Genomic DNA, 57,671 nt, shown 5'->3' on the forward strand with positions numbered 1-57,671 from the left:
TTGCGAACACCTGTTACCCGTATGATGATGACTGCTGAATTAGCATTGTCGAAAGAGAGAAATCCGCAAGATTATAAGCTTGCGATTCAGTCTTTGCTCGAGGATTCTGAAAAAATGAATGAAATTATTTCGGCATTACTAGCGTTGGCAAAAGTAGACCTAACTTTAACGAATGCTCATTTTTCTCCTTTGCGGCTGGATCAGCTGATGGAAAAAATAGCTACCGGATGGCATTACAAAAAGCTCCCGCTAAAAACGGACTTCCCAAAAACAACTATAAAGCAACCAGAAGTATTGGCAAATGCCGTGTTGTTGCAAATTGCTTTGGATAACCTGCTAGCAAATGCGTTCAAATTTTCTAACAATCAAGAGGTGGGTTGCACATTGGAAGTTTTGAAAGAGAACTATTTAATCACGATTAAAGATACAGGTGTAGGAATACACGAAGCTGATTTAACGGAGGTGTTCAAGCCATTTTTCACCCAATCAAACCAAATTGGCGAGGCCGGAGAAGGAATGGGCTTGTATCTGGCACAAAAAATCATCTCTTTACATCACGGTATTATTAATGTAGCGTCTGTAAAGAATCAGGGAACTGTGTTTACTGTTCGCCTACCTAAACTTTAATCCCTTTTTAATCTGCCTTTAAGTTCTCTTTAATTCGGCAAGACTAAGTTTGCTGGATGACAAAAAACATTACGGCACTTCTCTTATTTTTTCTAGGCTTTGTGAGTTCTGGCTTTGCACAAACCAACACGCTTAAACTTACCCTGCAAACTGCAGAAAGCCTTTTCTTAAGTAATAATCGTGATTTATTAGCCGCAAACTACCAAATTGAAGAAGCTAAAGCAGCAATAATTACGGCAAAGCTTTTCGATAATCCAGAGCTACAGTACGAGAATCTTTTCTATAACCACGAAACCAAGAAGTTTCTACAAACATCCTATCAGTATGGGCAGTATAGCGGCTCCATTTCTCAACTTATTAAGTTAGCGGGTAAGCGTAATAAAAATATTAAGCTCGCAGAAACAGGCGGCGTACTAGCAGAAAATGCTTACTTCGACTTATTGCGTACTTTACGTTTTGAACTGCGGAGTACTTTTTACGAAACTTACTTTTTATCTCGCTCGGTAGCTACCTACGAACAACAGATTTTGGCTACTCAACAATTGCTAAATGTGTACGAGGAACAGCTGAAAATGGGCAATGTTGCTTTAAAAGAGGTTATTCGCGTTAGGTCTTTGGTGTTTGCTTTAAAGGCTGAGCTGGCAGAACTTTTAAATGAGCTGGAAGACCACTATAAAACTTTAAGACTTTTTTGTGGGATTGATGCGCTTAAACCGATATCATTAGTAGCCGATGTTATTCCGCAAGAGACGATTGCAAAAACTCCTTATTCCGTTTTATTGGATTCGGCAAAACTAAACCGAGCCGATCTTAAACTGGCAAATACAGGCCTCCGTTTACAGCAGCAAAATCTAAAATTACAAAAAGCTACCGCAATTCCTGATGTGGAGATTTCACTTACTTATGATCTTAAAGGTAATTATCCCGAAAAATATACGGGACTAGGTATCAGCATTCCAATTCCGTTATTCAACAGGAACCAGGGCGAAATTAAAAAAGCAAATATCGGTATCCAAGCGGCTCAAAATAGGTTGGCGCAACAAGAAGATATACTCCAAAATGAGGTTTCTACCTCGCTAAATACAGCCATCAGAATTGAAAAGTTGTATCAGGAATTAGACCCAGCTTCTGATAAAGATTTTAACAAGATGATGGTAGACTTAACGCAGCATCTTAAACAGAAAGACATCAGCCTATTAGAATTTTTGGACTTATATGATGCTTATAAGGAACACACTTTAAAGCTTAATAAACTTCGTTTCCAAAATATAAAAGCAAAGGAAGAAATCAATTACGTAACTGGATCTAAAATTTTTAAATAACATGCTAAATCTTTATAGAAATACTTTAAAAGCCATATTCGTTTTATATTTAGGCTTAATGATGGCTTGTACAACTCACGTTGAGGAAAAGCCGAAAGCCGAAAAATTTGTAGTAACCGATTCATTAATTAAGCGATTGCTTGTTGATACCGTGGAGCAAGCTAACGGAAAAACAGAATTGACTTTCTCAGCTAAAATTACAGTAAACGAGGAACGTAAATCAGACCTATTCCCGATGGTGAGTGGTACCGTGAATAATGTAAATGTTAGGTTGGGAGATGAGGTGAAACGTGGACAAACCATGGCAACTGTTATCAGTTCTGAAATGGCAGGTTTTGACAAAGATGTAATTGCGGCGACAGCGGAGCTAAAAACGGCAGGTCGTAGTTTAACACAAGCCAAGCAATTATTTAAAAGTGGGCTAACTTCTGAAAGAGAGTTACAAGAGGCGGAGAATGATTATCAGATTAAACAGGCCGAACTTAAAAGAGCAAATGCAGTATTGAATTTAAATGGAGGGAATCAAAAAGGGCTATACGCTATAAAATCTCCGCTAAACGGTTTCGTTATCGAAAAAAACGTCACTGATTTTATGCAGTTGAGAAACGATAACGACCATAGCCTTTTTACCGTGGCAGACCTTTCAGAAGTTTGGGCAATGGTGAATGTTTATGAATCTGAGGTTTCACAGATCCACGTTGGTGATGAAGTGAGCTTAGCAACTTTATCTTATCCAGCTAAGAAGTTCATCGGCAAGGTTGATAAAATATATAATCTTATCAATCAAAAAAGTAGGGTAATGAGCGCAAGAGTCGTGATTAAAAACCCAGATTTTCTGTTAAAACCAGGAATGCTAGGCACTGCTAAAGTTTCGGCGAGTTCGGGCGTGGATTTGCCAGTGCTTAATGCTAGAGCAGTTGTTTTTGATAACAATAAAAACTATGTTTTGCTTTTGGACGAACAGCAAAAGGTGAGTATCCAAGAGATTGAAATAGGTAGAAAAGCTGGTGATAAAATCTACATCAAGAAAGGCTTAAAAACTGGCGACCGTGTCATTGCATCTAAACAAGTCTTTTTATTCGAAAGCCTAAAATCAAAATAATTTATCCTCCATTGAACTATTTACAATGAATAAAGTTATCAAAAGCGTTATCGGTTTTTCATTAAAAAATAAGTACTTTATTTTCTTTAGCACTTTTATTTTGGTGCTTGCAGGCTATATCAGCTTTAAAAATACCACTATCGATGCTTTTCCAGATGTTACCAATACCAATATTACCATTATTACACAATGGCCAGGCCGTAGCGCAGAGGAAGTAGAAAAGTTTGTTAGTCGGCCGTTAGAAATAGCGATGAATCCCACCGAAAAACGAACCAGCATTCGGTCAACTTCACTTTTTGGGTTGTCTATTGTTAAGGTGAGTTTTGAGGATGATGTTGAATACGCAGAAGCTCGGGTACAAATAAATAACCACCTAGAAGATGCCGATTTACCAGAAGGAATTAAGCCAGAGGTACAACCAAATTACGGTCCAACTGGCGAGATTTTTCGCTATACTTTAACCAGCGACACTAAATCCGCTAGGGAACTAAAAACTTTACAGGATTGGGTAATTGAGCGGGAACTGCTTTCCGTTTCTGGCGTGGCAGATGTGGTTAGTTTTGGTGGCGAGGTAAAAACTTATCAGATCACTGTTGATCCAAAAAAAGCTATCCAATACGGTGTAACGGCAACAGAATTATTTGATGCGGTATCAAAAAGCAATATTAATGTGGGTGGCGATGTAATTGTACAAAGCGGGCAGGCGTACGTTGTACGAGGAATCGGTGTGTTAAATAATATCGATGAAATTAGAAATGTGGTTGTTGACCAGCTAAACGGAACGCCTGTTTATGTAAAAACCATTGCAGAAGTTTCAGAATCGGCTTTACCACGATTAGGACAGGTTGGCCGAGATAATGATCCAGATGTGGTAGAAGGAATTGTGGTAATGCGCAAAGGCGGAAACCCCAGCGAATTGATTGGCAGGCTGAAAACAAAAATCAATGAAATTAATGATGTTATCCTTCCAGGCGATGTAAAACTGGTCCCGTTTTACGATCGTGAAGACTTGGTGAATTATGCGGTACATACCGTAATGGGTAATATGATGGAAGGTATTCTGTTTGTAACGCTCATTGTATTTCTTTTTATGGCCGATTGGCGAACTACATTGATTGTCTCTATCATCATTCCTTTATCGCTTTTGTTTGCCTTTATCTGTTTAAAACTTAAAGGGATGCCCGCCAATCTGTTGTCTATGGGCGCCATTGATTTCGGGATTATCATAGATGGTGCGGTGGTAATGGTAGAAGGGATTTTTGTGATGTTGGATGGGAAGGCCAAAAAGCTTGGGATGGAACGTTTCAACAAAATAAGCAAGTTGGGTTTTATTAAACAGGCTTGTTTAGAAAATGGTAAGGGAATTCTTTTTGCCAAACTCATTATTATTGTGGGCCTGTTCCCGATTTTTATGTTCGAGAAAGTGGAAGGTAAAATGTTCTCTCCATTGGCGTGGACACTAAGTTTTGCACTTTTAGGTGCGCTTGTTTTAACTTTTACATTGGTGCCAGCTTTATCTAGCGTATTGCTGAAAAAGGATGTTAAAGAAAAACATAACCTAGTTTTAAGATGGCTAACTAAAGCCACCATGAAGTTTTTTGATTTCTGCTTTAGGAGCAAGAAGTTGGTTTTTGGTGCTGCACTTGCAGTTTTACTGACAGGAATTATCAGTTTTAGCTTTTTAGGTACAGAGTTTTTGCCAAGTTTGGATGAAGGTTCTATTTATGTAAGAGCAACTGCGCCATTGAGCATCTCGTTAAGCGAAACCAAGAAACTTTCTAATGAGATGCGCAAGATATTCTTGAATTTTGATGAGGTAAAACAGGTGCTTTCGCAAACCGGGCGACCAAATGATGGCACCGATGCCACTGGTTTCTACAACATGGAGTTTCATGTGGATATTTATCCGCGAAAGCAATGGAAACGTAAGCAAAGCAAAGAACAGCTCATCGAGCGGATGCGAGATAAACTGGCAGGTTTTCCAGGAATAGATTTGAATTTCTCGCAACCAATCTCGGATAACGTAGAAGAAGCAGTTTCTGGAGTTAAAGGTTCTATTGTGGTAAAGTTGTTTGGCGATGATTTCCATTTTATTGAAGAACAAGAAGCCAAAATAGAGCGTATTCTTAAAACAGTTGACGGTATAGAAGACCTGGGTATTTTGCGAAATTTAGGTCAGCCCGAACTTCAGATTAATCTTGATCAGCAAAAAATGGCACTTTATGGGGTTACCGCTGCAGAAGCAAACGCAGTAGTAGAAATGGCAATCGGCGGAAAAGCGGCTACGCAGATTTATGAAGGCGAACGTAAATTCGACCTCATTATCCGTTATCCAGAAGATTTTAGAAATGATGAAAGTGAGATTGCAAAACTTCGGGTTCCAACGTTATCAGGAACTGATGTGCAATTGGGAGGTATTGCTACCATCCGTAAAATTACAGGTCCAAGCATGATTTATCGCGATAAGCACAAACGTTATGGCGCAATCAAATTTTCTATCAGAGGGAGAGACATGGGCAGTGTAATAGCCGAGGCGAAGAAAAAAGTAAACGCAGCTATAAATCTTCCAAAACCTTACACGTTAGAATGGGCAGGAGATTTTGAAAACCAGCAACGGGCAATCGCAAGCTTATCTACTGCCGTTCCCATCAGTTTATTGTTGATATTTTTTATTCTGTTTGTACTTTTCGGAAATCTAAAAGACGCTTTGTTGGTGCTAAATAACGTTCCTTTTGCAATAATTGGGGGAATATTTGCGCTCTTGGCAACAGGTGTAAATTTTAATATTTCGGCGGGTATTGGCTTTATCGCACTATTTGGAATCTGTATCCAAAATGGAGTAATTTTAATTACCCGTTTTAAATCAAATATGGTAGAGATGAAACACAATACGGGTTTTACATTTCCCGATGCCATCCGCGATGGCATAGCGAGTAGATTTAGACCAGTATTAATGACCGCAATGATGGCGGCAATAGGTTTAATGCCAGCAGCGCTTTCTACGGGTATTGGTTCGGAAGCAGCAAAGCCATTGGCTATTGTTGTCGTTGGCGGTTTGGTTACCAATACCATTTTCAATCTTTTTGTTTATCCAATTGTGGTTTATTGGGCTTATCGTAAAAAAGCGACAGCATTACATGCGGTAAAAGCCGTATAGAATAAACGTTTATCAGGCGTGTTTTGTGTTGTTTTTAGGGGAGGTCACAAAAAAGATTAGCTGGTGCGAAATCAAACAGGGTTCTCTAATTAGGATAAACCCTGTTTGTGTTTTTAGAAAACATCAAGCCAAACTTTCATTCCAAAGCTTTATATTTGGCTCATCACCGTTTTGGAAGCTAAATAGATAACCTGTTGGAAAACTTTTTACAAGAAAAACTAACTGAAAGGCAACGCGAGAATTCGTTAAGAGAATTGCATCAATACCAAGAAGGTTTAGCAGATTTTTTTTCTAACGATTACCTGAGTTTTGCACAGAGCATCTGCCATAAGCAGAAAATCCAACAACTTTTAGATGCGCATCCTAACTATAAGAATGGTGCAACGGGTTCGCGGTTAATATCCGGAAACACCAAGTTTGCTGAAGAACTGGAACAAAAAATTGCCGATTTCCATCAAGCGGAAGCAGTACTGATTTTCAATTCGGGTTATGATGCTAATGTAGGTTTGCTTTCCTCAATTGCACAACGTGGCGATACCATTATTTGCGATGAATTGATCCACGCCAGTTTAATAGATGGCGCTCGATTGAGCTTGGCTAACCGCTACACTTTTGCACACAATGATTTAAGGGCTTTAGAAGAAAAACTGAAGCAGAGCAAAGGCAATATCTTTGTGGTTACAGAAAGTGTGTTTTCTATGGATGGCGATTGTGCACCACTTTTGGAACTTAGCGAACTCACCGAGAAATACAAAGCTAATTTGATTGTAGATGAAGCACATGCTTTAGGTGTTTTTGGTAAATATGGTGAAGGTTTAACGCAACATTTAAACTTACAGCATAAGGTTTTTGCCCGGATTTACACCTTTGGGAAAGCTTTGGGTTGCCACGGTGCTGCTGTTGTTGGTTCTACACTTTTAAGGCAATACCTGATCAATTTTGCGAGATCTTTTATTTACACAACAGCTTTGCCTTACCACGCTTTGGCCTGCATTGCTGTAGGTTATGAGGAAATTACCAAAACCTCCGAACGAGCGCTATTGTTAGAGAATATCCGGCTTTTTACTCGTTTAACATCACGTAAGGAAAACACGGTTATGCCGAGTGCAAGCGCTATACAAAGCATATTGGTTCCAGGGAACGAAGCTTGTAAAAAGTTGGCCACTCAATTGCAAAAAAGCGGATTTAATGTAAAAGCGATTCTAAGCCCCACGGTTGCAAAAGGGAAAGAACGTTTGCGGATTTGCCTACATGCGCATAATACCAAGGCCGAAATTTATGAATTAACCAGTCAGCTAAATATAAACCATGACTAAAAAATACTTTGTAACCGGGATCGGTACCGAGATTGGTAAAACCGTTACGTCTGCAATATTAACAGAGCACCTTAAAGCAGATTATTGGAAACCGATACAATCAGGAGATTTACACCAGTCGGATACCCTAAAAGTTAAGAATTTAATAAGTAACCAGAGAACTAAATTTCACCCAGAAGCTTATCAATTAACACAACCTTTTTCGCCACATTACTCGGCAGCATTAGATGGAGTTAAAATCGATTTAAACTCGATTAACTTGCCGGAAACTCAAAATAACCTGATTGTTGAAGGTGCTGGAGGCTTAATGGTTCCGTTGAATAATCAGGATTTGATCATCGATTTAATCAAAAAACTGGGCTTAGCGGTGGTTTTGGTTTCTAAGAATTATTTAGGAAGCATTAATCATACTTTACTTTCGGTGGAAGCTTTAAAAAGCAGAAATATCCCCATTAAAGGAATTATTTTTAATGGAGAACCTAACCAAGCCAGTGAAAGTATCATTATAAAAATGACAGGTCTAAAGGTAATTGCAAACATCCCGATGCTGCATAAAATCGATAAAGAAAGTGTAAAAGATGCTACGGAAAATTTAACTTTTAACTGGTAGTGTTTTACCCTGTTTAAAAATTCAGCAAATAAAATGTAAATTCACTTATGCTAGCTCACATTGATTTACTAGATGTTTTGGTTTTAGATATTGAAACCGTTCCCGCTTTTTCGAGTTTTGAGGAACTGCCGGAAAACATGAAACAGCTGTGGGATTTAAAAACAGCCTATCAGCGTAAAAACGAGGAAAGCGCTGAGGAATTTTATCCAAGAGCAGGGATTTGGGCAGAATTCGGAAAGATTGTTTGTATCTCCGTTGGAATGTTTGCCAATAAGCAAAGTTTTAGGGTGAAATCATATTATGGCGACGATGAAAAAGAACTGCTTATCGACTTTTTGAGCCTTTTAGCTAAGCAACCGAAGCACCTTTCTTTATGTGCGCATAACGGAAAAGAGTTCGATTACCCTTACATCTGTAGAAGATTGCTGATTAATGGTTTACAAATTCCGTCTCAGCTGGAATTATCTGGTAAAAAACCTTGGGAAATCCATCATTTAGATACCTTGGAGCTTTGGAAGTTCGGCGATTATAAGCATTACACTTCTCTCAATCTGTTAGCTGCGGTATTTGATATTCCAACCCCAAAAGATGATATCGACGGCAGTATGGTTGGCGATGTTTATTGGAATCAAAAAGACACGAAACGGATTAAGAATTACTGCGAAAAAGACGTAGTAACTACCGCCCGACTTTTGCAGAAGTTTAAAGGCTTACCTGCACTTACCGAAGAACAAATTACTTATGCTGATTAGGTTCGATTAAGTGAAAAGTTCAAAGTCAAAAGTAAAAAGGCTTGTATAGTTGATTAGTGATTTGAAAAAAATGGTCGTTTTATGATTGATAAGGTGCTAGTAGTTGAAAGTTTGAGCATTAGCTTTAAGACCGAGAGCGGACTGGTTAAGGTTGTTGATGGGATAAATTTCCAGTTAAAAAAAGGAGAAATTATTGGTTTGGTTGGCGAGTCGGGCTCTGGGAAATCGGTAAGTTCTTTGGCATTGATGCGTTTGTTACCGCCAAATGCGATAGTAGCCGGCGAGGTTTTATTTAACGATATTAATTTATTGGCATTGCCAGAAAATGAAATGCAGGCTTTCAGAGGAAACCGCATTGGAATGATTTTTCAGGAACCGATGACTTCCTTAAACCCAGTGATTAAATGCGGAAAGCAAATTACCGAGAGCATTATTCTACACCAAAAAGTTGATGAAAACACTGCCAAAGAGCGCACCATCCAACTTTTTGAAGAAGTAAAACTGCCAGAACCTGCTTATACATTCAACAAATTTCCGCATGAACTTTCTGGCGGACAAAAGCAACGCGTAATGATTGCGATGGCTTTAGCTTGCAATCCCGACGTGTTAATTGCCGATGAACCAACAACTGCTTTAGACGTAACAGTACAGAAAAGTATTTTGGAATTGTTGCTGAAGCTGAAAGCAGAGCGTAATATGAGTTTGATTTTTATTTCGCATGATTTAGCAGTAATTGGTGAGATAGCTGATCAAATTTTGGTGATGCGCAACGGTAAAATTGTAGAACAGGGAAATATTGCCCAAGTATTTTTAAATCCACAGCATCCCTACACTAAAGGTTTATTGGCTTGTCGCCCAGCGCCTAATTTGCAGTTGAGTAGGTTGCCGACTATTAGCGATTTTGTTTCAGCAGGTTTAACGGTTGCCGAACTTAACGATAAGTACCAGTTGAAGCCCGAAACTATTGCCATTAAAAGGGCACAGCTTTACAAACAGCAACCTTTATTAAAGGTGGAAGAATTGAATACGTGGTTCTTAAAAAAAGGAAGTTTATTTTCTGCAAAAAAAGAATACACCAAAGCCGTGAACGGTGTTAGTTTTGAGGTTTATCCCGGAGAAACATTTGGTTTAGTTGGCGAATCTGGCTGTGGCAAAACAACCTTAAGCAGAACCATATTAAAACTGATAGAACCCACATCGGGAAAAATTGTATTTGATAACGAGGATATTTCTGTATTGGATGCAAAGCAGATGCGCCCTCTGAGGAAAGATATCCAGATTATTTTCCAGGATCCTTATTCCTCGTTAAACCCGGTTAAAACCATCGGTTATGCTTTAATGGAGCCATTAATTGTCCATAACGTTTTAAAATCGAGCAAAGAGCGTAAAGCTTATATTTTAGAATTATTAGAAAAAGTTGGCTTAACCGCAGTGCACTATAACCGTTATCCGCATGAGTTGTCTGGCGGGCAAAGACAGCGGATTGTAATTGCCAGAGCTTTAGCTTTAAAACCAAAATTGATTATCTGTGATGAAGCAGTTTCGGCATTAGATGTTTCGGTACAGGCGCAAGTTTTGAATTTACTGAAAGATCTACAGGCGGAATTTAACCTTACTTATATTTTTATTTCGCATGATATGGCGGTGGTAAAGCATATTGCCGATAGAATGATGGTGATGAACCAAGGTGAAATTGAAGAAATCGGCTATCCCGAAGAGCTATACAACCATCCAAAAAAAGCATATACACAAGCTTTGATCAATGCAATTCCGAAAGGGATTTTGGCTAAGGTAGAAAGTTAAACGGCAAGATTTTTGTTTGTTTGATAGCATTATGGCAAACTTTAAAGTAAAAATTACAGAAGTAACTCCTTTAGTAACAAATGTTTTCAGAATAAGAACCGAGAAGCCAGCTGGCTATAATTTTAGTCCCGGGCAAGCAACCGAAGTTTCTTTACAATATGAGGGCTGGGAGAAAGAAAAACGACCGTTTACTTTTACCTGTTTACCAAAAGATAACTTTTTGGAGTTTACTATTAAAACTTACGAAGATCACCAAGGCGTGACGAAAAGAATTTCCACTATTGCACCTGGCGACGAGTTCGAAATTGGAGATGCTTGGGGAACCATAAATTATAAAGGTGAAGGTGTATTTATTGCAGGTGGTGCCGGTGTAACGCCCTTTCTTTCTATTCTAAGAGATTTACATCAAAAAGGAGCATTAGGTTATAATCAATTGATTTGCTCTAATAAATTTGAAGATGAAATCATCTGTTATGACGAACTGAAAAGTATGCTAGGCGATCGGTTCATTAATACCATTACCAAACAAAATGAACCCGAGTTACACATCGGTAGAATTGATAAAGAATACCTGCAAGCTCATATCAAAGATTTTAACCAACAATTTTACGTTTGCGGTCCACAAGGTTTTACCAAAACTATTTTGGGCATCCTAAAAGAATCGGGAGCAAATGCTGAAGGTTTGGTTTTTGAGCAATAGTATTCAATCTTAGTTAAAAAAAATATAGATAGAGGAGCTGAGAAGCTCCTTTTTTTGTTTTATAAAATGTCAGATGGATTTAGACCGATTGATTCTGGTTGAAGTTAACCCACCAGTTTCAATTTTCATTGTAGCTAGTATTTTGCGTTAGGGATAGCAGTGGATACCGGCAATGTGGCTAAAGCCTTGTGTAGTATGAACGTATAGCCCGCCCCGTTTGAGCCCCGGGCGAAAGCAATTGGGGAACGCCCAAATTTTAAGCGAAAAATAAGAAGCGCTAAAATTTTTTGTTTACTGTATTTTAGTAAAGAAACCGTAGGAAAATGTTAAAAAAACCTAAAAATTGCAGATTATTTGCCACAAAGCTATTTAAAAAGCTAAATTTAAAACTCCGAATACATATTTATGATCAAATTAAGAATAGCCCGATATATATTACTGTTTTGTGTTTTAAGCACCTTTAAAAATTCAGTGTATGCCCAAAATATTCCCCTGGCTGAAGTTGCGCAGAAAAAAGCAAAAATAGCGGCGGAAAACCCGATAGAAAAAGTTTACCTACATTTTGATAAGCCATACTACGCTGTAGGCGATACGGTTTGGTTTAAAGGTTACGTAACGATGGGTTTAAACATCCCGTCGCCGGTTAGTAAAATTTTATATGTTGAGTTGATTAGCGATAGGGATTCTTTAGTGAAAAGTTTGAAGATACCTGTAGAAAGTAGTGTTGCCACGGGAAGTTTTGTATTGCCTTATCCGGATTTTAAGGAGGGGAATTACCATGTTAGAGCCTTCACAAAATGGATGCTGAACAGAGATGCCGATTATTTTTTCTCGAAAAACATTTATGTGGGGAGTGCACTTAGTAAAGAACTAATTACAAACATTAGTTTTAACGGAAGTATTGATGATAAAGGGCAGAGAGTAAAAACCAAAATTGTTTATAAAGATTCGGACGGCAAACCTTTGGCAAATAAAAAAGTAAATTGGGAAGTAAATGCAGATTTTAATAGGGTTGCCCGCGGTAAAGAAACTACGGATGCAAACGGGGTTATTAATTTAGATTTTGGCAGTAGCAATAAAGTTGCACTGAATAGTGGGGTTTTAAGCACTTCTGTAGAGGTTGGAGATCGGAAAGTGCTGAACAAAAATTTCAATCTTAAAACTGCAATTACAGAAAATGATATTCAGTTTTTTCCAGAAGGCGGTTACTTATTAAACGGTATAACAACAAAAGTTGGATTTAAAGCCATAAGCTCAAACGGTTTAGGTGTTGATGTTAAAGGTACTTTGGTTGATAAAATCGGGACAGAGGTTGCAACTTTTAAGGCGCAGCATTTAGGGATGGGAAGTTTTAGTTTTACACCAAAATTAGGTGAAGTTTATACCGCACAGATTACTTTTGCCAATGGCGACAGAAAAAATGTTGCGTTACCCGCAGTTACCGATGAAGGAGTTGGGTTAAGCATTCTCCAAAAAGCCGATAGCGTATATGTTAATATCAATGCCACCGAAAGTTTTCTGCAAAAAAACAAAAATCAGGCGTTTTACATTGTAGCACAAAACGGCAATGCCCTATTTTATGCGGCACAAAGTATTTTTAGGTTACGAAATTATACCATTGTTTTACCGGTAGATAATTTGCCGAATGGTTTATTACAGATTGCTATTCTAAAGCCAGATTACAAGCCTTATTCAGAACGTTTGGTGTTTGTCAAACGAAAAGATTTTGTAAAAATTAACTTAAAACCAGATCTTCCATCGTATAAAGGTCGCCAAAAAATCAAGTTCAATTTAGAACGCGTTGGAGGTTTAGATGCTGATCATGGAAACTATTCGGTTTCGGTTATCAACGCTACAAAAGTTCCGTATGATGAAAATAAAGAAATCACCATTTATAGTAATCTGTTGCTGAGTTCTTATATTTTAGGCTACATAGAACAACCTAACTATTATTTTAACGATAAAAACCCTAACCGTTTAGCGGATTTAGATAATTTGTTGATTACCCAAGGTTACAGCAGTTTTGCCTACGCAGATATTGCTGCAGACAAATTACCGGTTTTAAAAGTTTTGCCAGAGCAGGGGATAGATGTTACAGGAACCATTAGAAGAATGAACGGTATGCCTTGGGAAAACGCCCGTTTATTGTTTCAGATTCCAGATAAACATTATAGTATAACCGCAAATACCGATAAAGAAGGTCGTTTCGCTTTCAAAAATCTGATATTCAAAGATTCGTCAGATGTGGTTGTCAATGCCCGAAACAACGTAAATTCTAAAGATATCCGCATTATGGTTGATGGAGAAACTTACCCGGCCTTAATCAGAAACATCAATACTCCGGATAACGTGTTGAATATGGACAGTTTTATGAATACTTATTTGGCAAATAGTAAAATAGAACGTCGTAGCGCTTTTATGTTGCAAGAAGTGGTGGTGAAAAGTGAGCCAGTGGTTAAAAAACCTAGTCACACCGATCATAGTGCATTAAGCGGGCTAAGTATGCAGGCAGATAGAGAAGTTTCTGGCGACCAATTTGACGGCTGTAATGTGTTAACCAATTGTTTAAGCATTGCTGGGCTTACTTATATTGATTACCAGCTTTATTTATCTAAAACCTATAACCAAGGAAACAAAACGCCTATTGAAATTTATGTTGACGGAATGCCGGTAGACGTGAATTACCTTTTAAGCATCGACCCAAAGGGAATTGCTTCCATAGAAGTTTTTAACAACGATGGACTTTCTGGTATTAACCAGCGTAGCAACACTTTAGGCGTTGTTGTGGTGAATATGAAAGAGGTTAAAAAAGTTAAAATCAGCAAAGATCAGCTTAAAGAATTGTTTCCGCCAAACAACGTAGTAACTATTAAGCCAAAAGGCTATAGTCCAGAGCGCAGTTTTTATGTGCCAAAATATGCTGGTCCAAAAACAACCTTACAAGCGCAAGATTACCGTACCACCATTTACTGGAACCCAATAGTTTTAACAGATAAAGACGGAAAAGGGAGTTTTGAGTTTTACAATAGTGACGATAAAGGACCTTATAAAGTAGTGTTAGAAGGTGTGGATGCAAATGGAAATATTGCTCGTTCTGTGTATGAGTATAAGTTGAATTAAGGTTGAATGAGAGAATATGGAAGGAATGATGTCGTGGAATTTCAATTTCGTCATCTCGACGATAGGAGAGATCTCTAAGTTCTTCTGCACTACCTTGGTTCAACCAAGAAACAAACGGATTAGGCGTTCATAATTGTCTTGCAACTCTTTTAATACTTCGTTCGAAAGAACTCGAGGTATAGCATATTCTTTTTTTAGTTTTCGGCTTTGTGCATTTAGCTTTTATTTTAATGATGAAAATCAAATTTCACGAAAAATTATTTTTAATATCTTTGCGTTTCATTTAACACTGTTTACACCAGTATCAATGAATTATGAGAAAGCATTACCAAACACTTCTATATTATTGCTATAGCCACATCCAGGATGCGGAGCAATACACCGCAAATCATTTAAAATTTTGTAAATCTGTTGGTTTAACCGGGCGTATTATTATTGCCGATGAAGGTTTAAACGGAACAGTATCCGGAACGGCTGAAGCCTGCAAAGCTTACATGAATTATATTTATGCCGATGGCAGATTCAATGCAACTGAGTTTAAGATTGATGAAGTTGACAAACCTAGTTTTATAAAGATCCACTGCCGTTATAAATCCGAAATTGTGTATTCTGGTTTAAAAGATCCATCATATATTGATCCTACAAAACAAACCGGGAAGCATTTGGAACCCAAAGAATTTGCCGAGATGAAAGACCGCGATGATGTGGTTATTTTAGATGTTCGTTCTAATTACGAACACAAAATGGGCAAATTTAAAAATGCAGTCACCTTAGATATTGATAATTTCAGAGAATTTCCTGAAATGATTAATCAATTGGCGCAATACAAAGACAAAAAAATTCTGACTTACTGCACCGGTGGAATTAAATGTGAAAAAGCGTCAGCCTTACTATTGAAAGAAGGTTTCAAAGATGTTTACCAGTTACACGGAGGCATTGTTAAATACGGTAAAGAAGCCGAAGGGAAAGATTTTGAAGGCAAATGTTATGTTTTTGACAACCGATTAGCCGTTGATGTAAATACGGTAAATCCGGTGGTGATCTCTACATGTGGTAATTGCGGAACAACTACGCAGAAAATGATCAACTGTGCTAATCCAGAATGCAATATCCATTTCACACAATGTGATGCTTGTGGAACTAAATTAGATGGTGCTTGTTCTATAGCCTGTCAAACTCATCCACGCAAACGTCCGTATGATGGAACTGGTTATTACGTAAAAATTCCACAACCAGTGGTTGCAAAAACTAAGTTTAACTAGTTTTTTATGCCAGTCATTAATAAAATAAAGCTGTAATGGTAGGGTGATGCCGACCACAAGAAATATTGCTCACCGGGAAATTAAACAAGATTTATGGTGGTACGATTATAACACTGGTCAACAAGATAAGGTCAAAAACATCACAGGTCTAGGACCTCCGCGTTCTCTGTGGTGAAAAATTATCAGAGTGCATAAGTCGTTTACGTCATTTTTGAGGCTTACGATCATAACGCCTACAATAAAGTAAACTAAAACTCCTTGTTTTAAATGACTTCGCTGTTTGACACATTTCGAGCTTTAAGCTTTTTGCTTTAAGCTTGAAGACTTTACTTAAGCTTTATTTTAACCAAAACAGGGAAATGATCTGATGGGTATTTTCCTTGAAATGTATCACTCAAGATTCCCCATTTAGAAACGCTGAATTGAGGCGTCACAAAAACGTGGTCTATAATTTTATTACCTGTTATCAGTTTTCCATATTCTTGATAAGAGTTGTTATTGGCATAGGGAAAATCAACCATCCCATAAGTATCTTTTAGTTGGTTGCTAGTCGCTATAATTCTGTATGGCTCACTATCATGGTCGCCATTAAAATCACCCATTAAAATAACCGGTTTGTTTCTTGCTATTTCTTTGATTCGCTCCAACATTAGTTTACTGCTCTCTCGTCTCGCTATTTGCCCTTCATGATCGTAGTGAATGCAGAAAACGTAAAAAGTTTTTCTCGATTTTTTATCTTTCAAGTAAATCCATGACGATATACGGTTACAGCATCGCCCGTCCCAACCTATAGATGGTTTTTCTGGTGTTTCGGAAAGCCAGAAATCTCCTTTATCAAGTAGGTCAAACCTTTCTGTTTTATAAAATATAGATGAGTGTTCTCCAGCGTCGCCTCCGTCTCTTCCTTTTCCATATACCGAGTAATAAGGTAAAGCGGTTTTGATATCCTGCAGTTGGTTAGCAAAACCTTCTTGCGTTCCCAGGATGTCAAAATCGTAAAAACGAATTAAATCCGCTACTAACGGCGCTCGCTGTTGCCATAAATTGCCAACATCTCCACTGGTTTGTAATCGAATATTAAAAGTGCCGACTGTCAGTTCCTGAGCGTATATCTGATAGCTGAAAAGTAAAAGAAACAAAGCGGTGCATGATTTTTTCATTTGAGTAGGTTTTAGTAATTAAAGGTAGCAACTAATCTAAAATTGGTTGATAAATCTTTTAAAATATTACTTTAGGTTTTGTCGTTCAATAAAAACTGCAATTTAATACCTGTTGGATATCAGCGTTCTAAGCATTACTGAGAAAAAACTGTATCGCTTAGGCTAGAATTGTCGTAAGAAACTATAACTCGGCAAACTCTTTGCTAAACTCTTTAATGTAAAATCAAAAAATCATGAAAAACTATATTTTAGTATTATCAATATTCGCACTTTCTGTAGGTGTAACAGCTTGCAAATCCACCCAAAACATCGCTGATAATGCCCATAACAGTAAAAACTCGCTAGATTGGCAAGGTGTTTATACTGGCGTTACTCCATGCGCAGACTGTGAGGGGATTCAGACCATCTTACGAATTGATACCAATAACAATTATCAGCTAGAAACCTCTTATCTTGGCAAGGTTACTAAGCCGTTTATCGAGAAAGGAACTTTCAGCTGGGACAAGAGTGGGGGCAGAATCAAACTTGATAACTCTGTAGAAGCGACTTCTCCAAGCTATTATTTAGTTGGAGAAAACCAGTTGATACAGTTGAATTCAGACGGGAAACCAGTGATGAGCGAATTAGCGAGCAAATACATCTTGAAAAAGGAGAACAACGCTATCGTAGAAAAGTACTGGAAATTAGTAGAACTTAACGGAAGACCAGTTACCCCGCCAGCAGAAGGCGAGCGAGAAGCTCATCTAATGTTGAAAACCTTAGATAATAGAATAACTGGAAATGGCGGTTGTAATGGGTTCGGTGGAACTTATGAAATATTACCGGGCAACAGAATTCGCTTTTCTCAGATTTTATCTACGATGATGGCTTGTCCAAATCTTAAAGATGAGCAAGAATTATTTAAAGTGTTAGAAACAGTAGATAATTACAGCTATAGTAATGATACGATGACCTTGAACAAAGCGAGAATGGCTCCGTTAGCTAAATTTGTGGCTGTATATTTTTAAACAAATAATAAGGATATAATATTTATAAAGCTCTTGCGGATTTAATCTGCAGGAGCTTTTTAGATTCTATAGCTTTTTTTAGAAATTAAGTCGTATTCGTATACTTCTTAAGCACAGTATGAAGCTGATTCAAAAACAGGGGAAAGAGCCTGCCGATTCGCTTGCATCATTTCCACGCTCAAAATACGCCAGTTTCAGTCCTTAAAAATAAATGTCTAGTAAATTAGTAGATATTCTTTAACTTGCGCCCAAATTAATTAGCTTTGCAACGAAAAAACAGCAATAGGGATTGAATTTTTACCTCTTATACTTCTTAGTCGCGTTTACCATTTTTGGTTTTATTGCGGTGTTTTCGCTTTTTAGTGTTTACGCGGAAAGGAAGGTTTCTGCCTTTATGCAGGATCGATTAGGTCCGATGGAAGTGGGGAAATACGGTTGGCTACAAACCGCTGCCGATATCCTTAAACTCATTCAAAAAGAATATATTTTGCCAGCACTGGCAGATAAAGTGCTTTTTACCATCGCTCCAGTTATTATTTTCGTTGCCGTTTATCTGGGTTTTGTTGCTTTACCCTGGGCACCGGGATTAGTTCCGGCAACAATGAACTTAGGGGTTTTCTATGTTTTTGCTATTATCTCTATCGAAGCATTGGGTATTTTAATGGCGGGTTGGGGTTCTAACAATAAATACAGTTTATTGGGCGCAGTGCGCTCGGTAGCACAAATGGTTTCTTACGAGATTCCGATTGGTTTTGCTATCATTTCTGCGGTAATGATTTCCCAAACTTTAGATTTACAAATCATCAACTATAACCAAGGGATTTTGGCCATAGACGCCGTTAAGTTTCTAGGTTTTGTAGACGTAACAAAAATAGGCGGAATTTTAGCTTGGAATGTTTTTCAAGCACCTCACTTGTTGGTGGCTTACGTTATTTATTTCATCGCTTCCTTAGCGGAGTGTAACCGAGCGCCATTTGATTTGCCCGAAGCAGAATCGGAATTAATCGGTGGTTTCCACACAGAATACACAGGTTTGCGCTTCGCATTTATATTTTTGGCCGAATACGCCATGATGTTTTTGGTAGCGATGTTAGGCGTTACTTTGTTTTTAGGAGGATGGAATACCCCACTTCCAAATGTTGGCTCTTTACAATTAGCAACTTACACCACCGGAGTTTTCTGGGGGATATTTTGGATTATGACGAAGTGTTTAACGGTAGTGGGCATTCAAATGTGGATCAGGTGGACGTTGCCTCGTTTAAGAGTGGATCAACTGATGACACTTTGTTGGAAAATATTAACACCATTAGCATTTTTATGTTTGGTGATTTCAGGGTTGTGGAAATTATTGCTTTAAATTGAATTGTTTATAAATAAACTTATTGGGTTAACGATTGAAACGGCATCCTTTTTTGCCTTGCTGAGCACTGTCACTCTGAGCATTGTCACTCTGAGCGGAGTCGAAGAGGGAGTAAAGGAATAAGGCAAAAAAGATATAGTGGAAAACGTGTTAAAACCCCCATATAAAAAATAACAGATTGATTAAAACTGCTTATAACGGATTAAAAACTGCATGGAAGGGATTAGCTCTTACCATCAAGCATTTTTTTGACGCAAGGGAAAGCAAAAAAGTTGTCAACGTTAAGGAGGCTAATTATTTTGATCAACAAAACGGAATTGCTACGGTTCAATATCCGCATCAAGAGTTACCGATTCCAGAAGTTGGACGGTACCAGTTGGATGTAGTAATTGACGATTGTATCGTTTGTGATTTGTGTGCGAAGATTTGTCCCGTAGATTGTATTGAAATTGAAAGTATAAAAGGGACAGAGGTCATCGGTAAAACTTCTGATGGTTCAGTCAAGCGTTTATATGCGCCAAAGTTTGATATCGACATGGCTAAGTGTATGTTCTGCGGTTTATGTACGACAGTTTGCCCAACAGAATGCATCACCATGACTAACGAGTACGACCGAAGTTTTACTTTGGTAACCGACTTAACGTATCATTTTGCAGATATGACAGAGGAAGAAGCTGAATTGAGACGAGAAGAATTAGAAACACAATTAACAGAGCGAAAAGCAGCAAAAGAAGCCGCAATGAAAAAAACGGAAGAAAAATAGATCTAACGACGGTTAGGCATAAGCACTACCGAACGTTCACCTTCTATTCGCCCTTGGCCTTTGCGGTAAAGGTGAAGAAGTAAAAGCACTGCCATTCATAGCAAATGGCGCAGGCGAGAGTTTTTTGTTTACTTTTTTTCGGAAAAAAAGTAAATGCCAATGCCCGGCATGAGGGCAGGAAAGACTGTGCGGAAACGCCTAAAGTTTAGAAAAGAAAAAGACGTGGTTGAACAAATCATATTTTACATTTTAACAGCAATCGCAATCGGTAGCGCAGCTTACGTTGTACTTAGTCAACAGCTGATACGCTCTGTTTTTATGTTTTTTGTAACGCTTTTTGCCGTTGCTGGATTATACGTTTTTGCTCTAGCAGATTTTGTGGCTTTAACGCAGATCGTAATTTATGTGGGCGGCGTATTGGTCTTATTGTTATTTGCATTTTTATTATCGAGCAAAGATGCCTTAGATACAATTTCAGAAATTCCTTCAGGTTTGCTTTCTGCAAACCGATTACCAGCCGTTTTAATTTCACTCGCTTTTTTTGGTTTGTTGACTTATACTTTTTTTAATATCGACTTTCAAAATCTGAACTGGATTACATCGGCACAAGCCAGCGGAAACGTAAAATCTGTAACAGACGATACCATTAGAAATATAGGTGTAAACTTAATGAGCAGATATTTGTTGCCTTTAGAAATGATTTCAATTTTATTGATGATGGCTTTGATTGGTGCAACCCAAATTGCAAGAAAGGAGCCGAAAGCTTTATGATCCCGCTTCAACACTTCTTGCTAATCGGTGCAGTTTTATTTTCTTTGGGCTTGTTCGCAGTGATTACTCGTAAAAATGCCATTCAAATTTTAATGGGAATTGAACTGATGATCAACGCTTCCATTTTAAACATGGTTGCTTTTGGTAAATACGATAAAATCGACAACACCGGACAAATATTTGGGCTGTTCATTATCATATTGGCGGCAGCATCGGTTGCGGTTGCTTTGGTGATTATCATGAATCTTTACAAGAGGACGCAAACAATCGATCCAAATCAAACTAAGAGTTTAAGAGGCTAATGGACAGTGTTTTTACAAATTATCAGATTTTATGTTTTGCTTTAACGGCTATCACAGCACCGTTTTTAGCATTCGTATTTTCATTGATTTTTAAAAAACTGGCCGGAGCATTTGGGATAGTTAGCATTACAGTTTCTCTAGTTTTCTCTGCTATTCTATTTTTTAGTATTTGGCAAAAGCAGACATTCCATTTCTCTTTTTCGTGGATAAAGCTAGGTAACGTAAGTGTCAACATTGGTATTCTACTCAATGATTTAAGCGTAATCATGTTGCTCTTGGTTTCCTTCGTTGCGCTTTTGGTTCATATTTATTCGGTAGAGTATATCCGTAAAGAAGCATTAAGGTATCGCTACTTCGCTTACCTCAGTTTATTCTGTTTTGCCATGCTCTGCGTGGTGATAGCCGATAATTTGTTTATCCTTTACGCTTTTTGGGAGTTGGTAGGTTTTGCGTCTTACTTACTAATTGGCTTTTGGTTCACAAAAAAGAAAGCGGTTCAGGCCAATAAAAAAGCATTTATCATGAACAGGGTAGGAGACGTTGGTTTCCTTATCGGATTAATGATTTTACTTTCGCAGTTCCATACTTTAGATATTGAAACGATTTTCGGTGCAAAAGGAATTATTCATTCTTCGTTTATCCATAACGGAAATTGGGTTAGTCCGTTCGCATCCATCCCAGATTATTGGCTAACTATTGCCGGTTTCTGTTTTTTACTGGGCGCTTGTGCAAAATCAGCGCAATTCCCATTACATTCTTGGTTACCCGACGCCATGCAGGGACCAACCGCAGTTTCTTCTTTAATCCATGCGGCAACGATGGTTGCAGCCGGCGTTTTTTTACTGTTAAGAGTGTCGCCTTTATTTAACGACGTTGTTTTAACAACAATGGCTTCCATCGGTTTACTTACTGCATTTATGGCGGCGACTATCGCGTTAACGCAAAATGATATCAAAAAGGTCTTGGCTTTTTCAACCATTTCTCAATTAGGATTTATGGTTTTGGCGGTGGGCGTTAAAGATAATGCAGCTGCAATTTTTCATTTATCAACACATGCTTTTTTTAAATGTCTGTTGTTTTTAGCTGCCGGTATGGTGATCCACCAATTGCATCATGTAAAAGACGATACAAAAACAAAGTTCGACGAGCAAGATATGCGTAATATGGGCGGTTTGGCCAGGTTTATGCCGATTACTACGGTAGTTTTTATTATTGCGGCCTTATCATTATCAGGCTTACCGTTTACCTCAGGTTATTTATCAAAAGACGCTATTTTAATCAGTGTTTTTGAATGGGCAAGCGAACGTGGTGGAGTTTATTGGTTATTCCCTGTCGTTATTTCCATAACATCGTGGCTAACTACTTTTTACATTTTTAGGGTAATTTTTAAAACGTTTTTTGGCGACTTCAAACTTCCCGCTCTGATAAATAAAAAGGAAAAAGAACTTCACCTTCACGATCCCAATCTTTGGATGAAGATCCCGACAATCATTTTAGCAGTGTTCTGTTTTGGTTTTTTCTTTGCCTTAAATCCTTTTAGTTTAGAAGGTTCGTGGCTGCACCATGCTTTTAATTTAGAACCTCATGCCGGAGGCTTGTTGCATCTTTTTGTACCTATTTATATCAATGCGTTAAGTTTAGTCTTAATCGCGTCGGCATATTTCATCTACGCAAAAAATAAAATTGTTTTTACCAATCATAAAAGCTGGTATTATCAATTTTCGTATCATCAATGGTATTTCAATGTGTTGTACGATAAAAAATTGGTCGGTTTAATTTTGTGGAAAGCAAAAATCACTTTTTGGTTTGATAAACATATTATCGACGGTATCGTTCATCTATCGGCGAAAGCCATTTTGGTGCTGGCAGAAATTGTTGATTGGGTGGATACGCATATTGTTGACGCGTTTGTAAATGGTTTAGCAAATATCGTAAGTAGTTGGAGTGTCTGGTTCAAATCGGTACAGAACGGAAAGCTGCAACACTATTTTATATGGATGTTGTTTATATTTTTAAGTTTCATAATTTATAAAGTTATTATCTGATGGGTTTATTATCAGTCCTTATATTTTTGCCTTTAGTTTTTGGAATCCTGATTCTAGCGATGCCGAAAAGTTTGAACGCTTGGTTCAAATACATTTCACTTGCAGTTTCTTTGGTGCAATTGGCCATTGCCAGTTATATGTATTACCATTTTAAAACCGGAGATGCTTTTGCAGGAGTCAACCAGCTTTCGCAATACCAATGGCTGGAGAACTTAAATTGGATACGATTAGATGTTGGGCAATTTGGTGTTTTACAAATCGATTATCTGTTAGGCGTTGATGGCTTTTCCATTGGTTTAATCTGGCTTTCTGCTTTGGTGATGTTAGTCGCAACGCTTTCATCTTGGGAAATCAAAACTAATCTAAAAGGTTATTTCGCTTTGTTTTTATTGCTGAATACTGCAATTGTTGGTGTGTTCTGTGCGCTTGATTTATTCCTTTTCTATATTTTTTATGAGCTGATGCTTTTGCCACTTTATTTCTTAATCGGGATGTGGGGAGGCGTGAGACGGGAATACGCATCTATCAAATTCTTCCTTTACACCTTATTTGGTTCGGTGTTTATGCTTTTGGTGATAGCCGGATTATACCTTTCGGTAATAGATCCAGTTACAGGGAATCATACTTTTAATATGGTTTACGCCATGAATCCCGCTAATTACATCGATGGTTCTATCTTCAATTCACTCTCGAATGCGGAGATATTCGGCTTCCCAGCCAGAACAGTTGGCTTTATCGTCGTGTTTATCGCTTTTGCGATTAAAGTCCCTGTTTTTCCGTTTCATACTTGGCTGCCCGATGCCCACGTAGAAGCACCAACACCAATTTCTTTGATTCTTGCGGGGATATTATTGAAAGTTGGGGGTTACGGAATCATCCGGATTGCTTATGGGATTTTTCCGGAAGCAGCCATGTCGCTTTCTTTTTGGATGGGATTGTTGGGTGTAATCTCTATTATTTACGGCGCAATGGCCGCCTTGGCACAACGAGATTTAAAACGCTTGGTGGCATATTCTTCTGTTTCGCACATGGGTTTTGTATTGTTGGGGATTGCTTCCCTAACTTCCGAAGGATTAAATGGCGCTATGATGCAGATGATCTCTCACGGATTCCTTTCGGTGATGTTGTTTTTTATTGTGGGCGTAATTTATACCCGTGTTCATGATCGTGATATTTATAATTTTAGAGGATTGGCCAACAAAATGCCCGTATTCACTGGTTTTGTAATGATTGCGTTTTTCGCATCTTTAGGTTTACCCGGGTTTTCGGCTTTCATTGCAGAAGCGTTTACATTAATCGGTGCTTTTTCTTCCCAAACTTTAAACGGTTTGCTTCCACGCTGGATGGCTATGTTTGGTACATTGGGGATCTTATTAGGCGCAGGTTATTTACTGTGGACGTTACAACGGATGTTTTTCGGGAAGTTTAGGGTAAAGAAAGAAGAATGGAAATTGGCTTTAACCGATGTGAATGCGAGAGAAATTATGGTGTTGGTTCCGCTTGCTGCGATGGCTTTAGTTTTAGGAATAATGCCTTCTATCGCTTTTAACGTAATGAGCAGTTCTGTAAATCAGTTTTTGTTGATGTTTAAATAATTATGCAAGATTTACCAAACATTCAACAAACCACAACAGATATCATAAACTCGCTAGCTTATTTAGGTAGCGAATGGATAATTATTGTCGGTTTTTTGGTTATTATCCTTACGGATCTGTTTGTAGAGAAGAGTAAAATGTTTGTCGCTGGGCTAGCCATGCTGACTTTACTAACCAGTGGTGCGTTTTTGGTTCATGATTTAATCAATTTCCAAAATTCAGAATTACTGTTCAACGGTATGTTCGTTTTCTCAAAATCAGCCATTCAGTTTAAATTGTTGATTGTTGCAGTTTCATTGTTCTCGTTGGTGTTCTTTTATCAGGATCACCGATTAACAAAACATCCAAAAGGAATCAATGATTTAATCTCCATATTCTTGGCGAGTATTTTGGGAATGTTCTTGCTGGTATCTTCGGCAAATTTGTTAATGCTTTTTCTTTCTATTGAGATGATTTCCCTGGCTTCCTATTTAATGGTGAGTTATAATGCCTACCAAAAAAAGGAAGCAGAAGCCGGAATGAAATATGTTTTGTTCGGCGCAGTTGCATCAGCAATTATGCTTTATGGTATCAGCTTAATTTACGGTTTTACAGGAACCATCAATTTATACGGAGATGCATTGATAATCGGCTTATCGCAGATTGGTATCGGCGCATCTGCTTTGGCAATCATTTTGGTTTTAGCTGGGATAAGTTTTAAGCTGTCAGCAGTTCCTTTTCATTTTTGGACACCAGACGCCTATCAGGTGGCGCCAACTTCAGTGGTATCCTTTTTATCAGCTGCACCAAAGATTGCCGTTTTCGGATTTCTTTATTATTTGTTGCCCTACTTCCAAATCGGCGATACGATAAATCAATTTATTCTTTTCGCAGCGGCCACTTCTATGATTCTTGGTAACATAGCTGCCGTTTTTCAGGACGATGCCAAACGGATGATGGCCTATTCTGCAATCGGGCATACCGGATTTGTACTGATGCTTTTTGTGATGCCACAAGCGCTGATTTTAAATGCGGTATTGTTTTACTTAGCGATATATAGTATTGCTAACATAGGCGTATTTATGTCATTGAGCTATATTGAAAATAATTATGCAGTTGTTAATATATCTGGCTTCAAGGGTTTGGGTAAAAACATTCCAGCTATGGGAGTTTGCTTAGTGATCTTGATGGTTTCCTTAACAGGGATACCACCAACAGCAGGTTTTATTGCAAAGTTCCTGGTGTTTTCAAGCTTAATCAGTTTTAACAGCGCTAGTATATATATAACATTCCTTTTAGTAATCGCCGTCTTAACAACCGTAGTATCTTTATTCTACTACCTTAAAATTCCGTTGAATTTCTTCCTTAAAAAATCTGTTGGGGATTTACCTATCGCAAGAAATAGTAGTGTTTTAGTAGCATTGGCAATTCTTCTTACATTTTTAACGGTGTTGTTTGGGGTTTTTCCTAGTCTGTTGAATGCGCTTATAGGCTGAGCACTCCTCGTCATTATGGCTTTTTAAATTACCAGCAAAACTTTGGCTGTTTAATTTATTATATTTGTTTGAGAGGAGGCTATTATGTACAGCAAAAATCAGATTCTTGAAATTTTAAAAGAAAACAAGTCTAAATTAATTCAAAAATATTCCGTTTCTGAACTAGGTATATTTGGTTCGTTTGCTCGAGGAGACTTTAACGAACAAAGCGATATTGATATTTTGGTGGACTTCAACGGAGAAATTGATGGCTATAATTATATTAGACTAGCTCATGAGTTTGAAGATTTGTTCAAACAAAAAATTGATATGGTATCGAGGAGGAGCATAAAGCCTCAATACCTTCCATTCGTTGAAAAAAATCTTATCCATGTCTGAGAGCTGTATGCCACTTTAAAAACCTTACGAATGAGAATATTGTTTTCAATCTGTTGCATATTTATTTCACTTTTGTCCTTCGGACAAGCACCTCATCTCAAGGGAACAATATACTTAGACATTCCGAAAGGGCTGGTGACTTGTGAATTTAAATTCACAAATACATCAATGAAAGACTCTTATACAGTCTTATTAAATAGCGGATTTAACCTTAAATATTTTAAAAAAGATGACACTGTGCTCTCTACTATAACTAAAGACAATTCAGGATTAAAAGAATATGACTTGTATTTAAGGGAGGGCGATTCCGTGGCATTGAAATCAATAGAAGGGGTAAGCATCTTTTATACAGGAGCTTTCCCAACTTATACAACAGATAGTGTAACCAGCGATGACATGGGAGTGATCGCAATAAAAAATAATATTTTAAGAGCCACCGTACAATCAGTTTTTATACCGGAATTAGTAGATAGGATTACAAAAAAACACATAACGAGTTATACATATGATATAGTAGTAAATTGTAGCAGAAAAGAAACTGTTTACCTAAACGGTTCAGCACCCCAGACAGGTAAAGTTTTACACCTTGTAAACACTTCACCACTTGATTTTTTAATTTATGCGGGCAATTACAATATTCAGCATCATGATAATTTGTACCTATTGAATACAAATCTTGAGAAACAATACATCGATGTTTTAGCAAAAACAACAGAACAGATCAGCCGATATTATTCAAAGAACATAGGTATTGCTTACGACGCTAATGTAGTCTTCCCTCAAATTTTTTCAATTGGGCCTAAAAATCAATATGTGAAATGGGCATTTACCGTCACGCCAACCATTGTGATGGACGTGAATGAATTAAACACTAAAATTGATTTAAAATCAAAAGCTATTAGTGATCCAAACACTTTTCGGATAATTGCCCACGAAATGGCACATAAATATTTTATGCAGCAATTAAATGCCATTGGCACAAGGAATCTTTGGAGATTTTACCATGAAACCTTAGCAGAGTATTTAGCACTTAAAGCAGTGGAGAATTTACTCTCTGAAACTATTTATCAAGAACAATTAACCAAGTACATTTTTACAGAAAAGAACAAGAAAAGTATCTTTCCCACTTTTGATGAAATTGAAAAATCTGAAAAGGATTTGACTAACGCATCATACAATTACTACCCACTCTTCATAATTGGCTTTGAAAAAATGTTTGGCATAGACAATACATTTAAACTTTTACGACAATTAGTTCTGGACAAAGACCAGTTTACATTTGACACTGCGTATTTCAAAAAAAGAATTTTAAAAATAGGGATCTCAGAACAAGACTTTGAAAAATATCAGGTGGCATATTTGAACTCACCAAACTGCAACATACAGTTTTGACGAAAAGGAAAACGGCACACACAGGCTCTTACAAAAATGGCGGGGATGATACCCTAAAACCCATCAACATATTAGATATTAAAGGATCTGCTGGAAATCAATCCAATCAATCAAACAACATTCGTAATCTTTCCAGAGCCATTAATTTCCCTTAAGTAATTGGCTGTGAATAAAATATTTTTATTTTTCTTTCTAACTGTTTGATTATTAATAAGACTTTCCTATCTTTGCCGTCCCTTTTGGGGATATTATGTCCACCTTGAACGAAGCCCTACTGCTTCGATGGGTGTTAATTAAATTAAGAAATGTCAGGAATTATTGGAAAAAAAGTAGGAATGACCAGCATTTTCGACGCAGACGGTAAAAACATACCATGTACTGTGATTGAAGCTGGCCCTTGTGTAGTAACACAAGTGAGAACCATCGAGAATGATGGCTACGCTGCGGTGCAGTTAGCTTACGATGAGAAAAAAGAGAAGAACACTTCTGCTCCCCTAAAAGGTCATTTTGCAAAGGCTGGAACTACTCCAAAACGTAAAGTTGTGGAATTCAAGTACTTTACAGAAGAAAAAACTTTAGGTGAAGTTGTAGATGTTAATCTTTTTTTAGAAGGAGACTACGTTGATGTAGTGGGTACTTCTAAAGGTAAAGGATTTCAGGGTGTTGTGAAACGCCACGGATTTAGCGGTGTGGGTATGCAAACTCACGGTCAGCATAACCGTTTAAGAGCTCCAGGTTCATTAGGTGCAGCATCATACCCAGCGAGAGTATTCAAGGGAATGAGGATGGCCGGCAGAATGGGTGGCGACAGAGTGAAAGTTCAGAATCTTCAAGTTGTTAAAGTATTTGCAGAGCAAAATTTATTAGTAGTGAGTGGGTCAATTCCAGGAGCTAAAGGTTCGTACGTATTAATCGAGAAGTAAGATGGAAGTTAAAGTATTAAACGTCTCAGGTAAAGAAACAGGTGCCAAGGTGCAACTTTCTGAGGAAATCTTCGGTTTTGAGCCAAACGATCACGCTATTTATTTAGATGTAAAGCAGTACCTAGCAAATCAGCGTCAAGGAACTCACAAGTCAAAGCAACGTAACGAGATTGCAGGTTCTACACGTAAATTGTACAAACAAAAAGGAACTGGTGGTGCAAGAGCAGGAAGTATTAAATCTCCATTATTTAATGGTGGTGGTAGAGTTTTCGGCCCGCAGCCCCGTGACTATAGCTTTAAGTTGAACAAAAAACTTAAAGAAGTTGCTCGTAAATCAGCCTTAGCTTATAAAGCTAAAGATAACAGTGTTATTGTATTAGAAGATTTCAACTTCGATACCCCACAGACTAAGAATTTTGTAAGCTTATTAAGCGCATTAAATTTCTCAGAAGAAAAAACCTTATTGGTTCTTGCAGAAGGAAATGAAAATGTTTACTTAGCAAGCAGAAACATACAAAAGGTAAAAGTTATCACTGCTGATCAGTTAAATACATATGATGTATTGAACGCAGTAAAATTAGTATTCACTACCGGTTCGGTAAAAACATTGGAGGAGGCATTTGCCAAGTAATATGGATATTTTAAAAAAACCTGTATTAACAGAAAAAGCTACTATGTTGACCGAAAAACTGAACCGTTATACTTTTCAGTGCGATCACAGAGCTAACAAGTTGCAGATTGCATCTGCCATTGAAGCCATGTATGGTGTAAATGTAGAGTCAGTAAATACAATGGTTGTTGTAGGGAAATTAAAAACCCGCTCAACTAAGGCTGGCATGGTATCAGGTAGGGCTGCTAAAATCAAAAAAGCAGTGATTACTTTAAAAGAAGGTGAAATTATTGACTTTTATAGCAATATTTAATTGAATTATGGGCTTAAGAAAATTTAAACCAGTAACCCCTGGAACTCGTTTTAGAGTAGGAAATGATTTCTCTGAAATCACAACTCGTACTCCAGAAAAGTCGCTTGTTTTTAAACAAAGCAAATCAGGTGGTCGTAACAATACTGGTAAAATGACTATGCGTTATCTCGGTGGGGGACACAAGCAATTGTACCGATTGATAGATTTTAAACGCGATAAAAAAGATATCCCTGCAACAGTAGCAACAGTAGAGTACGATCCAAACCGTACCGCCCATATTGCACTGTTAAATTACGCCGATGGTGAGAAAAGATATATTATCTGTCCAGAAGGTTTACAAGTTGGAGCAAAAGTAATTGCTGGTAACGATGTAGCACCTGAATTGGGTAACACTATTCCATTAGCTAAAATTCCTTTGGGTTCTATTATTCACAATATAGAATTAAACCCAGGAAGAGGCGGTCAAATTGCAAGAAGCGCTGGATCTTACGCACAATTAGCGGCAAGAGATGGTAAATATGCAACTATTAAGATGCCTTCTGGTGAAACACGTATGATTTTGGTGACCTGTGTAGCAACTATCGGTGCTGTATCTAATTCATCTCATGCAAATGAGGTTTTGGGTAAAGCTGGTAGAAAGCGCTGGTTAGGTCGTCGTCCAAGAGTAAGAGGTGTTGCGATGAACCCAGTCGATCACCCAATGGGTGGTGGTGAAGGTAGATCATCAGGTGGTCACCCACGCTCAAGAAATGGCTTATTATCTAAAGGTTTCAAAACTCGCGATAAGAAGAAGAACTCAAATCGTTTAATCATATCTAGGAGGAAGAAATAATGGCTCGTTCGATTAAAAAAGGACCTTATATAGATCATAACGTAGAGAAAAAAGTCTCTACAATGAATGATGCAGGTAAAAAGACCGTAATTAAAACATGGTCAAGAAGATCAATGATTTCTCCGGATTTCGTAGGTCACACTTTCGCAGTACACAACGGTAATAAGTTTATTCCTGTTTATGTAACTGAAAACATGGTTGGTCACAAACTCGGAGAATTTGCTCCAACCAGAACATTTAGAGGACACGCTGATAAGAAAAGATAATAAGCAATGGAAGCAGTAGCAAAATTAAATAATTGCCCCACTTCACCTCGTAAAATGAGACTGGTAGTTGACTTGATCAGAGGCGAAGGTGTTGAAAAGGCACTTTACATATTAAAATACACCAATAAAGAAGCAGCAATAAGAGTTGAGAAACTATTATTATCTGCCATCAAAAATTGGGAATCAAAAAATGAGGGTCAACGCCCTGAAGACGCACAACTTTTTGTGAAAACAATTATGGTTGATGGTGGTCGTCAATTAAAGCGTTTAAGACCAGCACCTCAGGGTCGTGGATACAGAATTCGCAAGCGTTCTAACCATGTAACTTTGGTTGTAGATAGTAAGAATGTTGAACCTCAAACTAATTAAGCAGAAATGGGACAAAAAGCTAATCCAATAGGACTAAGGTTAGGTATCATCAGAGGATGGGATTCTAACTGGTATGGCGGTAACAAATACGCTGATAAATTAGTAGAGGACGAAAAAATTCGTAAATACCTATCTGCTCGTATAGCAAAAGGTGGTGTTTCAAAGGTTGTTATCGAAAGAACTTTAAAGCGCATCACGGTAACTATACACACAGCCCGTCCGGGAATTGTAATCGGTAAAGGTGGTTCAGAGGTTGATAAGATCAAAGAAGAGTTAAAGAAATTGACTAAGAAGGATGTACAGATCAACATTTTTGAAATCAAAAGACCAGAACTTGATGCACAGTTAGTTGCAGACGGTGTTGCAAAACAATTAGAAGCTAGAATTTCTTTCCGTAGAGCAATGAAAACTTCAATTGCTGCAACCATGAGAATGGGTGCTGAAGGGATTAAAATCATGTGTTCAGGAAGATTAGGTGGAGCAGAGATGGCTCGTAGCGAACAATATAAAGATGGAAGAACTCCATTGCATACTTTGAGAGCTGATATAGACTATGCTTTAGGCGAAGCTTTAACTACTTATGGTAAAATAGGTATTAAGGTTTGGATTTGTAAAGGCGAAGTTTATGGTAAGAGAGATCTTTCTCCTAACATAGGTGCTAACACTGGCAAAGGTGGTAAACCAGAAGGTGGATTCGGATCACGCGATAACCGCGGCGGTGGCGATAGAAAACCTAACAACCGTGGTGGAAACAACAGAGGTGGTGGACCAGGTGCAGGTGGTGCCGGAAGAGGAAAGAGATAATTATTAAAAAACTATCGTTATAACGATTTAAAGACAAAGTAATGTTACAGCCAAAAAGAACGAAGTTCAGAAAGATGCAAAAAGGCAGAATGAAAGGCTTAGCCTCTCGTGGTGCTGAGTTGTCTTTCGGTTCATTCGGAATAAAATCATTAGAAGAAGCCTGGATCACCAGTCGTCAGATAGAAGCTGCCCGTATTGCCGTAACACGTTTTATGAAACGTGAAGGGCAAGTATGGATTCGTATCTTCCCAGACAAGCCAGTTACCAAAAAACCTGCAGAGGTACGTATGGGTAAGGGTAAGGGAGCTCCAGAATACTGGGTTGCCGTTGTAAGACCAGGAAGAATCCTTTTCGAAGCAGAAGGTGTGCCTTTCGAAGTTGCTAAAGAAGCAATGCGTTTAGCAGCACAGAAATTACCAGTTCAAACAAAATTTGTAGTACGTAGAGATTACGTAGAAGCATAACATCAGTTTTTAGTTTTTTTTGTTGGCCGTTACCTAACAAAGACAACTTTAACTATTAACTAACAACAAAAATGAAATACTCAGAAATCAAAGACCTGTCAAACGAAGAAATCGTTACCAGGATTCAAGAGGAGAAAGCAGGTTTAACCAAGTTAAAGTTTGCTCACGCAGTTTCTGCTATAGAAAATCCTACAAGAATTAACAAGGCGAGAAAAGATATCGCTCGTTTCAATACCGAATTAACTCAGCGCAAGGCGGCTAAGGCAGTTTCTGAAAGTAATTCATAATTTTTAAAGTCGAAATGGAAAGAAAATTAAGAAAAACAAGAACTGGGTTGGTGATGAGCAACAAAATGGATAAGTCCATAGTTGTAGCGGTAGAGCGGAAAGTGAAACACCCAATTTATGGTAAGTTCGTAAAAACGACTACCACATTTATGGCTCATGACGAGAAAAATGATTGCGGTATCGGTGATACCGTTCTGATCATGGAGACACGTCCGCTGAGTAAGAATAAGAACTGGAGATTAGTTGAAATTTTAGAAAGGGCTAAATAACATGGTACAACAGGAATCACGATTAACCGTAGCCGACAATTCTGGTGCTAAACAAGTTTTAGTAATTAGAGTGTTAGGTGGTACCGGTAAAAGATATGCTTCAATAGGAGACAAGGTGGTTGTAACTGTAAAAAGTGCAATTCCATCTGGAAACATAAAAAAAGGAACAATATCAAAGGCCGTAGTTGTAAGAACTAAAAAAGAGATCAGAAGAAAAGACGGTTCTTATATCCGTTTCGACGACAATGCAGCTGTTTTGTTAAACGCTCAAGACGAGCCAAGAGGAACCCGTATTTTCGGCCCTGTTGCAAGAGAGTTGCGTGAGAAACAATTCATGAAAATTGTATCATTAGCACCGGAAGTTTTGTAATATGGAAAAGAAAAAGAATGTTAAACTAAACATCCGTAAAGGTGATTTAGTTAAGATAATAGCAGGAGACTCAAAAGGGCAGCAAGGTAAAGTATTAGAAGTAATTACTAAAACTAGCCGTGTTTTGGTTGAAGGAACCAATATGGTTTCTAAACACACAAAACCAAACGCAGCTAACCCTAACGGTGGTATTATTAAAATGGAAGCCCCACTTCATATTTCTAACGTAATGTTGGTTGATCCTAAAACAGGCGAAGCTACACGTATTGGTAGAAAAAAGAACGAGGATGGCAAATTAATTAGAATAGCTAAAAAATCTGGGGAGGAAATTAAGTAATGGCTTACGCACCAAGATTAAAAAACAAATACAAAGAGGAGATTGTTAGCGCTTTGAAGGAAAAATTCCAATACAAAAGCGTTATGCAAGTACCTAAGTTACAGAAAATAGCAATCAACCAAGGTGTTGGTGCTGGTGTAACTGACAAAAAGATTGTAGAATCTGCAATTTTAGAATTAACTACCATTACTGGTCAGCAGGCAATTGTAGCGAAGTCAAAAAAGGATATTTCTAATTTTAAATTACGTAAAGGTATGCCGGTAGGTGTACGTGTAACTTTACGTGATAGCCAGATGTATGAATTCTTAGACCGCTTAATTTCTGTAGCTCTTCCTCGTATCCGTGATTTCAAAGGAATCAATGATAAAGGTTTTGACGGACATGGTAACTACACGTTAGGTATATCAGAACAAATTATCTTTCCTGAAATCAACATTGATAAAATCAATAAGATCCAAGGTATGGATATTACTTTTGTTACCAGTGCAGGTACAGATTTAGAAGCGTTAGAATTGTTAAAGCAATTCGGTTTACCATTTAAAAATCATAACATAGTTCACAATGGCTAAAGAAGGAATAAAAGCTCGCGAAGTTAAACGCCAGAGAATGGTGGAAAAATATGCTGAGAAAAGACAAGCACTAAAAGCTGCTGGCGATTTCGAAGGTTTAGATAAACTACCAAAAAACTCTTCTCCAGTACGTTTACACAACAGATGTAAATTAACTGGTCGTCCAAGAGGTTACATGCGCCAGTTTGGTATATCACGTGTAACTTTCCGTGAGATGGCATTAGCAGGCAAAATCCCAGGGATTAGAAAAGCCAGCTGGTAATTAAAAAGAATCATAAAGAATTTTTTGTACCTTTGCGGTCCGAAAAATTCTTTTTTATATAACAATAAAATGTATACAGATCCAATAGCAGATTATCTTACAAGAGTAAGGAATGCCATCAAGGCCAACCATAGGGTTGTTGAAATTCCTGCATCAAACCTCAAAAAGGAAATTACAAAAGTACTTTTTGATAAGGGTTACATCACGAATTATAAGTTCGAGGATAATGATGTTCAAGGCACTATTAAAGTAGCTTTAAAGTATCATCCAATAACTAAAATTCCGGCTATTCGCAGTATTGCGAGAGCAAGTAGACCTGGTTTGAGAAAATATGCAGGTATGGGCAATATGCCTAGAGTATTAAATGGTTTAGGAATCGCCATCATGTCAACTTCTAAAGGTGTAATGACCGATAAAGAAGCGAAACAATTGAATATCGGCGGCGAGGTTTTATGTTACGTTTACTAATTAGGAGGAGAAAGATATGTCAAGAGTAGGTAAATCCCCAATTTCAATCCCTAATGGTGTAACAGTAACCGTTTCTAAAGAAAATTTAGTAACAGTTAAAGGCCCTAAAGGAGAATTAACGCAACAAGTAGATTCAGATATTATTATCGATCAAGAAGATGGTAATATTGTAGTTAAACGTCCAACTGAGCAAAAGCGTCACAAAGCATTACATGGTTTGTACAGAGCGTTACTTAACAACATGGTTGTTGGTGTAACAGAAGGATATAAATTACAGCAAGAATTAGTAGGTGTTGGTTACAGAGCATCAAATCAAGGTAATACCTTAGATTTAGTGTTAGGTTATTCTCACCATATTGTTTTTGCACTTCCTCCAGAAATTAAAGTTGCTACAACTTCAGAAAAAGGAAAGAATCCAACAATCATTTTAGAATCTATAGATAAGCAATTGCTAGGTCAAGTTGCAGCTAAGATTCGTTCATTAAGAGCTCCAGAACCTTACAAAGGTAAAGGTATCAAGTTTGTTGGTGAGCAGTTGAGAAGAAAAGCAGGTAAGTCAGCATCTAAAAAATAATTGTCATGGCAGGAAAAATTAAGCTATCCCGTAGGGAAAGAATAAAAAAGGGTATCAGAAAAAGAATTACTGGTTCTCCAGAGCGTCCACGTTTATCTGTATTCAGAAGTAACAAAGGGATATACGCTCAAATAATTGATGACAATGATGGCAAAACATTAGTTGCTGCTTCGTCTTCAGAAAAAGATTTCAGTGCAAACGGAAACAAAATTGACCAGTCTAAAGAGGTTGGTAAAAAAGTTGCCGAAAAAGCTATCGCAGCTGGAATTAAAGAAGTTGTTTTTGATAGAAATGGTTACTTGTACCATGGCAGAGTTAAGTCTTTGGCTGAAGGTGCTCGTGAGGGTGGTTTAATCTTTTAATTGAGGTAGAGAAATGTCAACTATAAATATAAAAAGAGTAAAAGCAAACGAGATTGAATTAAAAGATCGTTTGGTTAGCATCCAACGTGTTGCTAAAGTTACCAAAGGTGGACGTACATTCAGTTTCTCTGCTATCGTTGTGGTAGGAGATGAAAACGGTGTTGTAGGTTACGGTTTGGGTAAAGCAAAAGAAGTTACCGAGGCAATTGCTAAGGGAATTGATGATGCTAAGAAGAATTTAGTAAAAGTGCCAATTATTAACGACACTATCCCACATGAGCAGATCGGTAAATTTTCAGGAGGTTTTGTTTTCTTAAAACCCGCTGCAAATGGTACTGGAGTTATTGCTGGTGGTGCGATGAGAGCGGTGTTAGAGTCTGCAGGCGTACATAACGTACTTGCAAAATCTAAAGGCTCCTCAAATCCTCACAACGTGGTTAAGGCAACTATTTCTGCATTGTCTCAGTTAAGAGATGCGGCAACGGTAGCTCAACAAAGAGGTGTTTCATTAAGTAAAGTTTTTAACGGTTAAGAAGATGGCTAAGATAAAAATCACCCAGATTAAGAGCGTTATTGATAGAAGCGAACGCCAAAAAAGAACTATGCAAGCTTTAGGTTTGAGAAAAATCAGCAGTAGCGTAGTAGTAGAAGCTAACCCGGCAATTATTGGAATGGTTAGAGCAGTAAATCATTTGGTAGCCATAGAAAAAGTATAATTACCATGAATTTAAGTAATTTAAAACCTGCAGAAGGTTCAACAAAAAATAGAAAAAGAATTGGTAGAGGTACTGGTTCTGGACGTGGTGGAACATCTACACGTGGTCACAAAGGAGCCGGATCTCGTTCTGGTTATAAATCTAAAGTGGGTTTCGAAGGTGGTCAAATGCCATTGCAACGTCGCGTACCTAAGGTAGGATTTAAAAATCCAAACAGAATTGAGTACGTTGGTGTTAACCTTGATGTTTTACAAGGTTTAGCAGAAAAATTTGATTTGAAAACGATTTCTTTTGATACGTTGAAAGAACATGGTTTAATTTCTAAAAATGATTTAGTTAAAATCATGGGAAGAGGTGAAATCAAAGTTAAGTTAGACGTTAAAGCACACGCATTTACTGTTACAGCACAGAAAGCTATTGAGGCTTTAGGTGGTACAGTAGAAAAAATATAACCTTAGTTAATGAAGAAGCTGTTCACAACATTATCCAATATTTGGAAAATTGAAGAGTTAAGAGTGCGTATATTATACACGCTCTTAATTCTTTTGGTATATAGAATTGGTTCGTTTATCGTTTTGCCAGGAGTAGATCCTGCATCTTTAGATAACCAGCAGGCTAAAGACGGACTTTTAGGTTTGTTGAACATGTTTGCCGGTGGTTCTTTCTCAAGAGCTTCAATTTTTGCGTTAGGAGTAATGCCTTATATTTCGGCATCTATTGTTGTGCAACTTTTAGGTATCGCTGTTCCTTATTTCCAAAAAATGCAGAAAGAAGGAGAGAGTGGTCGTAAAAAAATCACTCAGATTACACGATACTTAACTATCGGTATTACCGCGTTACAAGCAATTGGCTACGTTAAGTCGCAGATTGCTCCAGATGCTAGGTTAATATCAGAACCATTGTTCACGATATCGTCAATGATTATTTTAACTGCCGGAACCATGTTTGTAATGTGGATGGGAGAGAAAATCACTGATAAAGGTATCGGTAACGGTATTTCTATATTGATCATGGTGGGTATCATCGCACAACTTCCTTATGGTATTGGTGCTGAATTTATGAGCAGACAAAACGGTCAAGGTGGTTTAATAGCTTTCTTTATTGAGTTCGTAGCTTTATTTGCAGTAGTAGTATTTACGGTATTAGTAATACAGGGAACTCGAAAGGTGCCTGTTCAGTACGCAAAGAAAATTGTTGGAAACAAACAATACGGTGGAGTTAGACAGTATATCCCTTTAAAGCTTAACGCTGCAGGGGTTATGCCAATCATTTTTGCGCAAGCAATTATGTTTATACCTTCAACTATAGCACAGTTTTTTCCAGCGGCTCAGTCTTCGTTTTTAGCATCGCTTAGTGATTATACTTCGTTTGCATATAACTTTACGTTTGCTATCTTGATTATCCTTTTCACCTTCTTTTATACAGCAATTACCATCAACCCAAATCAGATGGCGGATGATATGAAGAAGAATGGAGGATTTGTTCCAGGTATTAAGCCAGGTAAAGCAACAGCAGATTTTATTGATGCTATTATTTCTAGGATTACATTTCCTGGTTCTATATTCTTAGCAATCATCGCCATATTGCCAGCGTTTGCAATCATTGCAGGTGTAAACTCACAGTTTGCACACTTCTTTGGCGGTACATCATTGTTGATTTTGGTTGCGGTTGTTTTAGATACATTGCAACAAGTTGAAAGTCATTTATTAATGCGTCATTATGATGGGTTAATGAAGACCGGTAGAATTAGCGGACGTACAGGTACGGCAGCAGCAATGGGAACTTCAGAAGCGGTAATCTAAAGCAAATAATGTCTAAGATAATTCTTAAATCAGCAGAAGAAATTGAATTGATAAGGATTAGTTCACAGCTTGTGGCTAAGACTCATGCTGAGGTAGTGAAGGTTATTGGAGAAGGTGTAACGACCAAACATTTAAATAAAGTTGCTGAAGAGTTTATTAGAGATAATGGTGCTATTCCAGCTTTCTTAAATTACAACGGATTTCCTTATACATTGTGCATTTCATTGAATGACCAAGTAGTACATGGTTTTCCTAGTGATTATGAATTGAGAAGTGGAGATATTGTTTCGGTAGATTGTGGAGTGATCAAAGATAAATATTTTGGGGATTCGGCTTATACATTTATGATAGGCGAAGTTGCGGAGGAAACAAAGCAACTTTTAAAAGTTACCCAAGAGTGTTTGGATTTGGCGATTGAACAAGCTGTTGTTGGCAATAGGATTGGTGATATAGGCTATGCTTGCCAAGTACATGCAGAGAAGCATGGTTACGGCGTAGTGAAAGAATTGGTAGGTCATGGTGTAGGGAAAATGTTACATGAGAAACCAGAAGTTCCAAATTACGGACGACGTGGATCAGGAACAAAGTTAACTGAAGGAATGGTGATTGCGATCGAGCCGATGATTAATGCAGGAAGAGCCGGAGTAAAGTTTTGGGATGATGGATGGACGGTGTCTACAGTAGATAAAAAGCCATCTGCACATTTCGAACATACTGTTGCAATTAAGAAGGGAAAAGCAGACATTTTGTCGACTTTTAGCTTCATCGAAGAAGTTTTAAATAAAAAATAGGAATTTAAATATTTTTACTTAATTTTGCGTCCCGCTTTGGGCGGTGCTAAAGCAGTAAAAATCAAAGAAATATGGCTAAACAATCCTCTATAGAGCAAGACGGGATAATTAAAGAAGCATTATCTAATGCAATGTTTCGTGTTGAACTAGAGAATGGTCATGAGATTATCGCACATATCTCGGGTAAAATGAGGATGCACTACATCAAAATTTTACCAGGTGACCGTGTGAAATTGGAGATGTCTCCGTATGATCTTACAAAAGGTAGAATAACTTATAGGTATAAATAAAATGAAAGTTAGAGCATCCATTAAAAAGCGCAGCGTTGATTGCAAGATTGTCCGTAGAAACGGAAAGCTTTATGTAATCAATAAAAAGAACCCTAAGTTCAAACAGCGTCAAGGTTAATTATTAAACTATCAACAAAATTAAATGGCAAGGATAGCAGGTATTGATTTACCAAAAAACAAAAGAGGAGAGATCGGCCTTACTTACATCTTCGGTATAGGAAGAAGCACAGCGCAATCTATTTTAGAGCAAGCTGGTATTAGCGTAGATAAAAAAGTTCAAGATTGGACCGATGAAGAATTAACAGCGATCCGTAACATTATCAATGAAGGCGTCAAAGTAGAGGGTCAACTTCGCTCTGAGGTTCAGTTAAACATCAAACGTTTAATGGATATTGGTTGTTACAGAGGACTACGCCACAGGAAAGGTTTGCCACTACGTGGACAACGAACCAAAAACAATTCTCGTACCCGTAAAGGAAAGAGAAAAACTGTTGCGAACAAGAAAAAGGCTACTAAATAATAATTGATAGTAAGAAATGGCTAAGTCAAAAAAAGTTACTAAAAAGCGTTTAGTTGTAGTTGAGCCTATAGGGCAAGCTCACATTAACGCTACATTTAATAACATCATTATCACGCTAACCAACAACCAAGGGCAAACAATTTCTTGGTCATCAGCTGGAAAGCAAGGATTTAAAGGTTCTAAAAAGAACACTCCGTACGCAGCTTCACAGGCAGCGATTGATTGCGGTAAAGTAGCTCATGATTTGGGTTTACGTAAAGTTGAAGTTTTTGTTAAAGGTCCAGGGTCTGGTCGCGAGTCGGCTATCCGTACTTTACAAAATTCAGGATTGGAAGTAACGACTATTAAAGACATTACTCCACTTCCACACAACGGATGTCGTCCACCAAAAAGAAGAAGAGTTTAATTATTTATTTTAAAGATAAGATTCTCCCAGTTTAAGTTGGGGTGATACTTTAAGACACACAAAATGGCAAGATATACAGGACCAAAGTCCAAAATCGCCCGTAAATTCAGAGAGCCAATTTTCGGTCCTGATAAGGCATTAGATAGAAAAAATTACCCTCCTGGACAGCATGGCGCTTCTAAAAGAAGAGGAAAGCAGTCTGAATATTCAGTTCAGTTGATGGAGAAACAAAAAGTAAAATACACTTATGGTGTGTTAGAAAAGCAGTTCTCTAATTTGTTCAAAAAAGCTTCTGCAAAAGGAGGAATTACAGGAACAAACTTATTACAATTGTTAGAAGCTAGATTAGACAACGCAGTTTACCGTTTAGGTATTGCGCCAACAAGATCAGCTGCTCGTCAATTGGTTTCCCACAGACACATTACGGTAAATGGTTCAGTAGTTAACATTCCTTCTTACACTTTGAAAGCAGGTGATGTTGTTGCAGTGAGAGAGAAATCTCAAGCTTTAGAAACTATTACTACATCAGTTGCTGGTCGCACAATTAACAAATACGGTTGGTTAGAGTGGGATGCAAAAGCATTGTCTGGTAAATTTATATCATACCCAGAACGTGAAAGTATTCCTGAGAACATTAAGGAAAACTTAATCGTCGAGTTGTACTCTAAATAATGATGAAAATTGATTGCTGATTCTTGTGCAAACGAGAATTAGCAATTTTTATTTATCCAAAAATTAAACGATTAACATAAGGCAATATAAATGACAATTTTAGCATTTCAGAGACCCGATAAGGTAATTATGCAGAAATCTACGGATTTCGATGGTACGTTTGAATTTCGTCCGTTGGAACCTGGATTTGGTGTTACAATAGGTAATTCACTTAGGAGAATTTTACTTTCTTCACTAGAAGGTTTTGCAATTACTTCTGTTCGTTTTTCAGGTGTTTCTCACGAGTTCTCTACTATCAAAGGTGTAGCAGAGGATGTTGTAGACATTATCTTAAACTTAAAGCAAGTACGTTTTAAGAAAGTAGGTGATTCTGGTGATACCGAAAAAATATTTGTAATTATCAACGGACAAGAGTCTTTTAAGGCTGGCGATATTAGCAAATTCTCTAATAACTTCGAGGTTTTAAACCCTGATTTTGTGATTTGTAACATGGAAGATTCTGTTACTTTAGAAATAGAATTGACTATTAATAAAGGAAGAGGATATGTTGCTGCTGAAGAGAACAAAAATGCAGATGCACCAGTTGGTGTAATCGCAATAGATTCTATCTACACGCCAATCAAAAATGTTAAATACACGATTGAGAACTTTAGAGTTGAGCAAAAGACCGATTACGAAAAATTGGTTTTAGATATCACTACTGACGGTTCAATCCATCCAGAAGAAGCATTAAAAGAAGCTGCGAAGATTTTAATCCAGCACTTTATGTTATTCTCTGATGAGAATTTAGTATTAGAATCTCAAGCTAAAGAAGAAACTAAAGAAGTTGACGAAGAAGTTTTACATATGCGTAAAATCTTGAAAACTGAATTGGTTGATTTGGATTTATCTGTAAGAGCATTAAATTGCTTAAAAGCTGCAGACATTAGATCGTTAGCTGAATTGGTTTCTTATGATGTTGCTGATATGTTGAAATTCAGAAACTTTGGTAAAAAATCATTAACAGAGATTCAGGAACTAGTTAAATCAAAAGGTTTATCTTTTGGTATGAACTTGTCTAAGTTCAAGTTAGACGAAGAATAGTCCCTTAATTCCTTAATGGGGAGAAGGACTATGTAATAAGTATAAATGACGCATAATTCCCGGTTCGCCAATGGTGGCTTGAACTGACGGTATGCGCAAATAAATAGAAAATGAGACACGGAAAGAAATTTAATCACTTAGGTCGTAAAACGGCTCACAGAAAAGCAATGTTGGCTAACATGGCTTCATCTTTAATTGAGCACAAGCGTATTACAACTACTTTAGCTAAAGCTAAAGCGTTAAGAGTGTATGTTGAGCCAATCATAACAAAATCAAAAAACGATACTACGCATTCTCGTCGTACTGTTTTCGCTTATTTGCAAAACAAAGAGGTTGTTACAACCTTATTCCGTGAAGTAGCAGAAAAGGTTGCTAACCGCCCAGGTGGTTATACCCGGATCGTTAAATTAGGAAATCGTTTAGGTGATAATGCTGAAATGGCATTCATTGAATTGGTAGATTTTAACGAGACTTACAACAACGAAGCTAAAGTTGAGAAAAAAACAACACGTAGAAGAGGTGCTAAAGCTAAAAAAGACGCTCCTGCAACAGAAGCAAAAGCTGAAGAAGCAGTTGTAGTTGAGGATGCTCCAGAAGCGAAAGTAGAGAAAGCTCCAGCAAAAGAAGAGAAAACTGATTCTTCAGAAGAAGGAAAATCAGCAGAATAATTCAAGTTTTAATTTAAGAAAGCCTTCAACATTCATTTGTTGGAGGCTTTTTTGATTTTTGTTTATTTTATTCAGTATGTTTTAGTGTAGGAGGTTTATTTTTTAAAATGATTGTTTTCATTTTAATGTACACCGTTAATTTTGTTATCTTAACATTTCTTTTTGGGTTAATATGTTATCGATAGTTAAAAATAGATTTCTTTTTTTGCTAAAATATGCGTTTTTAGTATTTTTTGTTCCGCTTAACGGTAGTGCTTTTCAAAAAACAACTGTTAAAGATTCTCTTAAACTACACACTTCTCTTGATATTTTAACAGCTATCAGCGCTCAGAACGTGGATAGTATTGTACGGTTCGCGGATGGCCTGATTCATGACCATAATAAGAATGCAGATGCAAAATCTTTATTACGGATAAATAGGACGACTGGTGCTTTACTGTTAAGATACGGTTATTTGCAACTTGCAGAAAAATATTATGAGGATGCGGTAGCAATTAGCCGAAAACTTAATGATAAACCTGCAGAAGCGGAGAACACAAATTCCTTGGGTGTTTTATGGGCTAAAAAGGGTGATTATGTAAAAGCGGAAGCTTCGTTTTTAAAAGCTTTGTTAATTGCCAAACAGGAAGATAATCCTGAGTTGATGACAGCCTCTTACCTTAAATTATCTACATTGAGAATACGGCAAAACAGAGTGGATGCTGCTTATATTTTTTGTTTGAAGGCAGATTCTGTAAACAAAAAGTATCAATCTCATTTCTTTGAGGTTGACTTAATGAGCAATAAAGCCGTAGTTTACGCGATAAGAGGTAACCTAAAAAAGGCACTCGGTTTTTTTAAGAAAAGTTATGAGGTAGCAGTTAATGAAGGGGCAAAAGTAGAGCAGGTACTAGGTTTACAGAATATTGGTTTAATTTATAAAGAGGAAAAGGATTACAAGAGGGCACTAGCGTATTTAAATCAAGGATTAACACTTGCGAAAAAGAGCGGGTTAAGAGACGAGGAGTTAAGACTTAGTATTAATATTCCTGTTATATTGGTTGAGAAAAATGAACTCCAACTTGCAGAGGATGAGTTTTTGGAATTATTAACTAGATCAAAAGAAGCTGGTTTAGAAGATTTAGTTTTGGAGGTTTATGGTCACTTGATCAGTTTGGCTAAAACACAGGCCAATTATAAAAAGGCGTTTGAATACCTCGGCAGTTCCAAAAGCATCGAAGACAAGCAAATAAACGAGCAAAAGCAAAGCGCATTTCGCCAGGCCAGCGTTATGTTAGGGCTTTATACTGCAAACAAAAGAATAATAGAGAATCAAAACCTACTTTTTCAGAAGAATAGGGAACAGAATATTCTTTTCGGGATATTGGTTTTTGTGGTAATTCTATTGAGCTTTGTAGTATTTATTTTGTTCCGCTTAAGAAAGCTTAATACTAAACTTAATGTTAAACGAGTGCAATTGGTAGAAAGTAATCATGTCAAAGACAAGCTTTTTTCAATTATAGGTCATGATCTTCGGGGAAACCAAAGTACTACTTTAGGTATTTTGAATTTGATAAAAGATGGAGAGCTTGATGATGCGGAATTAGAATTATATCTGGGAATGTTGGTTAAACAGTCTCAATCAGCATTAACTACATTAGATGATTTGTTGCTTTGGGGGAAAGCAGAAATTAAGGGAGAAGCGCCTCAAAGAACAGTTTTTGAGATTTTACCCGTGATTCAAAACGCTTTAGATCTAAATTCAGAGGCTATCCATGAAAAGAAGTTAAACGTACAGAATTACAAACTCGATGGCTTACAAGTTTTTAGTTGTAGTAATCATTTTTCTTTTATTATTAGAAACTTAGTGGCAAATGCTATAAAATTTACACCAATGGCAGGTAATATTAAGCTGTTTGCAGAACATCACGGAAAAGACTTTTGGAAGATTTGTGTTGCTGACGATGGTATAGGTTTGACCGAAAAAGAATTAATCAGTATTTTTTCTCCAGGTAACAGCAGTAAAAACGGAACGAATAATGAAGTGGGTACTGGATTAGGACTGGTTTTATGCAAAGAATTTGTTGAAATAAACGATGGACAAATTTGGGCAGAACGAAATGCTGAGGGTGGAACTACAATTTGTTTTATGTGTAAAAAAGGTTAGTCTTCCATGGAGAGCGCCATGGAAGACTAACAAATAGTTAAACTAAAACGTCAAACTCGTACTCTTCAATCGGCGGACAGCTACAAATAAGTGTTCTATCGCCATAAGTGTCGTTCACTCTCCCAACAGAAGGCCAAAACTTATTTAGCGCAACATATGGCAAAGGAAAAGCTGCTTTTTGGCGAGTATAAGGTTTATCCCAGTCGTTATCAGTAATTACTGCGACAGTATGAGGTGCATTTTTTAAGGGATTGTCAATTTTGTCTGATAAGCCCGATTCGACATCAGCAATTTCATTTCTGATGGCAATCATCGCATCGCAAAAACGGTCGAGTTCGTGTTTTGGTTCCGATTCTGTAGGTTCAACCATTAAAGTCCCTGCAACAGGGAAAGAAACCGTTGGTGCATGAAAGCCATAGTCCATCAAACGTTTGGCAATATCAGTAACTTCAATTCCAAAAGTTTTAAAACTGCGACAATCCAAAATCATCTCATGGGCGCAATGTCCGTTTGCTCCAGCGTATAAGACAGGATAATGAGACTCCAATCTCGCTTTGATGTAGTTAGCGTTTAAAATAGCATATTTAGTGGCATTAGTTAAGCCTTTTGCACCCATCATCGCAATATATGCGTGAGAAATCAATAGGATAGATGCAGAACCCCAGGGCGCTGCAGAAACTGCTGAAATAGATTTTTCGTTGCCCATATCCACTACCGAATGGCCTGGCAGGTAAGGAACAAGATGAGCAGCAGCTCCAATTGGACCCATCCCAGGGCCACCACCACCGTGTGGAATACAGAAAGTCTTGTGCAAATTTAAATGACAAACATCTGCACCGATACTGGCTGGAGAAGTTAATCCGACTTGTGCATTCATATTGGCACCATCCATATAAACCTGACCACCATGTTGGTGGATAATCTCACATATTTCGATGATTGATTCTTCAAAAACACCATGTGTAGATGGGTAAGTAACCATTAAACAGCTCAAATTAGCCGAATGTTCCTCAGCTTTGGCTCTTAAATCCGCAACATCGATATTCCCTTTTTCATCGCATTTAGTGACGATGATTTTCATCCCGGCCATGGCTGCAGAAGCAGGATTTGTTCCGTGTGCTGATGAAGGAATCAACGCGATATTTCTGTTGAAATCGCCTCTATCCTGATGATAAGCTCTGATGACCATTAGTCCAGCGTATTCGCCCTGAGCACCTGCGTTTGGCTGTAAACTCATTGCAGCAAAACCTGTTATTTCACTCAGCCAATCGTTAAGTTCGGCTATTATCTGCATATAGCCACCGGTTTGGTGAACGGGTGCAAATGGATGCAAGCCACCAAACTCTGGCCAGGTAACAGGAATCATTTCTGTAGTTGCATTTAGCTTCATGGTACATGAACCCAATGCAATCATAGAGTGGCAAAGCGACAAATCTTTAGCTTCTAAAGATTTGATATAACGCAACATTTCATGTTCCGAATGGTGCTTGTTGAAAACCGGATGTGTTAAAAAAGAAGAGGTACGTTGTAATTCGGTAGGAATAACGCTTTCTACGTTTTTAGCCAAGCTTTCTAAATCTATATCGTGTAAAGTTTTAGCTTTTACTTTTCCAAAAACTTTAACAATCGTTTCTATATCGTGTAAACGGGTGGTTTCGTCTAAAGAAATGGTGATAAATTCCCCGTCAAAATTTAAGTTGAATTCGTTGTTTAACGATTCGGAATGAAGTGGGTTTGTTAAATCGCCCACAGCATATTTCAAAGTGTCGAAATAGTTTTCGTTTAGTTGTTTATAACCAAACTCAGCCAAGGCAGTACTTAACAAAACCGTTAGTCCATGAATTCTTTCGGCAATAGCTTTAATCCCTTTCGCACCATGGTAAGTGGCATACATCCCCGCCATAATGGCAAGTAATGCTTGTGCAGTACAAATATTTGAGGTGGCCTTATCTCTACGGATATGTTGCTCGCGGGTTTGTAAGGCCATACGCAAAGCATAATTTTCATGCTTGTCAATGGTCACGCCAATTATTCTGCCTGGCATACTTCGCTTGTATTCTTCTTTTGTAGCAAAATAAGCAGCATGCGGACCGCCAAATCCCATGGGAATACCGAAACGCTGCGTTGTACCCACAACAATATCAGCACCCCATTCTCCCGGAGGAGTTAAAAGTGCCAAGCTCATCAAGTCGGCAACAACAGTAAGCTTTATGTTCTTTTGATGTGCTATATCGGCAAAAGCCTTGTAATTATAAACCTCGCCATGTCCAGCTGGGTATTGTACTAAAGCACCAAATAAATCATCAGTTAATGCCACAGTCTTATGGTTGCCGATGATCAATTTAATTCCGTAAGGTTGCGCTCTAGTTTTTAAAATATCTATGGTTTGAGGAAAAACCTCTTCTGAAACGAAGTACGATTTTGCTTCGGCATTTTTACGTAGGCTGTATTGCATAAACATAGCTTCCGCGGCAGCTGTCCCTTCATCTAAAAGCGAAGCATTTGCAATCTGCATTCCCGTTAAATCCAGAACCATAGTCTGGAAGTTTAGCAAAGCTTGCAAACGTCCCTGTGAAATTTCTGCTTGGTAAGGAGTATATTGAGTGTACCATCCCGGGTTTTCTAAAATATTTCTTTGGATAACCGCAGGCACAATCACATCATAATATCCCTGCCCAATATAACTTTTGAAAACTTTGTTTTTTGAAGCCGTTTGGCGGAGTTTATTTAAATATTCGTACTCACTTTTAGCGGCTGGCAAAGCCATTGGTTTTTTCAACCGGATGTTTTTTGGTACCGTTTGATCAATCAACTCCGCTAAACTAGCTACACCAATAATTTTCAGCATCGATTCCGTATCTTGCTCATTTGGTGCAATATGTCGAGTTTCAAATTGCTCTTTGTACGCTACGTTCAATTTCATTTTTGAGAGGGTATTATTTATGTTTTAAACAGGATTAACGTTTTTAATATCTAACCGATAATTGCCAGATGGATGTGCAAAAGTAAAAAAATTTATGCGCTTGTTAATCAGATTAGCAACACGAATATTGTAAAGTTTTTAACAGTTGAAATGTGTTGTGAAGAAGGTTTTCTGAGGGGATATTTTTTGCTTGTAAGATGGCTTATTTGGGGATAATCCGTCAGCTGGCGGATCGGTTTTTCGCTCCTACGTTCCAAGACATTATGCCCAGGCCGGTATCCGCTACAATTCCTTACGCAACCTTATATTAAGGAAATCTTAGCAATCGTAAAAGGTTTCTTTTGGAATAAAAGGTTCATACGCCACTTTATGTCTCTCTGCCGGTTGGCGGAGAGATCGATATAAGGAAAGGCATAAAACGGAAATAATTAGCTTACCTCAATCCAGCTTCCTTCTTTTTTCGCTCTTAATTCTCCGAAGGAAACCCAGCTTTCCGCTAAAATTTTGTTTTCTTTTAACAAAGCTTCAAACTCGGCAGTGTGGTTGGGGTCAACTGCTACCAATAAACCACCGCTTGTTTGCGGATCAGCGAGAATGTGTTTTTGCCTTTCGGTAATTTCACCGATTTTATGTCCATAACTTGCCCAGTTTCGGTTAGTACCACCTGGAATAGATTTCTGATCTAAGTATTCGTCGATTTCTTTTAACCGAGGTACTTTTTCAAATTCAATAACTGCTTGTAAATTGCTACCTTCACACATTTCCGATAAATGCCCTAACAGGCCAAAGCCTGTTACGTCTGTCATCGCGGTAACGTAATCTAATTTGCCAATTAACTCTCCAATAGAATTTAACTTAGCCATAGAGGTAGGAGCGATATTTTGATGTACTGCTTTTAAAATGCCTTTCTTTTGTGCGGTAGTTAATATTCCTACACCCAAGGCTTTTGTTAAATAAAGTTTACAACCAGCTTTTGCAGTGGAGTTTTGCTTTAGATTTTTAATGTCGACAATCCCGTTTACCGCCAGACCAAAAACAGGTTCGGGGCAATCGATACTATGTCCGCCGGCCAGTGTAATTCCAGCTTCTGCGCAAACAGATCTTGCGCCCTCTAAAACTTTTTGCGCAACTTCTGGTGCTAATTTATCAATAGGCCAACCTAAAATTGCGATGGCCAAAACGGGTTTTCCGCCCATGGCATAAACATCAGAAATTGCATTTGCCGAAGCAATTCGACCAAAATCATAAGCATCATCAACAATGGGCATAAAAAAATCTGTGGTAGAAATTAATGCCGTTCCATTTCCTAAATCATAAGCTGCTGCATCATCCCGAGTATCGTTACCCACCAGTAAATTTTTATTTGCTTCGTATTTTACGGAGCTGTATAAAATTTTGTCCAAAACAGCAGGTGAAATTTTACATCCACAGCCTGCACCATGAGAATATTGGGTGAGTTTTATGTCTTCCATTTTATGTTTTGACTTTGTATTGTTTCTAAGTTGTGTTTGTACTTATCCCAATTCCGGTAACTGGTAAATAAATGTGAGCGCTCTCGCATTCTCGACATAACGGGCTGTAGGCAATTATGCACTAATCTTAGCCGTGTTTAGCTAAAAAATCCTGGTAAGCCAACGCAATCCCTTCTTTTAAATCAATTTTGTGTTTCCAGCCAGTGGCGTGTATTTTGCTTACATCCATCAATTTACGCGGAGTGCCGTCTGGCTTTGTGCCGTCAAAAACCAGTTCGCCTTTAAAACCAATAATATCTTTAATCATCAAGGCTAAATCCTTAATGGTCAAATCTTCTCCGGTACCTACATTAATCAAATTAGGCTCGTTGTAATTTTGCATTAAATAATAACAAGCATCCGCTAAATCATCTGCAAATAAGAATTCTCTCATCGGGCTTCCGCTTCCCCAAACGGTAACGTTAGCATCGTTATTTTGTTTTGCTTCGTGAAACTTGCGAATCAATGCGGGTAAAACGTGAGAATTTTGTGGATGGTAATTGTCATTATAGCCGTATAAATTGGTCGGCATTGCCGATATATAATTACAACCGTATTGTGCCCGGTAGGCATCGCACATTTTGATACCGGTAATTTTGGCTATGGCGTAAGGTTCGTTAGTTTCTTCCAATAAACCCGTTAACAGATATTCTTCTTTTAAAGGTTGTGGAGCCATTTTTGGATAGATACAGCTGGAACCTAAAAACATCAGTTTTTTAACATTATTGAGGTAAGCATTATGGATAATATTGTTTTGAATCTGCAAATTATCGTATAAAAATTCGGCCCGATAGGTATTGTTTGCTATAATTCCGCCCACTTTTGCCGCAGCTAAAAAAACGTAATCAAGTTTTTCGGAAGCAAAGAAATCGGCTACTGCTACTTGGTTTCTTAAATCTAGGTCTTTAGAAGTACGTGTGATGATATTGGTATAACCTTCTTTTTCTAATTTTCTTAAAATTGCTGAACCAACCATTCCACGGTGACCGGCGATGTAAATTTTTGATAATTTTTCCAAAACGATGAGCTAATAATGTGCCCAAAGATAAAATTATTGGGTCGCTTTAAAACCTTTAAAATTAATTTTTGTGGATAGTACTATGTAAATCTTATTTTTGAAGAAAATTTAAAGAATTGGCGAAGAGAAAATTACAGCGTTTTGCGGAGATCGGCACATTTGACAACGTTAAACAGTTAGAAGAAGGAAAAGAGTTTAAAGGAAACTGGTCGAAGAACTTTTTCAAGAACGATAATCCCTTGATTTTGGAGTTAGCCTGTGGAAAGGGCGAGTATAGTGTGAATTTAGCGAAAAAATTTCCGGATAAAAACTTTGTAGGCATCGATTACAAAGGAAATCGTTTATGGGTTGGTGCTAAAATGGCGATTGATGAAGGTATTCAAAATGTAGGCTTCTTGCGCATTCAAATCCAGAATATTCTTGATTATTTTGCAGAAGGTGAAGTTGAAGAAATCTGGCTTACTTTTCCAGATCCGCAAGCACAAAGTCCGTTAGAGCGTAAACGTTTAACCAATCCTATGTTCTTAGGTAAATACAAAACTGCCTTACAAGAGAAAGGGATAATGCATTTAAAAACAGATAACGACGGCTTTTTTGAATACACCTTAGAGAAACTTGCAGAATTGAAAATCCCTACCATGCAACAAACTACAAATGTTTACAGGGATTTCCCCGGTGATGAGATTTTGTCGATAAAAACACATTACGAGCGGATTTACTTAAAAAAGGATAAAAATATCAATTACGTGAAGTTTGCTTTTTAGTATTGGGTATTAAGTAGCAAGTATGAAGTGGTGAGTAGGAAGTAGTGAGATAGAGTGTTCATTAGAAAATAATTTTTACCACACAGCAAATCAGCTTTAAGCCTTTAGCTTTTTACGCTTTCAACATTAAAAAAATGGATAGAGCTTCTTTTTATGATCAGGTTTACCAAGTGGTTCGCTTAATTCCGAAAGGGAGAGTGACGTCTTTTGGTGCTATTGCCAGTTATCTTGGCACTAAAGGCTCTTCGCGGATGGTGGGCTATGCCATGAACGGAGCCGGTGTAGTTATTCCTGCAGTTCCGGCGCACCGAGTGGTCAACAGAAACGGTTTGCTAACAGGTAAATTCCATTTTGAAACATTAACAAAAATGGAAGAATTATTAGCTTTAGAAGGTGTTAAAGTTGTGGATGATAAAGTAGTTGATTTTAAAAAACTTTATTGGAATCCGGCCGAAGAGCTGGATTTAGAAAGATAGTTTGCCAGTTTAGAACCACGTTCCAACGCCAAAACCAACAGATTTTAATTTAGGTTTTCCGCCACTCACCAAAAAGCCATCAAATTCTTGATACTGGTAAAGCGCTTGAAGAAAGTATTTTGATTTTCTTTTTGTGGTAAGCATAATCCCAGTAGCCACCTCGTAGTTAAAGCCTTTACTATAACCTCTAAATATGCGTGGGGCATAGCCAACTGCGCCTTTTGCAAAATAATTTAACTCGTCAGTGGTTATGGGTTTCGCCAAAAAATGAACGTTTCCTGTAAAGTTTAAAGTCTCGAACCGAGAGCCAGCAGAACCAGCAGGTCTAAAGGTTGCGTTTTCTAAACCTATCCCAAACCCGGTTTTAGGATTTGCCACTCCAATTACAAGTTTTACATGCAGCGAGTTTGTTTTTTGATCTAAACTGCTTTCATTAATCCCAAAAACGTAATTAACGTTGGCCTGACTAAATAGATTGAATTTTTTGTTCGAAGATGCCTGATGTTGTGCTTTTGCAACAAAAAAACATAAAAATAAGAAAGCAAATGCAGCTAAAAATTGTTTCATTGATATCGTGATATTTTTTAATTTCAAATATAGCCAAATGCTGTCAGCAAAAGCTTTTAAGCCGAAAATTCTGTTCAATAATCGGGTTTTTTACATTATGTTTGCAAACCAAATGAAGTGACTATTATTAGATAATGCTGAAGTTAGATCACATAAAGATACCCATAGCTGCAGAGCTTGATGCTTTTGAAGAAAAGTTCAAGGTTTCTATGCAAAGTAGTGTGCCATTGCTAGATCGTATTACGCATTATATCGTAAAAAGAAAAGGGAAGCAAATGCGGCCTATGTTTGTGTTTTTCTCAGCGGGTTTGTGCGGTGGAATAACGGAATCAACACATCGTGGGGCGGCGCTTGTAGAACTTTTACACACTGCAACGTTGGTACACGATGACGTAGTAGATAACTCTTTCGAGCGTCGCGGTTTTTTCTCTGTAAATGCACTTTGGAAAAACAAGATCGCAGTTTTGGTAGGCGATTATCTGCTTGCCAAAGGTTTACAGCTTTCGGTTGATAACCAAGAATTTACAATTTTGAAAATTGTTTCAGATGCGGTTCAGCAGATGAGCGAGGGCGAACTTTTGCAGATTGAAAAAGTACGCCGGATGGATATTAGCGAGGAGATTTACTACGAGGTTATCCGTCAGAAAACAGCTTCTTTGATTTCATCATGTTGTGCGGCGGGTGCGGCTTCATCAGGTGCTACGCCAGAAGTGGTAGAGATGATGAAAAACTTTGGCGAGAAAATTGGCATAGCTTTTCAGATAAAAGATGATTTATTCGACTTTGGGGTAGATGATGTTGGGAAGCCTAAAGGGATAGATATCAAGGAAAAGAAAGTTACCCTCCCCTTAATTTACGCTTTAAATAAAGCATCTAAAGCTGATAAAAAGCAGATGATCAACCTGGTGAAGAACCATAATGATGATGAAGCTAAGATTAACCAGATCATTGATTTTGTGAGAGAAAGTGGTGGTTTGACTTACGCAGAGGAGCAAATGTTTTTATACCAACAACAAGCTTTTGAAATCTTATATAAATTCCCCAAATCTGAGTTTAGATCCGGTTTGGAAAACCTAGTGAAATTTACCACAGAAAGAAAAAAATAAATGAGTCACGAATTAATTTTTTTTGGCGCTTTTGCACTGTTTATTGTGCTCATGCTAGCGCTTGATTTAGGCGTTTTTCATAAAGACGATAAACCTGTTAGTTTTAAACAGGCAGCAACGATGAGTGCGATCTGGATTTCTTTCGCAATCGGGTTTTATTTTTTCTTGAAAACAGAAGGGCAGGAATTACATAATATAAAGGATCAGGCTCATTTAGAACAAATTGTTACTGACCATCAACATAACATTAGTGTTAATTCAGCTAATTTTCACGAAAACCTTAATAGATATAACGATAACTTAAGCTTAGAATTTATCACTGGATATGTGATAGAATATGCGCTTTCCGTAGATAATATTTTTGTGATGGTATTGATTTTTTCTGCCTTTGGGGTTGATGAAAAGTATTATCACCGCGTGTTATTTTGGGGTATTTTAGGTGCAGTGATTATGCGCTTTATCTTTATTTTTCTTGGTGCAACGCTCATTAGCCAGTTCGGTTGGATATTGTACATTTTCGGTGCATTCTTGATTTATAGTGGCGTAATGATGTTTTTGGCTAAAGACGAGGAGGAAAAAATAGATCCAGACAAACATCCGGTGGTTAAGTTTGCATCCAAATTTTTTCCGATACATCCAGAATATGTGGGTCATGATTTTTTTTATCGTAACAAAGGAAAACTTTTTATAACACCACTTTTTGTAGTGCTTCTAGTAATCGAATTTAGCGATGTTATTTTTGCTGTAGATTCAATCCCAGCTATTTTTGCAGTTACCAAAGATCCTTATATTGTTTTCTTTTCAAACATATTCGCCATTTTAGGTTTGCGTTCTATGTTTTTTTTATTGGTTAACGTAATCCACAAATTCCATTACCTAAAAGCTGGTTTGGCGGTATTGCTTATATTTATTGGCGTTAAAATGCTTGCCCATCATTGGTTAGAGCAATGGGGTTTTACCACCATCCACTCTTTATTTATTATTCTCGCAATTTTAACGGTTAGTGTGGTTGCGTCTTTGGTGTTCCCGAAAAGGGTTGCAGGATAAAAGTAAACTAGCCCGTTTTAGATTAATATTTCAACAAATATTCCCTAATTCCGATGCTTGCATTACTTTAGAAACATGGAACTCTATCATCAATTAATACAAACAGTTTCTGAGCTTAATGCAGAAACCATAGCTAAAGAACGTAAAGATAATCTGCAATCTTTGATCAACTTTGTTCAGTATAAAGTTGATCATCACCAAGAAATTCGTTTAAATTTTATCTGTACTCACAACTCAAGGCGAAGTCATTTATCACAGGTTTGGGCGCAAACTTTGGCTCATCATTTTAACATAAGTAATGTATTTTGCTATTCGGGCGGAACAGAAGCAACGGCAGTTTTTCCACAGGTTGTAACTGCGCTAAAAACTGCTGGATTTCAAATCAATAAGCTCTCAGAAGAATCAAATCCAGTTTATGGCATAAAGTACGATGCAGATGAACATCCAATTATCGCGTTTTCTAAAAAGTACGATGCGGATTTCAACCCTTCAACTGGCTTCGCCGCCATACTTACTTGTACGGAAGCCGATGGTGCCTGTCCTTTTATAGTAGGTGCCGAGCAAAGAATTGCACTTCCTTTTGAAGATCCAAAAGCATTTGATCATACGGCACAAAAGACCGAAAAATATGAAGAAAGAAGTTTGCAAATTGCAACAGAACTGTTTTATGTTTTCTCTAAAATAAGCCACGGCAAATTAAGAGCTTGGGATTTTATACGGTTAGCAGACCAGGATTAATTTTATCGTTAAAAAATTCTTTTTGGTTAAAGCGAAAATATTACCCTACCGAAAGTTTAGGTTAACCTGTCCAGTCTAATAATCAAAACTGACAAACCAAGTAAATTTAAATAATGGCTAAATTTTCGTTCAGAACTGCATTCTTAATAATCGTATTTGTACAATTCTCTTGTAGTTTTTACGACGAAGCTAGGGACGAACAAACACATGGAAGCCCTTATTTGACTGTAACTAGGGTTGTAGATGGTGATACGTTTTGGGCGGATAATGGAACCGAAAAAGGTGTAAAAATTCGATTAATTGGCGTAGATGCACCAGAATCAAGAAAGACCGGTAGAAAGGAAATAGGTTATTACGGCAAGGAAGCAAAGGAGTATCTCAAAAAATTGCTCAATGGTAAAAGCGTGAAATTGATTAGTGATGTTGATTCGCTAGACCGTTATGGGCGTACGCTTGCTTACGTTTATTTGGAAGATGGAACTTTTGTAAATGCCGAGCTGGTTAAAAATGGATATGCAACGGTTATGACTATTCCTCCAAATGTGCGTTACGCCGATTTATTTGTTGAGCTACAAAAGCAAGCGAGGCAACAGGACAAGGGGCTTTGGGCTAGGTAATCATTCGTTTATAAGCTGGGTTCATTTTGTGGATAAGTATCCTAAGTTTTCGCAGATCTTCGGTCGAAGTGAGTAAAGTAATGAACTGGCCAAGTTCAAGGTTTAACGTTTAATATAATATCTTCTAAAGTAATCCTCTTTGCGTTAGCTAGCTGGAATATGGCTTTTTTTAAGCCAGTTCTTTCTTGCTTCTGAGCGAAGTCGAAGAATCTGCAAAAAAAACCGAAGCGATAGCGGCGTATGGAAGATAGCGTTTGAACGCTCAAATTATTTAAGCAAAACCTACAATTATGGCAAAGATTTAGCATACAAGTTTTTGTAAAAAGTAATTTAATGAAGGCTAAGATTGATAATGAAATAAATATGGGTGGCATGGGTGCCATTTTACATGATAAAGGTGTATTTTTTAGAGTTTGGGCTCCTAATGCAAAGCAGGTTTTTGTAATGGGCGACTTTAATAATTGGACACCAAATGAGCTGGAATTAGCACACGAAGATAGCGGCTACTACGCCAGAAATGTGGATACGGCAAAGGCTGGTAGTGAATATAAGTTTGTAATTATTACGCAAAACGACGATGAATTAGCTAAAAACGATCCCTATGCAAAGGAAATGACCAATTCAAACGGCAATTCTGTGGTATATGATAACGATGCGTTTGATTGGGAAGATGATGCGTCTTTTATGCCTTATTGGAATGAAGCCGTAATTTACGAATTACATTTGGGGACTTTTAATGCTACAGAAGAAGGTAAACCCGGCGATTTTTATTCACTAATTGAAAAGCTGGGTTACTTAAAAGAATTGGGGATTAACGTAATTGAGATTATGCCTCCATATGAGTTTCCGGGCGGTTTCTCTTGGGGATACAATCCTTCTTACCCGTTTGCTATTGAAACCGAATATGGTGGGCCAGATGCTTTAAAGCAATTGGTGAAAGCGGCGCATAAAATGGGTATTGCAATTATGTTAGATGCAGTGTACAATCATTTTGGTCCGTCTGATTTAGACTTATGGCAGTTTGATGGTTGGAGTGAAAACGATAAAGGTGGTATTTATTTTTACAACGATTGGCGATCAAATACGCCATGGGGTGATACCCGACCTGATTTTGGCAGAGAAGAAGTACGCAATTACATTCAGGACAACGCTAGAATGTGGTTAGAAGATTTCCATGTTGACGGCTTGCGTATGGATATGATCCCATACATCAGAAACGTAAATGCGGACGAGAATCCGGGAGGAGTGTTAGAAGAAGGATTAACACTTTTACGCGATATTAACCGAGAGATTACTGAGAAATATCCCTATAAATTAACAGTTGCAGAAGATTTACATAAGCTAAGCTGGGTTACAGATAGGGTTGGAGAGGGTGAAGGTTTAGGGTTTGGTAGCCAATGGGATGCTGCGTTTGTACACCCTGTACGCCAGCTACTAACTACACAGCATGATGAAGATAGGGATATGAATGAAGCTACTGAAGCTTTGTTGAACCAATATAGTGGCGATTATTTTAGACGTGTGGTTTACACAGAATCTCATGATGAAGTGGCTAACGGAAGTGCTCGAGTTGCAGAAGAAATTGCTTTTGGCGACGTTAATAATTGGTATTCTAAGAAACGGGCATCCTTAGGGATGGCAATGGTTTTAACCGCTCCGGGAATTCCGATGATTTTTCAAGGTCAGGAGCTACTGGAAGATAAATGGTTTTC

The 57,671-nt window shown here is 37.7% G+C and carries 63 protein-coding genes (2 of these 63 running past the window's edge); 58 read left to right on the plus strand and 5 right to left on the minus strand.

Going from position 1 to position 57,671, the window contains the following annotated elements; genetic code table 11:
* The 11 genes from B176_RS0103985 to trhO all read left to right on the plus strand — a co-directional run.
* A protein-coding gene (locus B176_RS0103985) for a sensor histidine kinase (RefSeq protein ID WP_237739793.1) crosses the window boundary here: on the plus strand, positions 1-627 show its end. Its footprint begins 726 nt before the window's first position; the window shows 627 of its 1,353 coding nt (coding positions 727-1,353); the start codon falls outside the window, past its left edge; the stop codon is at positions 625-627.
* Positions 628-683: 56 nt separating this feature from the next.
* Positions 684-1,949 carry a TolC family protein gene (locus B176_RS0103990; protein WP_017257486.1) on the plus strand — a complete coding sequence of 422 codons (1,266 nt, stop codon included), beginning with the start codon at positions 684-686 and terminating at the stop codon, positions 1,947-1,949.
* Between the two features lies 1 nt (position 1,950).
* Positions 1,951-3,051 (plus strand): efflux RND transporter periplasmic adaptor subunit, encoded by a 1,101-nt coding sequence (locus B176_RS0103995; RefSeq protein WP_017257487.1) that lies wholly within the window; start codon positions 1,951-1,953, stop codon positions 3,049-3,051.
* 25 nt (positions 3,052-3,076) lie between these two features.
* Positions 3,077-6,208: an efflux RND transporter permease subunit gene (locus B176_RS0104000; RefSeq protein WP_017257488.1), complete on the plus strand. Its 3,132-nt coding sequence runs from the start codon at positions 3,077-3,079 to the stop codon at positions 6,206-6,208.
* A 194-nt stretch (positions 6,209-6,402) separates the two neighbouring features.
* On the plus strand, positions 6,403-7,524 hold the full coding sequence (locus B176_RS0104005) for an aminotransferase class I/II-fold pyridoxal phosphate-dependent enzyme (RefSeq protein ID WP_017257489.1): 1,122 nt from the start codon (positions 6,403-6,405) through the stop codon (positions 7,522-7,524).
* Positions 7,517-8,134 (plus strand): dethiobiotin synthase, encoded by a 618-nt coding sequence (gene bioD / locus B176_RS0104010; RefSeq protein ID WP_017257490.1) that lies wholly within the window; start codon positions 7,517-7,519, stop codon positions 8,132-8,134. Before B176_RS0104005 ends, bioD begins: the two co-directional genes overlap by 8 nt.
* A 47-nt stretch (positions 8,135-8,181) precedes the next feature.
* Positions 8,182-8,886, plus strand: a complete 705-nt coding sequence (locus tag B176_RS0104015; protein WP_017257491.1) for a 3'-5' exonuclease — start codon at positions 8,182-8,184, stop codon at positions 8,884-8,886.
* Between the two features lie 81 nt (positions 8,887-8,967).
* Positions 8,968-10,689 (plus strand): ABC transporter ATP-binding protein, encoded by a 1,722-nt coding sequence (locus tag B176_RS0104020; RefSeq protein WP_017257492.1) that lies wholly within the window; start codon positions 8,968-8,970, stop codon positions 10,687-10,689.
* 31 nt (positions 10,690-10,720) lie between these two features.
* Positions 10,721-11,389, plus strand: a complete 669-nt coding sequence (locus tag B176_RS0104025) for a ferredoxin reductase domain-containing protein (RefSeq protein WP_017257493.1) — start codon at positions 10,721-10,723, stop codon at positions 11,387-11,389.
* A gap of 405 nt (positions 11,390-11,794) precedes the next feature.
* A complete protein-coding gene (locus B176_RS0104030) occupies positions 11,795-14,509 on the plus strand; it encodes a hypothetical protein (RefSeq protein WP_017257494.1) in 2,715 nt (904 codons plus the stop codon).
* Positions 14,510-14,823: 314 nt separating this feature from the next.
* Positions 14,824-15,771, plus strand: a complete 948-nt coding sequence (trhO, locus tag B176_RS0104035; protein WP_017257495.1) for an oxygen-dependent tRNA uridine(34) hydroxylase TrhO — start codon at positions 14,824-14,826, stop codon at positions 15,769-15,771.
* A gap of 326 nt (positions 15,772-16,097) precedes the next feature.
* Here trhO and B176_RS0104040 read toward each other — a convergent pair whose 3' ends face one another.
* Positions 16,098-16,931 carry an endonuclease/exonuclease/phosphatase family protein gene (locus tag B176_RS0104040; protein WP_017257496.1) on the minus strand — a complete coding sequence of 278 codons (834 nt, stop codon included), beginning with the start codon at positions 16,929-16,931 and terminating at the stop codon, positions 16,098-16,100.
* Positions 16,932-17,164: 233 nt separating this feature from the next.
* On the opposite strand from B176_RS0104040, the gene B176_RS0104045 reads away from it, so the two are divergent.
* The 40 genes from B176_RS0104045 (at position 17,165) to B176_RS0104240 (ending at position 45,192) form a co-directional block, all read left to right on the plus strand.
* Positions 17,165-17,938, plus strand: coding sequence for a copper resistance protein NlpE N-terminal domain-containing protein (locus B176_RS0104045; protein WP_017257497.1), 774 nt, complete (start codon positions 17,165-17,167; stop codon positions 17,936-17,938).
* Positions 17,939-18,227: 289 nt separating this feature from the next.
* Entirely contained in the window at positions 18,228-19,295 is a 1,068-nt protein-coding gene (locus B176_RS0104050) for a complex I subunit 1/NuoH family protein (RefSeq protein ID WP_017257498.1), read from the plus strand.
* Positions 19,296-19,476: 181 nt separating this feature from the next.
* Positions 19,477-20,061: a 4Fe-4S binding protein gene (locus B176_RS0104055; protein WP_017257499.1), complete on the plus strand. Its 585-nt coding sequence runs from the start codon at positions 19,477-19,479 to the stop codon at positions 20,059-20,061.
* A 168-nt stretch (positions 20,062-20,229) separates the two neighbouring features.
* A complete protein-coding gene (locus B176_RS0104060; RefSeq protein ID WP_051130003.1) occupies positions 20,230-20,832 on the plus strand; it encodes an NADH-quinone oxidoreductase subunit J family protein in 603 nt (200 codons plus the stop codon).
* On the plus strand, positions 20,829-21,134 hold the full coding sequence (nuoK, locus tag B176_RS0104065) for an NADH-quinone oxidoreductase subunit NuoK (RefSeq protein ID WP_017257501.1): 306 nt from the start codon (positions 20,829-20,831) through the stop codon (positions 21,132-21,134). Before B176_RS0104060 ends, nuoK begins: the two co-directional genes overlap by 4 nt.
* Entirely contained in the window at positions 21,134-23,179 is a 2,046-nt protein-coding gene (nuoL, locus tag B176_RS0104070) for an NADH-quinone oxidoreductase subunit L (RefSeq protein WP_017257502.1), read from the plus strand. The genes nuoK and nuoL overlap by 1 nt, the downstream gene beginning before the upstream one ends.
* Positions 23,179-24,774, plus strand: coding sequence for a complex I subunit 4 family protein (locus B176_RS0104075; RefSeq protein ID WP_017257503.1), 1,596 nt, complete (start codon positions 23,179-23,181; stop codon positions 24,772-24,774). Before nuoL ends, B176_RS0104075 begins: the two co-directional genes overlap by 1 nt.
* Before the next feature lie 2 nt (positions 24,775-24,776).
* Positions 24,777-26,249, plus strand: coding sequence for an NADH-quinone oxidoreductase subunit N (locus B176_RS0104080; protein ID WP_017257504.1), 1,473 nt, complete (start codon positions 24,777-24,779; stop codon positions 26,247-26,249).
* Positions 26,250-26,333: 84 nt separating this feature from the next.
* Positions 26,334-26,627, plus strand: coding sequence for a nucleotidyltransferase family protein (locus tag B176_RS0104085; protein WP_017257505.1), 294 nt, complete (start codon positions 26,334-26,336; stop codon positions 26,625-26,627).
* Positions 26,628-26,795: 168 nt separating this feature from the next.
* Complete coding sequence (locus B176_RS0104090) at positions 26,796-28,019, plus strand: hypothetical protein (RefSeq protein WP_017257506.1); 1,224 nt, start codon at positions 26,796-26,798, stop codon at positions 28,017-28,019.
* Between the two features lie 305 nt (positions 28,020-28,324).
* Entirely contained in the window at positions 28,325-28,942 is a 618-nt protein-coding gene (rplC, locus tag B176_RS0104100) for a 50S ribosomal protein L3 (RefSeq protein WP_017257508.1), read from the plus strand.
* Between the two features lies 1 nt (position 28,943).
* Positions 28,944-29,573, plus strand: coding sequence for a 50S ribosomal protein L4 (gene rplD, locus B176_RS0104105; RefSeq protein WP_017257509.1), 630 nt, complete (start codon positions 28,944-28,946; stop codon positions 29,571-29,573).
* Between the two features lies 1 nt (position 29,574).
* Entirely contained in the window at positions 29,575-29,865 is a 291-nt protein-coding gene (gene rplW, locus B176_RS0104110) for a 50S ribosomal protein L23 (protein WP_017257510.1), read from the plus strand.
* Positions 29,866-29,872: 7 nt separating this feature from the next.
* Positions 29,873-30,697, plus strand: a complete 825-nt coding sequence (rplB, locus tag B176_RS0104115; RefSeq protein ID WP_017257511.1) for a 50S ribosomal protein L2 — start codon at positions 29,873-29,875, stop codon at positions 30,695-30,697.
* Positions 30,697-30,963, plus strand: a complete 267-nt coding sequence (gene rpsS / locus B176_RS0104120; RefSeq protein ID WP_017257512.1) for a 30S ribosomal protein S19 — start codon at positions 30,697-30,699, stop codon at positions 30,961-30,963. The genes rplB and rpsS overlap by 1 nt, the downstream gene beginning before the upstream one ends.
* Positions 30,964-30,969: 6 nt before the next feature.
* A complete protein-coding gene (rplV, locus tag B176_RS0104125; RefSeq protein WP_017257513.1) occupies positions 30,970-31,332 on the plus strand; it encodes a 50S ribosomal protein L22 in 363 nt (120 codons plus the stop codon).
* Positions 31,333-31,338: 6 nt separating this feature from the next.
* A complete protein-coding gene (gene rpsC, locus B176_RS0104130) occupies positions 31,339-32,136 on the plus strand; it encodes a 30S ribosomal protein S3 (protein ID WP_017257514.1) in 798 nt (265 codons plus the stop codon).
* A gap of 41 nt (positions 32,137-32,177) precedes the next feature.
* Positions 32,178-32,600 carry a 50S ribosomal protein L16 gene (gene rplP, locus B176_RS0104135; protein WP_017257515.1) on the plus strand — a complete coding sequence of 141 codons (423 nt, stop codon included), beginning with the start codon at positions 32,178-32,180 and terminating at the stop codon, positions 32,598-32,600.
* Between the two features lie 71 nt (positions 32,601-32,671).
* Positions 32,672-32,887, plus strand: coding sequence for a 50S ribosomal protein L29 (gene rpmC / locus B176_RS0104140; RefSeq protein WP_017257516.1), 216 nt, complete (start codon positions 32,672-32,674; stop codon positions 32,885-32,887).
* Between the two features lie 14 nt (positions 32,888-32,901).
* Positions 32,902-33,156, plus strand: coding sequence for a 30S ribosomal protein S17 (gene rpsQ, locus B176_RS0104145; RefSeq protein ID WP_017257517.1), 255 nt, complete (start codon positions 32,902-32,904; stop codon positions 33,154-33,156).
* A 1-nt stretch (position 33,157) separates the two neighbouring features.
* The gene (rplN, locus tag B176_RS0104150) at positions 33,158-33,526 is read left to right on the plus strand and encodes a 50S ribosomal protein L14 (protein WP_017257518.1); all 369 of its coding nucleotides are present in this window, start codon (positions 33,158-33,160) and stop codon (positions 33,524-33,526) included.
* Position 33,527: 1 nt separating this feature from the next.
* The gene (rplX, locus tag B176_RS0104155) at positions 33,528-33,863 is read left to right on the plus strand and encodes a 50S ribosomal protein L24 (RefSeq protein WP_017257519.1); all 336 of its coding nucleotides are present in this window, start codon (positions 33,528-33,530) and stop codon (positions 33,861-33,863) included.
* A complete protein-coding gene (rplE, locus tag B176_RS0104160; protein ID WP_017257520.1) occupies positions 33,863-34,432 on the plus strand; it encodes a 50S ribosomal protein L5 in 570 nt (189 codons plus the stop codon). The genes rplX and rplE overlap by 1 nt, the downstream gene beginning before the upstream one ends.
* Entirely contained in the window at positions 34,425-34,694 is a 270-nt protein-coding gene (rpsN, locus tag B176_RS0104165; protein ID WP_017257521.1) for a 30S ribosomal protein S14, read from the plus strand. Before rplE ends, rpsN begins: the two co-directional genes overlap by 8 nt.
* 69 nt (positions 34,695-34,763) lie before the next feature.
* Positions 34,764-35,162: a 30S ribosomal protein S8 gene (gene rpsH / locus B176_RS0104170; protein WP_017257522.1), complete on the plus strand. Its 399-nt coding sequence runs from the start codon at positions 34,764-34,766 to the stop codon at positions 35,160-35,162.
* A 16-nt stretch (positions 35,163-35,178) separates the two neighbouring features.
* Positions 35,179-35,736, plus strand: coding sequence for a 50S ribosomal protein L6 (gene rplF / locus B176_RS0104175; protein WP_017257523.1), 558 nt, complete (start codon positions 35,179-35,181; stop codon positions 35,734-35,736).
* Between the two features lie 5 nt (positions 35,737-35,741).
* Positions 35,742-36,098 (plus strand): 50S ribosomal protein L18, encoded by a 357-nt coding sequence (gene rplR, locus B176_RS0104180; RefSeq protein WP_017257524.1) that lies wholly within the window; start codon positions 35,742-35,744, stop codon positions 36,096-36,098.
* Positions 36,099-36,111: 13 nt separating this feature from the next.
* Positions 36,112-36,630 carry a 30S ribosomal protein S5 gene (gene rpsE, locus B176_RS0104185; RefSeq protein ID WP_017257525.1) on the plus strand — a complete coding sequence of 173 codons (519 nt, stop codon included), beginning with the start codon at positions 36,112-36,114 and terminating at the stop codon, positions 36,628-36,630.
* 4 nt (positions 36,631-36,634) lie between these two features.
* Entirely contained in the window at positions 36,635-36,814 is a 180-nt protein-coding gene (gene rpmD / locus B176_RS0104190; protein WP_017257526.1) for a 50S ribosomal protein L30, read from the plus strand.
* Between the two features lie 5 nt (positions 36,815-36,819).
* A complete protein-coding gene (gene rplO, locus B176_RS0104195) occupies positions 36,820-37,266 on the plus strand; it encodes a 50S ribosomal protein L15 (protein ID WP_017257527.1) in 447 nt (148 codons plus the stop codon).
* A gap of 9 nt (positions 37,267-37,275) precedes the next feature.
* The gene (secY, locus tag B176_RS0104200; RefSeq protein ID WP_017257528.1) at positions 37,276-38,616 is read left to right on the plus strand and encodes a preprotein translocase subunit SecY; all 1,341 of its coding nucleotides are present in this window, start codon (positions 37,276-37,278) and stop codon (positions 38,614-38,616) included.
* A gap of 8 nt (positions 38,617-38,624) precedes the next feature.
* Positions 38,625-39,407, plus strand: a complete 783-nt coding sequence (map, locus tag B176_RS0104205) for a type I methionyl aminopeptidase (RefSeq protein ID WP_017257529.1) — start codon at positions 38,625-38,627, stop codon at positions 39,405-39,407.
* A gap of 71 nt (positions 39,408-39,478) precedes the next feature.
* On the plus strand, positions 39,479-39,697 hold the full coding sequence (gene infA / locus B176_RS0104210) for a translation initiation factor IF-1 (protein ID WP_017257530.1): 219 nt from the start codon (positions 39,479-39,481) through the stop codon (positions 39,695-39,697).
* 1 nt (position 39,698) lies between these two features.
* The gene (rpmJ, locus tag B176_RS20560) at positions 39,699-39,815 is read left to right on the plus strand and encodes a 50S ribosomal protein L36 (protein ID WP_083852679.1); all 117 of its coding nucleotides are present in this window, start codon (positions 39,699-39,701) and stop codon (positions 39,813-39,815) included.
* 24 nt (positions 39,816-39,839) lie between these two features.
* Positions 39,840-40,217, plus strand: coding sequence for a 30S ribosomal protein S13 (gene rpsM / locus B176_RS0104215; RefSeq protein ID WP_017257531.1), 378 nt, complete (start codon positions 39,840-39,842; stop codon positions 40,215-40,217).
* A 16-nt stretch (positions 40,218-40,233) separates the two neighbouring features.
* Positions 40,234-40,623 carry a 30S ribosomal protein S11 gene (rpsK, locus tag B176_RS0104220; protein WP_017257532.1) on the plus strand — a complete coding sequence of 130 codons (390 nt, stop codon included), beginning with the start codon at positions 40,234-40,236 and terminating at the stop codon, positions 40,621-40,623.
* Positions 40,624-40,686: 63 nt separating this feature from the next.
* On the plus strand, positions 40,687-41,295 hold the full coding sequence (rpsD, locus tag B176_RS0104225) for a 30S ribosomal protein S4 (RefSeq protein ID WP_017257533.1): 609 nt from the start codon (positions 40,687-40,689) through the stop codon (positions 41,293-41,295).
* 90 nt (positions 41,296-41,385) lie between these two features.
* Positions 41,386-42,378 carry a DNA-directed RNA polymerase subunit alpha gene (locus B176_RS0104230; RefSeq protein WP_017257534.1) on the plus strand — a complete coding sequence of 331 codons (993 nt, stop codon included), beginning with the start codon at positions 41,386-41,388 and terminating at the stop codon, positions 42,376-42,378.
* Between the two features lie 110 nt (positions 42,379-42,488).
* Entirely contained in the window at positions 42,489-43,046 is a 558-nt protein-coding gene (rplQ, locus tag B176_RS0104235; protein ID WP_017257535.1) for a 50S ribosomal protein L17, read from the plus strand.
* A gap of 205 nt (positions 43,047-43,251) precedes the next feature.
* Positions 43,252-45,192: a tetratricopeptide repeat-containing sensor histidine kinase gene (locus tag B176_RS0104240; RefSeq protein ID WP_161603008.1), complete on the plus strand. Its 1,941-nt coding sequence runs from the start codon at positions 43,252-43,254 to the stop codon at positions 45,190-45,192.
* Positions 45,193-45,229: 37 nt separating this feature from the next.
* Here B176_RS0104240 and gcvP read toward each other — a convergent pair whose 3' ends face one another.
* The 3 genes from gcvP to fcl form a co-directional block, all read right to left on the minus strand.
* Positions 45,230-48,115 carry an aminomethyl-transferring glycine dehydrogenase gene (gcvP, locus tag B176_RS0104245; RefSeq protein ID WP_017257537.1) on the minus strand — a complete coding sequence of 962 codons (2,886 nt, stop codon included), beginning with the start codon at positions 48,113-48,115 and terminating at the stop codon, positions 45,230-45,232.
* Positions 48,116-48,543: 428 nt separating this feature from the next.
* Entirely contained in the window at positions 48,544-49,587 is a 1,044-nt protein-coding gene (gene selD, locus B176_RS0104250) for a selenide, water dikinase SelD (protein ID WP_017257538.1), read from the minus strand.
* Between the two features lie 127 nt (positions 49,588-49,714).
* The gene (gene fcl, locus B176_RS0104255) at positions 49,715-50,644 is read right to left on the minus strand and encodes a GDP-L-fucose synthase (protein WP_017257539.1); all 930 of its coding nucleotides are present in this window, start codon (positions 50,642-50,644) and stop codon (positions 49,715-49,717) included.
* A 116-nt stretch (positions 50,645-50,760) separates the two neighbouring features.
* Between fcl and trmB the strand changes: the two genes are divergently transcribed.
* Entirely contained in the window at positions 50,761-51,408 is a 648-nt protein-coding gene (trmB, locus tag B176_RS0104260; RefSeq protein WP_017257540.1) for a tRNA (guanosine(46)-N7)-methyltransferase TrmB, read from the plus strand.
* A 134-nt stretch (positions 51,409-51,542) separates the two neighbouring features.
* Complete coding sequence (locus B176_RS0104265; protein WP_017257541.1) at positions 51,543-51,884, plus strand: MGMT family protein; 342 nt, start codon at positions 51,543-51,545, stop codon at positions 51,882-51,884.
* A 9-nt stretch (positions 51,885-51,893) separates the two neighbouring features.
* On the opposite strand, the gene B176_RS0104270 is transcribed toward B176_RS0104265, so the two are convergent.
* Positions 51,894-52,451 carry a hypothetical protein gene (locus B176_RS0104270; RefSeq protein ID WP_154647881.1) on the minus strand — a complete coding sequence of 186 codons (558 nt, stop codon included), beginning with the start codon at positions 52,449-52,451 and terminating at the stop codon, positions 51,894-51,896.
* Between the two features lie 134 nt (positions 52,452-52,585).
* Here B176_RS0104270 and B176_RS0104275 point away from each other — a divergent pair, with 134 nt between their 5' ends.
* The 5 genes from B176_RS0104275 to B176_RS0104295 all read left to right on the plus strand — a co-directional run.
* Positions 52,586-53,557: a polyprenyl synthetase family protein gene (locus tag B176_RS0104275; protein WP_017257543.1), complete on the plus strand. Its 972-nt coding sequence runs from the start codon at positions 52,586-52,588 to the stop codon at positions 53,555-53,557.
* A complete protein-coding gene (locus tag B176_RS0104280; RefSeq protein ID WP_017257544.1) occupies positions 53,558-54,604 on the plus strand; it encodes a TerC family protein in 1,047 nt (348 codons plus the stop codon).
* Positions 54,605-54,679: 75 nt separating this feature from the next.
* A complete protein-coding gene (locus tag B176_RS18965; protein WP_017257545.1) occupies positions 54,680-55,342 on the plus strand; it encodes an arsenate-mycothiol transferase ArsC in 663 nt (220 codons plus the stop codon).
* A gap of 113 nt (positions 55,343-55,455) precedes the next feature.
* A complete protein-coding gene (locus tag B176_RS0104290; protein ID WP_017257546.1) occupies positions 55,456-55,959 on the plus strand; it encodes a thermonuclease family protein in 504 nt (167 codons plus the stop codon).
* 333 nt (positions 55,960-56,292) lie between these two features.
* Positions 56,293-57,671 carry the 5' portion of an alpha-amylase family glycosyl hydrolase gene (locus tag B176_RS0104295; protein ID WP_017257547.1) on the plus strand. Its footprint extends 436 nt past the window's final position, so 1,379 of the gene's 1,815 nt are visible here — the first part of the coding sequence; it begins with the start codon at positions 56,293-56,295; its stop codon lies off the right edge, out of view.

This window comes from Pedobacter arcticus A12, from assembly GCF_000302595.1.
GTDB classification, from domain to species: Bacteria; Bacteroidota; Bacteroidia; order Sphingobacteriales; family Sphingobacteriaceae; genus Pseudopedobacter; species Pseudopedobacter arcticus.

Bases quoted from the DNA above. Each gene is read 5' to 3' on its own strand.
- rplF (WP_017257523.1), top strand. From the start codon at position 35,179: ATGTCAAGAGTAGGTAAATCCCCAATTTCAATCCCTAATGGTGTAACA.
- rplE (WP_017257520.1), top strand. From the start codon at position 33,863: ATGGCTTACGCACCAAGATTAAAAAACAAATACAAAGAGGAGATTGTT.
- B176_RS0104040 (WP_017257496.1), bottom strand. From the start codon at position 16,931: ATGAAAAAATCATGCACCGCTTTGTTTCTTTTACTTTTCAGCTATCAG.
- bioD (WP_017257490.1), top strand. From the start codon at position 7,517: ATGACTAAAAAATACTTTGTAACCGGGATCGGTACCGAGATTGGTAAA.
- map (WP_017257529.1), top strand. From the start codon at position 38,625: ATGTCTAAGATAATTCTTAAATCAGCAGAAGAAATTGAATTGATAAGG.
- B176_RS0104030 (WP_017257494.1), top strand. From the start codon at position 11,795: ATGATCAAATTAAGAATAGCCCGATATATATTACTGTTTTGTGTTTTA.
- B176_RS0104275 (WP_017257543.1), top strand. From the start codon at position 52,586: ATGCTGAAGTTAGATCACATAAAGATACCCATAGCTGCAGAGCTTGAT.
- B176_RS0104090 (WP_017257506.1), top strand. From the start codon at position 26,796: ATGAAAGACTCTTATACAGTCTTATTAAATAGCGGATTTAACCTTAAA.
- rpsQ (WP_017257517.1), top strand. From the start codon at position 32,902: ATGGAAAGAAAATTAAGAAAAACAAGAACTGGGTTGGTGATGAGCAAC.
- rplW (WP_017257510.1), top strand. From the start codon at position 29,575: ATGGATATTTTAAAAAAACCTGTATTAACAGAAAAAGCTACTATGTTG.
- B176_RS0104025 (WP_017257493.1), top strand. From the start codon at position 10,721: ATGGCAAACTTTAAAGTAAAAATTACAGAAGTAACTCCTTTAGTAACA.
- rplV (WP_017257513.1), top strand. From the start codon at position 30,970: ATGGAAGCAGTAGCAAAATTAAATAATTGCCCCACTTCACCTCGTAAA.
- rpsN (WP_017257521.1), top strand. From the start codon at position 34,425: ATGGCTAAAGAAGGAATAAAAGCTCGCGAAGTTAAACGCCAGAGAATG.
- rplO (WP_017257527.1), top strand. From the start codon at position 36,820: ATGAATTTAAGTAATTTAAAACCTGCAGAAGGTTCAACAAAAAATAGA.
- infA (WP_017257530.1), top strand. From the start codon at position 39,479: ATGGCTAAACAATCCTCTATAGAGCAAGACGGGATAATTAAAGAAGCA.
- B176_RS0103995 (WP_017257487.1), top strand. From the start codon at position 1,951: ATGCTAAATCTTTATAGAAATACTTTAAAAGCCATATTCGTTTTATAT.
- rplX (WP_017257519.1), top strand. From the start codon at position 33,528: ATGGAAAAGAAAAAGAATGTTAAACTAAACATCCGTAAAGGTGATTTA.
- selD (WP_017257538.1), bottom strand. From the start codon at position 49,587: ATGGAAGACATAAAACTCACCCAATATTCTCATGGTGCAGGCTGTGGA.
- rpsM (WP_017257531.1), top strand. From the start codon at position 39,840: ATGGCAAGGATAGCAGGTATTGATTTACCAAAAAACAAAAGAGGAGAG.
- B176_RS0104060 (WP_051130003.1), top strand. From the start codon at position 20,230: ATGAGGGCAGGAAAGACTGTGCGGAAACGCCTAAAGTTTAGAAAAGAA.
- B176_RS0103990 (WP_017257486.1), top strand. From the start codon at position 684: ATGACAAAAAACATTACGGCACTTCTCTTATTTTTTCTAGGCTTTGTG.
- rplD (WP_017257509.1), top strand. From the start codon at position 28,944: ATGGAAGTTAAAGTATTAAACGTCTCAGGTAAAGAAACAGGTGCCAAG.
- B176_RS0104000 (WP_017257488.1), top strand. From the start codon at position 3,077: ATGAATAAAGTTATCAAAAGCGTTATCGGTTTTTCATTAAAAAATAAG.
- B176_RS0104280 (WP_017257544.1), top strand. From the start codon at position 53,558: ATGAGTCACGAATTAATTTTTTTTGGCGCTTTTGCACTGTTTATTGTG.
- rplB (WP_017257511.1), top strand. From the start codon at position 29,873: ATGGGCTTAAGAAAATTTAAACCAGTAACCCCTGGAACTCGTTTTAGA.
- rpsH (WP_017257522.1), top strand. From the start codon at position 34,764: ATGTATACAGATCCAATAGCAGATTATCTTACAAGAGTAAGGAATGCC.
- B176_RS0104080 (WP_017257504.1), top strand. From the start codon at position 24,777: ATGCAAGATTTACCAAACATTCAACAAACCACAACAGATATCATAAAC.
- rplQ (WP_017257535.1), top strand. From the start codon at position 42,489: ATGAGACACGGAAAGAAATTTAATCACTTAGGTCGTAAAACGGCTCAC.
- rplN (WP_017257518.1), top strand. From the start codon at position 33,158: ATGGTACAACAGGAATCACGATTAACCGTAGCCGACAATTCTGGTGCT.
- B176_RS0104085 (WP_017257505.1), top strand. From the start codon at position 26,334: ATGTACAGCAAAAATCAGATTCTTGAAATTTTAAAAGAAAACAAGTCT.
- B176_RS0104075 (WP_017257503.1), top strand. From the start codon at position 23,179: ATGGGTTTATTATCAGTCCTTATATTTTTGCCTTTAGTTTTTGGAATC.
- rpsK (WP_017257532.1), top strand. From the start codon at position 40,234: ATGGCTAAGTCAAAAAAAGTTACTAAAAAGCGTTTAGTTGTAGTTGAG.
- B176_RS0104045 (WP_017257497.1), top strand. From the start codon at position 17,165: ATGAAAAACTATATTTTAGTATTATCAATATTCGCACTTTCTGTAGGT.
- B176_RS0104265 (WP_017257541.1), top strand. From the start codon at position 51,543: ATGGATAGAGCTTCTTTTTATGATCAGGTTTACCAAGTGGTTCGCTTA.
- rpmC (WP_017257516.1), top strand. From the start codon at position 32,672: ATGAAATACTCAGAAATCAAAGACCTGTCAAACGAAGAAATCGTTACC.
- secY (WP_017257528.1), top strand. From the start codon at position 37,276: ATGAAGAAGCTGTTCACAACATTATCCAATATTTGGAAAATTGAAGAG.
- rplR (WP_017257524.1), top strand. From the start codon at position 35,742: ATGGCAGGAAAAATTAAGCTATCCCGTAGGGAAAGAATAAAAAAGGGT.
- trhO (WP_017257495.1), top strand. From the start codon at position 14,824: ATGAGAAAGCATTACCAAACACTTCTATATTATTGCTATAGCCACATC.
- rpsS (WP_017257512.1), top strand. From the start codon at position 30,697: ATGGCTCGTTCGATTAAAAAAGGACCTTATATAGATCATAACGTAGAG.
- rpsE (WP_017257525.1), top strand. From the start codon at position 36,112: ATGTCAACTATAAATATAAAAAGAGTAAAAGCAAACGAGATTGAATTA.
- rpsC (WP_017257514.1), top strand. From the start codon at position 31,339: ATGGGACAAAAAGCTAATCCAATAGGACTAAGGTTAGGTATCATCAGA.
- rpsD (WP_017257533.1), top strand. From the start codon at position 40,687: ATGGCAAGATATACAGGACCAAAGTCCAAAATCGCCCGTAAATTCAGA.
- B176_RS0104020 (WP_017257492.1), top strand. From the start codon at position 8,968: ATGATTGATAAGGTGCTAGTAGTTGAAAGTTTGAGCATTAGCTTTAAG.
- rpmD (WP_017257526.1), top strand. From the start codon at position 36,635: ATGGCTAAGATAAAAATCACCCAGATTAAGAGCGTTATTGATAGAAGC.
- rpmJ (WP_083852679.1), top strand. From the start codon at position 39,699: ATGAAAGTTAGAGCATCCATTAAAAAGCGCAGCGTTGATTGCAAGATT.
- B176_RS0104270 (WP_154647881.1), bottom strand. From the start codon at position 52,451: ATGAAACAATTTTTAGCTGCATTTGCTTTCTTATTTTTATGTTTTTTT.
- rplC (WP_017257508.1), top strand. From the start codon at position 28,325: ATGTCAGGAATTATTGGAAAAAAAGTAGGAATGACCAGCATTTTCGAC.
- B176_RS0104230 (WP_017257534.1), top strand. From the start codon at position 41,386: ATGACAATTTTAGCATTTCAGAGACCCGATAAGGTAATTATGCAGAAA.
- nuoL (WP_017257502.1), top strand. From the start codon at position 21,134: ATGGACAGTGTTTTTACAAATTATCAGATTTTATGTTTTGCTTTAACG.
- gcvP (WP_017257537.1), bottom strand. From the start codon at position 48,115: ATGAAATTGAACGTAGCGTACAAAGAGCAATTTGAAACTCGACATATT.
- rplP (WP_017257515.1), top strand. From the start codon at position 32,178: ATGTTACAGCCAAAAAGAACGAAGTTCAGAAAGATGCAAAAAGGCAGA.
- B176_RS0104015 (WP_017257491.1), top strand. From the start codon at position 8,182: ATGCTAGCTCACATTGATTTACTAGATGTTTTGGTTTTAGATATTGAA.
- nuoK (WP_017257501.1), top strand. From the start codon at position 20,829: ATGATCCCGCTTCAACACTTCTTGCTAATCGGTGCAGTTTTATTTTCT.
- B176_RS0104290 (WP_017257546.1), top strand. From the start codon at position 55,456: ATGGCTAAATTTTCGTTCAGAACTGCATTCTTAATAATCGTATTTGTA.
- B176_RS18965 (WP_017257545.1), top strand. From the start codon at position 54,680: ATGGAACTCTATCATCAATTAATACAAACAGTTTCTGAGCTTAATGCA.